This is a genomic window from Colwellia sp. MB3u-8 (genome assembly GCF_014076985.1).
In the GTDB taxonomy this organism is placed as follows: domain Bacteria; phylum Pseudomonadota; class Gammaproteobacteria; order Enterobacterales; family Alteromonadaceae; genus Cognaticolwellia.
The window spans coordinates 1-57,671 of record NZ_JACGVA010000073.1 but is presented as its reverse complement, the minus strand read 5'-3'; the positions used below and the strand labels follow the sequence as shown (position 1 = coordinate 57,671).

Below are 57,671 nucleotides of genomic sequence, written 5' to 3'. Positions count from 1 at the left end.
TTAGGTGAAAAACTAGCTTGGTGGGCAAACTGCATTGGTATTACGGGTTCAGCTTTTGATAGTTTTTTAGCTTTGCGTGGCTTAAAAACTTTGCCAATACGGATGAAGCAGCATCAAATTAATGCCAATGCCGTGGCAAAATTTTTGCAACAGCATTCGGCTATTCAACAGGTTTATTTTCCGGGTTTAGCCAGCCATCCGCAACATGAATTAGCTAAAAAACAGCAGTATGATTTTGGAGCTATGATGAGTTTTGAGCTTAAAGGTGGCGTTGAAGCGGTTAAAATACTGTTTGATAAACTTGAACTTTTCACCCTAGCGCAATCACTTGGAGGTGTTGAAAGTTTGATCTGTCATCCGTCAACCATGACCCATGCGGGGATGGAAATTGAAGCACAACTTACCGCCGGTATTACCCAGTCATTAGTGCGACTTTCTGTTGGTATTGAAGATATTGACGATATACTGGCCGACCTATCTCAGGCGCTCGATGCCAGCCAAGCTTAAAGCGGTTATCTATAGTCATTAAGCGTTATATATAAATAATTTAAAGGCGGTATGACAAGGTTGTCATACCTGTGGTAGTAAAATGATCGATTCAAATACAGCGGTAACGCTTAGCTCTCCAAAAAATCACTTGGCAAAAGTTGCCTGTAATGTCCATAAATTTGGTGGTAGTAGTTTAGCCACCAGTGCTTGCGTTGAACGTGTGGTGGATATTATTCGTCAGCATTGCCAACTCAATGACATTATTGTGGTATCTGCCAATGGCAATACCACGGATGCATTATTTAATCTTTATCAACTCGCAATAGAGCTTCAGGACATAACTTCGCTTAACACTGAGCAAGTGAGCACGAGTCATGAGGTAAACACCTTGCGTGAGAATTTGCTGGTAACTATTACTGCACTTAATGTGACGCAAGCTCAGTTAATTGATGAACTGTTAAATGCCAGTAGTGCCGCCAGACTCAAAAATTTACTGAAGCAGGATGTTGCACAAATAACAGAAAATTTACTGACTGATCCCCTTAGTGATCCATTGAGTTATCAAAATGACTTATTGGCCTTTGGTGAGGTTTGGTCCGCGCGCTTGTTATCTGCGGTATTGAGTGAAAGTGTGTGTCCAAGTTATATGTTGGATGCCAGAGACTTTCTTTTACTAAAAGATGAAAAAAATTGTGCCATTGATTATACCGTGAGCCAGGAAAACTTTTTACCGCTGCAAAAACAAGACCAACTGATGATCGTTACCGGTTATATTGCGCGCAATAAACAGCAACAAGCCTGCACGTTAGGGCGCAATGGTAGTGATTACTCAGCAACTATAATGGCGGCACTGTCAGGCGCGGGCAATGTAACGCTTTGGACTGACGTTGATGGTATTTATAGTGCTGACCCAAGGCTTGTACCCTTAGCGAGAAAATTACACCGTTTACCTAATGCGGTTGCCAATGAACTGGGCCGTTTGGGTAACCCAGTATTACATGCCAAAACCTTACAGCCATTAACCAACCATAATACCCATTTACATGTTGCCAGTAGTTTTGCACCTGAGGTTAGCGGCACTGAAATAGGCAAGTTTGGCCAAATAGCGAAACAAGAACTTTCAGTCACCAGTTTAAACGATTTAATATTAGCGAAATCAAGCAGCTTTTTAGCTAAATCGGGCGAATTAGCGGTCAGTGAATTTTCACCTATTTGTTACAATATTGACGAAGGTTACCTAGTCGTAACGCAGGCCCAACAAAAAGCGCTCAGCCAATGGTTAGCAAGTCATGACACTGAAGTGACCTTTAGGCCGGTAGCGATTATTGCCATTGTTGGCCATAGTGTGGCGAAACAAGGCGATATGCGGGCTAGATTTAAAAGAGCGCTTAAGCATCAACAAAGCTTACATTTTTTACATGCCTTTAATGAACACAGTTATATTGCGGTTTTACCTGAGCCATGCTCGAGTGAAATACTCAATAATGTTCATGCGGATATGACTAAAGACGCGAAAAATATTGCCCTTGTTGTCGCTGGATTAGGTAATATTGGCCAACGATTTTTAACCATGTTACCAAAGCAAATAGCGCGTGTTTCAGGTTTAGACAATGTGCATTTAGTTGCCTTAGTGGGGGCAAGTAAAGCCTTAATAAATACCGATGGCATAGATGTCGCTAATGCTTTGTTACATTATCAACAACAAGCGCAGCCTTACGACAGTGAGCAACTGTTAACTTGGCTGACTAATCACCCTTATGACGAGTTGATTGTTGTTGATATCACACCCAGCGAAGACTTTAGTCACTTGTATGAAGAATTTTTTGCCCGTGGCATTCATGTTATTGGCGCCAACAAGTGGGCGGCATCTTCAAGTACTGAAAATTATCAGCAATTGCTTAAAACAGCAGAAAAAAATAATAGCTTATGGTTGGGTAATACCACAGTTGGTGCTGGTTTGCCTATTAACTCAAGCATTAAAGAGTTGATGAATAGCGGTGATAAAATAACGGAAATTTCAGGTATATTCTCGGGCACTTTATCCTGGTTATTTCAATTTTACGATGGCACAACGCCATTTTCTGCGCTGTTGTCGAATGCCTTAACGCAAGGGTTGACTGAGCCGGATCCGCGAGAAGATTTATCAGGGCGAGACGTACAGCGTAAATTATTAATTTTAGCGCGTGCCGCAGGTTTTGAATTGTCGTTAGCTGATATTGACTGTCAGAATTTAGTGCCAGAGTTATTACGTGATATTAGCTTAGAGGATTTTCTTCAACGAACGTCTGAGCTTGATGAGTTGTTTTTATTGCGTTTACAGCAAGCACAAGCAAAAGCCTGTGGAATTCGTTATGTTGCTCGCTTTATCAGTGATCATGGTCAAGTGAGTGCGAAAGTTAGCTTGGAAGAATTAAGCCATAACGACGCGTTTGCACAATTAACCCCATGTGATAATGTTTTTCAAATTAAAAGCGAGTGGTATCAAGAAAATGCGCTGATTATTCGTGGCCCAGGTGCTGGACGTGATGTCACTGCCGGTGGTATTCATGCTGATTTAGTCACTATTTGCCAGCAGCTGAATCATCGTCAGCAGCAAGTTAAAATCAAAGGTTTAAATTAAATATTTTTGCTAGCAGGAAGTGATGCCAAGGAGGTATAAATAGCGTTAAGCAGCAAGGTTAAGTAAAGTTTTGGCACGATACTTTATGATCAAGGTATCGCACCAAATTCACCAGGAAATTAACTGACCTAGATTTTTATTAGCCATCAAAACAGTGTGTTCTTGTTTTTTTAGCGGGTTAATAAGCGATGTTTTAGAAAGATGTACCTAGGCTAAATACTAGGTTTTCGTCACTTTCAGTACCTGATAATTCTTTTGAATTAGCCACAAGCGCAATACCCAGGTCGAAACCTGAAACTTCTGTACTGTAACCCGCTTCTAGGTAATCGCCATCAAAATCGTTACCCCAAGTGCCGTAAGTGGCATAAAAACCTTTATGTTCAACCGTTGCAGATAAGAAATCATAGTCTTGGTTTGCAGCACCTTCAACTTCCCACTCACCGACATTATAAGAAAGTGAAAACATGCCGTAGCTTAAGCCTAAGTTTACTTCATTATAAGAAGTATCAAAATCACCCGTGTATTGGTAAGTCGTAAAGCCAAGGCTATAGCCTATACCACCGTCTAGTTCGCCGCCGTAACCGCCATAAACGTCTACTTCTAAACCCTCTTGTACGTCAGCTGCCCAAGTGCCAATATAAAAACCACTGTTTTCATAATCAACACCCGCACTAGCAGAAGCCGTGTCTGTTTGTACTACACCACGGAAGATATATTGTGATACCGCGCCAACATTGGCACTTAAGCCTTCTATGTCAGTCGCAGATGCTGACGTTGCTGTAAGTGCAGAAGTTGTTAATATCATCGAAATTGCTAGAGAGGTCATTGTTTTGTTCATGTTTTAGTCCACTAAGTTTTTATAATTACTAAGGACATTGCAAAGACAGTGCCTATTTAATTAAAATTTTATAAAGACTTTGTTTTCAATTGGTTAGTTATTTTATTGAGGTGTTTTTTGCTTTAGTCAATTGGCCACTTTGTACAGGCTTGGTGCAAAAAAAAGACGAATGTACAAAAAAGGTGCACAGCATAGATCACAATAACCAGCAATATTGCGTCATGGGCGTAACTTTTAACTTTAATCTAGCGGTTATTATTACTTTTAATATCGATTTTTGTGTGGGTTCTCAGTCGCAAAATTACGGGAATTGAGGTAAAGTAGCGAAAATTTTTTTAAGGTTATCATTATGTCTAATTTTTTAATTGCTCCCTCAGTTTTATCGGCAGACTTTGCTCGTTTGGGTGAAGATGTTGCTAATGTGCTCAGCGCTGGTGCTGATGTAATTCATTTTGATGTAATGGACAATCATTTTGTGCCCAACCTGACTTTTGGTCCAATGATCTGTAAGTCATTACGAGATTATGGTATTACCGCGCCGATTGATGTGCATTTAATGGTAAAGCCTGTTGATCGTCTTATTCCTGACTTTGCCAAAGCAGGCGCCGATATTATTACCTTTCATCCCGAAGCGAGCGATCATATTGATAGAACTTTGCAGTTGATTAAAGATCACGGCTGTAAAGCAGGTTTAGTGTTAAACCCAGCAACACCGCTGCATGTGTTAGATTTTGTCATGGATAAGCTCGACGTTATTTTATTAATGTCAGTGAATCCTGGTTTTGGTGGCCAATCTTTTATTCCTACCACCTTAGATAAGTTACGTTTAGTCCGTGAAAAAATTGCGGCCAGTGGTTACGACATCCGCTTGCAAGTTGACGGTGGTGTTAAAGCTGACAATATTGCTGAAATAGCCAAAGCCGGGGCTGACATGTTTGTTGCGGGCTCAGCTATTTTCTCCAAGCCAGATTACAAAGTCGCGATTGATGAAATGCGTGCAGAACTTGCAAAAGTAAAATAAAAAATATTGATTAAAACACGATTAAACCACATTACATTAAGAAAAATTGAAGGATAAAAAATGAGTAAACCTATTGTATTAAGCGGCTGTCAGCCATCTGGCGAGTTAACTATTGGTAATTACCTTGGCGCGTTAAAGCAATGGGTGGACATGCAAGATAGCCACGAATGTTATTACATGCTAGTTGATCAACATGCGATTACGGTGCGTCCTAAACCTGAAGATTTACGTAAAGCGACCTTAGATGGTTTAGCCTTGTATTTAGCTTGTGGCGTTGACCCAGAAAAAAGCACCATTTTTATTCAGTCGCATGTGCCAGAGCACGCGCAATTGAGTTGGGTATTAAATTGCTACACCCAAATGGGTGAGTTAAACCGCATGACGCAATACAAAGATAAGTCGGCAAAGTCTGAAGCTAATATGAACTCAGGTTTATTTACTTATCCGGTATTAATGGCGGCAGATATTTTATTGTACGGCGCGAACAAAGTGCCGGTTGGCGATGACCAAAAGCAACATTTAGAATTAGCCCGTGATATAGCGACTCGTTTTAATAATCTACACGGTGAAACCTTTAAAGTACCAGAACCTTATATTCCAGAATTTGGCGCCCGGGTGATGAGTTTATTAGAGCCCACTAAAAAAATGTCAAAGTCTGATACTAACCCGGGTAATTTTATTGGTTTATTAGAAGACACCAAGAAAATTACCAAGAAAATTAAACGTGCGGTAACTGACTCGGATGAGCAAGCGAATATCTATTTTGACATAGATGAAAAACCAGGTGTGTCAAACTTGTTATCACTTTTATCGTGCACAACCGGTAAATCAGTGGCTGAACTTGTCCCTGAATATGAAGATAAAATGTATGGTCATTTAAAAGGTGATGTAGCTGAAGCCGTGGTTGCTTTATTAGCGCCCATTCAAGCGCGTTATCATCAATTTCGTAATGACCAAGCTTATCTGGATGAAGTGATGCGCAAAGGTGCTGAAAAAGCCTCTGCGCGTGCGAGTAAATTACTTGCTGAGGTTTATCAGGCGGTTGGTTTTATTGCTAAGCCTTAATCTGTGCACTCCTCATGCTGACAAGTTAGTAAACTAGCGATTAAGTCAGTCATTAAGTCAGACATAAAAAAGCCGTCGTATTTACGACGGCTTTTTAGTTTTTATTTTCAATTCAGTCTTAAAGCTGAATGACCGTTATTCTTTATTATCCTCAGCGGCCTCTTTCGTTACTTTTTCAAATAACTTAGCACTGTCACTGACAAAGCTTTCAACATCACTGCTCGGTGTAAACAAAAAGGCTGGCGACATTATGGTGCTGTCAAACTGCGGCCGGGGATTAAAGTCGGGTTGTTTACTTAATTGGACGATAAAACTACCGCCAAATAACAACAATACCAAACATAAAGACACGAAACTTCTGCGTTTTAATGTCATATGAAAGCCGACGTAACAGTTGAGCCAAAACAAACAAAACGCTAGCAACAAAGGAATAATGGCCAGCAGCCATAACATTGAAGCGTTGCTTGAGGTATTAAAGTGCACAATGTTTTCAAAAATATCACTGAGCCACATTAAGTTGAAGAAGATATAGCTAATACCCATTTGGGTCCAAAAACGGCCATCGTGTTTGGTTAAATGCGACACTAAAGCAATACCTGCTGGCCATAAGGCAAAACCTAGCGTTAAGCCAATGGTGGGCACGAGTATTTGCGTTAAGCTAACTTCGTTAACATTGTTTAAATTAATGATCCAACCGCCAATAAAGGCAAATAAGGTCATGCTTAACGCCAGTACCATAGGGTGACGCGCTAAGTTAATTAAGCCTTCAAACGGGCTAATTGCTATGCTTTTTGAAACCGGATGGCTGGGGAAGACAAAACGAACTTGGCTTTTTCCAATGGTGATAATGTCGCCAGAGTGCACTTGGTGTTGAATAACGTTGTCTTTACTGTTTTCAAGATAACTGCCATTAATTGAACCTTGATCATTAACTAGCCAATGTTCACCATTAAAGTGTAGTTGCAGGTGATCAGCGCAAACGTGAGGGTCACTAATGATAATATCGTTATCGTAACCGCGGCCAATGCTAATGTTATTTGAGGCAAACTTGTGGCGGCTTAATAATTTATGGCCATGACTGATTTCTTCAATAATTATTTCCATGAAACCGACTCCATAAATTTAGCTAAAAAGGCTAATGAGGTTTCTTGAGCAACACCTGAAATCGTAAAATGGCTGAGCAATGCGTATTGTTCGTGATCTACCGAGATGGCAATGTAGAGCACATCGTAAAGTGCGGGGAAGTCTTTATAAGCGCGGGTACAAAATACCGCTTTATTCTTAATATTACTGCTGTTGGGCATAACAATGTCATGGTGGCATTGATATTCAGTGACATCATCTTTACCGGCTTTATTACCTGGCGCGGCCTGGTTTAACTGGCGTTCAAAAATATGGTAAAACTTAGTGCTACCAATTTTATCTGATTCCATATAGCGGTATTCCATTTCTAACGAACCGGTAAAAAAGTCAGAAGAAATGTAAGTGTTCTCATCTAGGTCACAATTAGCCACAGCTGCCATAATTTGTGCGTCGGTTTTATCTGAGTTGGATTCACCCCAACAACGTACAAAAGGTACGTCAATAGTTGGAATTAAGCCTCGTCCTAACGGTTTTAGTTGCCAATCACTGTTCAGTATTGTGGTGATTAACTTTTCTTGATTTTGCATAAGTTGTGCAGCCATTTGCTGCTCAATACTCTCTGGTGGGTTATTTTTATAGGCTAGATAAAGCTCAAGTAGTTTGTCGTGCGGCACTAAAAAGCCAATTTGATTACCCGATGTAGCGACATTAATACCAACAACTTCGGTATTTTTGTTAACCACTGGGCCGCCACTCATACCTGAGTTAACCGAGCCAGTAAAATGAATGCGGTCATTAAATGATTCATTTTTTAAACCATTATAAGTGCCAGGCACGACTATCATACCTAAATCATGCGGGTTGCCTAATGAATACAGTTCTTCACCTTTAGTCGGAGCTTGTTGGGCAAGCTGAAAAAAGGGCATTTCAGCCGTGACTTCACGTTGCACTATGGCTAGGTCATTAATGACATCAACACTTTTTAAGGTTAATGGGGCTTGGTTACCTTGGTTGTCTAAATATTCAATATTGTATTTATTGGGATGACGTGCAAAACCGGAAATAACATGATAATTAGTCGCAATAAGGCCACTGCTGCTAATTTGAAAACCCGAACCAATGGATGATTTTTCACCACTGGCTTTGTCAATTAAGCGAATTTGATAAAGTGATGGGGCCAGTTGTTTAAAAATTTCTTCGGCCTGCTCAGCTGCGAAACTTAATGTACTAAAGCACATAAGTAGCAGAGCAAAAATAGCTTTCATTGCATATCCTTTTGTATTATTACCTTGGGAACTGTTTGATATTTAGGCAAAGCAGAACTTGTCTGACTACCATTGTGCCAGTGTAATTAAATTTGTCATCTTTTATCCGACAATATGACTATTTTGCTTGCTGCAATGCACTAGTTTAACGGGATGAAAAAAAACATCATGCTTATTGTTCCAGATTAAGCACAAATACCGAAATATGTGTCGGTAAAATGTTCTCAATCACTATAGCAGGTTATTTTGATGGACAGCCAAATTGCCCTGGTGTGTTTTAACCAGCATAAGTGGCTAATAATTTAATGAAACGGGTATCAGATCAAGCTAACGTTAAAAGGTTTATTTAATATCTTGTTGTCAGCTACTAGTTTTAGTATGATTAAATGATAATTGTTATCATTTAGATGTAGGCTACTATGACCTTATACGAATTACCCCTTAATCAGCTAGCTCATATCAGTTATTTACCGGCAAACTTCGCGTTAAGTGCGCAGTTAATTGAACAGGGCTTCGCATTGAAAAGTGAAATATCATTAGCTCATAAAGCGCCTTTTAACGGTCCGCTTGCCTTTCATTTGCATGGCACAAAAATGTGTCTGCCAGCGACCATTGCCAAGCTAATTAACATTGAGTTATTAACTAAATGATCGAACAAAATATTGCACTGGTCGGTTTTGCTAATTCAGGCAAAAGCACACTTTTTAATGCGTTAGCGGAGGCAAAACAGAAAACAGGTAACTGGACAGGTGTCACGGTTGCCGCCAAACAGCAGCAATGTCAGCTAAATAAAAAACTGACATTACTGTCTGATTTACCTGGCATTAGCTCTTTAGCGCAGCGAAGTCAGCAAAGTAAAGATCTGTCGGTTACTCATGACTTTATTAAGCAAAACCCCATTGATTGTTTAATTAATGTGATTGACGCCACACAACTTAAGCGCCAGCTGTATTTAACTACACAGCTGCTTGAGCTTGGTTTACCTATGATAGTGGTGCTAAATAAATCAGATCGTAAAGAAGCCGCTAATATAGATTTGCAAAAACTGTCTGCTCAGTTAGGTTGCCCAGTAGTTACTGAAAATAGTGTTGGAAAACATGCGGGCAAAAAAATTACCGCCGCATTACAAAATATTCCTAGCCCGCGGGTCGCTGGGCATTTATTGACCCTACCCGAAGCATTAGCGGATTACTCAGGCATGCCACTTGAATTAGAACGCCAAGCTTGTGGCAAAACACCAGGCTGCCAATCAACCGATAAAAAGGCCATGGCGGTCATGCAAGCAAGGTATGACTTTATTTATCAACTGGTTGCTGACGTGGTTACGGCCCCAAGTAATAATGCTCAATTTAGTGACAAGTTAGACCGCTGGATGTTGCATCCGGTTTTAGGTGTACCGATTTTTTTAGTGATGATGTACTTGCTCTTCATGTTTGCGATTAATGTTGGCGGTGCTTTTATTGATTTTTTTGATATTTTAGCGGGTGCAATATTTGTTGATTATCCACAACACTTTTTAAGCGCTTTTAACTTACCCGCTTGGTTAAGCACTATTATAAGTGGTGTCGGTTTAGGTATTCAAACCGTAGCAACATTTATTCCTATTATAGCTAGTTTGTTTATTGGTTTGTCACTACTAGAAAGCAGTGGTTATTTAGCCCGAGCTGCATTTGTGGTTGATGCCGCGATGCAAAAAATTGGTTTACCGGGTAAAGCCTTTGTGCCATTAATTGTTGGTTTTGGTTGTACTGTGCCGGCGGTGATGGCAGCGCGTATTTTGGATAACGAAAGAGAAAGAATCACCACCATCATGATGTCGCCATTTATGTCTTGCGGTGCTAGATTACCGGTTTACGCCTTATTTGCCGCGGCTTTCTTTCCAGAATCAGGGCAAAACTTAGTATTCTTGTTGTACCTTATTGGCATTGCTGCCGCGGTATTGACTGGGCTGATGTTAAAGAAAACCATTTTAATGGGTAAAAACTCTATTAATATTATGGAATTACCTTTGTATGAATGGCCAAAATTGTCATATTTGCTTAAGCGGGTATGGCAACGTACACGCTCTTTTATTGTTGGCGCGGGTAAAACCATCATAGTGGTGGTCTGTGTTTTAAACTTCTTTAATTCTTTAGGCACAGACGGTGAATTTGGTCATCATGACACGCAAGACTCTTTGTTAAGCAAAAGTGCGCAGGTGCTGACACCCTTGCTTGCGCCCATGGGGGTTAAAGAAGATAACTGGCAAGCCAGTGTCGGTATTATAACTGGGCTATTTGCAAAAGAGGCGCTAGTGGCTACTTTTAATAGTTTATATTCACCGGTTTCACAAGCGCCAACAGCACCCGCTCCTATGCCGGTATTATGGCAGCAAGCGCTAGCGAGTATTAGCGATAATTTACAGGGCATAGCAGCAGATGATCCCTTAGGTACTGACATTGGTGATGTGTCTAGCGTAGCAGTTGCCGCACAAGCACAAGGCGTTGCACAAAGTACCATTACCATTATGCAAGCTGCTTTTGCGGGTAAAATTGGCGCATTTTGTTATTTGCTTTTTATTTTACTTTATACACCATGTGCGGCGGCAATGGGGGCAATTAAAAATGAAGTGGGTACACGTTGGGCAATGTTTGCTGCATTATGGAGTTTTACGTTAGCCTACTTATCGGCAGCAGGATGTTACCAACTTGCGGTGTTTTCATCACAACCTATTCACTCGTTCATCAGTATTATGGTGATCATGGCGGTATTTTTTAGCATATATTACGGTTTAAAACGCGCAGGTAAAAACATTCTGAGCATACCTACGTTGGTTTCTTATCGTTAACACTCAGGCCTTTAATTACCGTTAAGTCATCAATTTGACTGATATAGCAGCTGAAAATGCTATCTTTGAACCACACAGCGTTATTTATCTTGTCGAACATTACTAAACAGCTTAGGCTATATTGAATCTTAGTTGTAAAAAGCAGTATTGAAAATATGGATAACATACAAGCAAAGCGTTATTTACTGAATAAAACTGAAACTATTGAATATACTCCCTTTGGTCCTGATGTGAGTGTTTTTAAAGTAAAGCATAAAATGTTTGCGACATTATCGTTAGGCAAAGGTAATGAAAAAGGCACTAATGGTAAAATGGCAGGGTATTATTGCATTAACCTAAAATGTGACCCTGACGAAGCTATTATGTTACGTGATGTTTATGCTGCGGTTATACCAGGCTACCATATGAATAAAACGCAATGGAATACGGTCATTTTAGATGGCTCAATCCCACAAGGTGAAGTTGAACGCATGATTGATAATTCATATATGCTAGTCGTAAGTAAGATGACCAAGCAAGACCAGCAGTCGCTGCTAATGCCTTTATAAAATTAACATTAGCGCTAAAAAAGCATCAAACTGACGAATGGTGCTTGCTGACCTGAACTATTAAGCGGATTGGCTTAAATCTAGCTAAGACTAATACTATTAGTCTTGAATCTAAACCTAAACCTAAACCCAAACCTCAAACCTAAGCCCAAAATAGCAAACGCCATAGTATTGAACTTACAGACCTTGTCTGCAATAACTGATCCCTATTGAATTTTCAGACCATCTACTGAATCGTTAACCTTGGCACTAATATTATTTTTGTATTATTGAGTATCTCCACCGCAGGATTAATGTATATCACCTAAATGCTTTTATTTTAAACAAAGCTCAATACATATGTTGTATTTGTTGCTAAATTAAACTCAGGATACGATAAAATAACAGGCTGATAGTGTTGAATCTAAAATACCCCTGGGTATCTTCTATAACCGTACTCATTATTTTTGGGCTTGGGATATTGTCTTTTAATCTACAAAGTTTTTGGCATCAGGACAAATACTCGGTGCTTATTGCGGTTTCTAAAACACCCTTGTCTACGCCTTTTTATATTGCTAAAGCGATAAATGCTTTTGATGACACCTGCGTTAGGGTTAAATATGAGCAGGTAATAGGAGGTAAAGCCGCATTTGATCAGGTGATGAGTGGCACGGTTGATTTTGGCACAAGTTCTGATTCGGTGATTGCTTTTCAAAGTTTAACTACGCCATCATTTGTCACCCACGCCATGTTTGTCCAATCTGATAATGATGTGAAATTAATGACGCATTCTGCCGATAAAATTAAATCAGCCATAGATCTAAAAGGCAAAAAAGTGGCTGTTACCCAAGGTACTGCCAGTGAATATCTGTTAAGTACACTTTTAGCGATTGAAGGGTTAACAATGGCTGATGTGAAGTTATATTATTATAACCCAACACAATTGCTACAAGCTTTTAGTCGTAATGAGGTTGACGCCATTGTTTCCTGGGAGCCTTTCGTTTTTCAGTTGTCGCAAGCACTGGATAAAAAAATAAAAATTCATGATACCAAAAGTTTAAGTACATTGAGCTTTAACTTAATTTCTCAAACCGCAGACAGTCAAGGAGTAGAAAAAGCAAAATGTGTCATTCAAGGACTACAAACTGCTATCCATTACATTGCTTCGCATCCACAAGCCGCTAAAAAAATAGTGATAGATGAGTTAAATTTAGATCCCGCATTTATTGACTGGGTGTGGCCTGATTATATTTTTAAGCTCGGATTGAATCAATCATTGATATTAAATATTAGATCTCAAGCACTATGGGCAGTGGAAACACAAATGAGATTATCTAAGCGTGTACCTAACTCATTGCACTTTGTTGATAGTAGGGCTTTGCTACAGGTCGATCCTGGAGCCGTAGATATACCGCTGCAGATATTCCCCAGTAAATAAGGATTTTTATGAAGATAAGCTTACAGCAACATATTTACTTTTTTACCCTGAGTACAGGTTTATTGTTCACTGTACTTGTTGCGAGTGTTTTATGGTCAACTCAAGTAGTAGAAGTCGCTTTAGAACGTGAAAAGTATGCCAATAAAGTTGAAAGTCATACCAACATTCTTAAGCAATTCCTTATCAATGAAGATATTTATGCCAGCGATTACAACACCGATAATTGGCTAGTTTTAGACAGTAAATTTAATGACTTACTTAGACGTAGCCCTAGTTTGACCCCAGAGCAACAAACCGTTCAAAACAGTATTGAAAGCCAGAATAAGAATGTACAAAGGTTATTTAATACCATCAATAAAAATAAACTAAAAAATGCCGATGAGAGAATTAAAAAGCATTTAAAAACCAGGTTAATAACGCAATTAGAAGCTATTCGATCTGACACAATACAGCTGTCCAGCATAGTTCAAAAAGACATTGCAAACGTTATTAAGCAACAGGTCATATTTATCCTATCTATACTCGCTCTTAGCCTTTTCATTTTAGTTTATGGTGCTGTTAAGTTAGTTAAGATTTTTAGCACATCACTCAATGAAGTCAAAACAGCTTTTGAAAAAAATCGCAGTGGTAACTTTCAACAAATCCAACTTTCTAATCAATCAGAAGAGTTTAATGGCATCGCTAATGCCTTTAATCACATGAATAAAGAATTGAGTGAAACGACGGTTTCTTTAGAGTCAATGACAAAAATTGTTGCAGAAAGAACTCAAGTATTAGAGCAACTATCTAACACCGACCCTTTAACCAAAGTAGCCAATCGTCGGGCACTGTTTGAACGAGGAAATAATGAGTTTTCTCGTGTACAAAGAAGCAAAAATCCATTGGCTGTCATTTTGTTAGATTGTGATTTATTTAAAAATATAAACGATCAGTTTGGTCATTTATTCGGTGACGAAATTTTGAAAAACATTTGCAAAGTTTGCACTGAAGAGATACGCAGTATTGATTTTTTTGCTCGTTACGGTGGTGAAGAATTTATCATTATTTTACCCGATAGTGGTGTCAACGCGGCGGTAGAAACAGCTCGTCGTATTCAACACTCTTTAGCTAATCATGGCATAGCATATGAAGGTGAAGATATTTTTGTGACCGTCAGTATCGGTATTAGTACGGTTAATGAACAACATGTTGATTTCGAACAATTAATAAAAGATGCTGATTTAGCTATGTATCAAGCCAAGGAAAACGGCCGCAATAGAATTGAAGTGTTTGGCGATAATATCGTTTATTAATTGTCATATCAGTAATGGTCATTATTTCAATATTTTGGAGTAAGTGTGCGGAGTCAGTTAGGCTCATTCATTCTTTTAAACATAGCCCTCAAACCACAGTATTGAAGTTAGCCTTTGCGAAAGTGATAGAGCTTACTGTTCTACCATAACATTCTAAAAAAGCGTTCTAAAAATTATTGCAAAGTAATTGTTTGTTAGTTTTTATGAGTTAGGTGTATTGTATCTAGATAGTAAAGGGCTTTAATATCTATGCGATTATGTAATGCTTAACACTGGTCTCAACGCCTTGATAAAATTGTTATTAACTTATTTAAGTCCTTGCCTTTGTTCGTTATTTTCCATGCCATAAATAAGGCCTGAGGTGGACGTTCTTCAGCTAATTTGGTCACAATGAGAGCGCCTGACTTAATCTGATTTTGGATCAGGTTTTTGGGTAAATACCCAATGCCGATCCCTGCAATAATAGCGGTAGTTTTGATGGCTATAGAGCTGACAAAAAATGTTGGCTGCCTTAACCATATTAGTAACTATGTTAATGAGCTTTATCAAGTACCTGGTGTGAAAGAAACGGTTGATCTGGAATACACGAAAATCCATTACTACGCGAGTCATTTAACGATTAACCCTACTCGTATTATCCCTTTAGGTGCGAGTCAACACTTTGATGCGCCACACGATAGAGATCGTCAATATTAAGGGCTAAAAAGTGTTAATCGTTTAACGATCAAATACCGCTTTATAGCGCTAAAAATATATTACCAAAGCCATGAGTTATAAGGTTTCATTCAATGAGTGCGGAGGAAAGACCATGATCAAACATTATCCCTATAAAAGCTTAGGCAAAGCTAACTACGGCTGGCTGAAATCTAACCATCATTTTAGTTTTGCTCATTACTATAATCCAACACGTATGGGCTTTGGAAAACTACGCGTAGTCAATGACGACTGGGTAGAAGCCGGTATGGGCTTTCCTTCGCATCCACACCGTAATATGGAAATTATTAGTTTTATTCGCTCAGGTGCTATTACTCATCAAGACAGCACAGGTAATAAAAGCATCACTAAAGCCGGTGAAGTACAAGTGATGAGTGCAGGTACGGGTATAGTGCATTCAGAATATAACCGCACTAATAAACCATTAACTTTCTATCAAATTTGGCTTGAAAGCAATAAAGATAACGTAACACCGCGCTGGGAAAGCAAAAAATTTCCTAGCGAGTATGGCTCAGCACTGACGTTGTTAGTCTCAGGTTATCTAGCAGATAAAAGTAAGGCATTGTTTATTAACCAAGAAACGCGAATCTATGGTGGGAAACTAGCTAAAGGAAGCGTGATTGAACATAAAATCAGCCATCAAGCTTATATTTTAGCTTCTGATGGTATGTTTAAAGTAGAGGACAGCTTAAAAACGGTAACCATGAATAAGGGCGATGGGCTGGAAGTTACCCAATCCAATGCCATTTTACTCAGAGCTGCTACCGACTGTGAAGTGATTATTATCGATACTATCGCTTAGTTTTTACTGCATATAAAGTAGACCAGCTGATTAATGAAACGGCTATAAGCATTAAAAAACAAGGTGTTCACTAGAATGTAAGGCCTAACTATTGCCACAAATAATTCACATGTAAAGGTATTAATTGGACAATAGCCAGTGCTAACCGTAATAATTAAAGGAGATTTTTTAGGACAGCCAAGCGCTATCTGGCTTCCAACTGTCGAGCCATGTTAGCACTTCACTGGCGGGCATTGGCCTTGCAATACCGTAACCTTGTGCTAATTTACAACCCAGTTGTAATAATTCAGTGCCATGTTCAACCGTTTCTACCCCTTCTGCGATCACCTCAATTTGGAAGGCTTTCGCCAAACTAACAACGCCCATAACAATGGCTAAGTCATCCGGGTCAGTGAGCATGTCTCGTATAAAACTCTGGTCTATTTTGATCTGGCTAGCGGGTAGGCGCCTGAGATAAGTTAGCGAGGAATAGCCAGTACCAAAATCATCTAGGGCAAACTGCACACCTAGGCTAATACAAGATTCCATGGTTGCTATAATATAGTTGATGTCATTTATTGCGCTGGTTTCTAATACCTCTAGTTCCAATAAGTGTGCTGAGACATCAGGATGTGCAGCCAATAATGTCGCCAAGCGCTCAACAAAATCACTTTGTTGGAGCTGATAAGCACTGATGTTGACACTAATAGGGAATGTAACTCCGATACTTTGCCACTGGCTTATTTGGCTCAGCGCGGTATCGATAACCCATTCACCTATCTTAAGGCTAATAGCCTGGTTTTCTATCATAGGTAAAAAATCTAATGGTGGCACTAAACCGCGTACGGGATCTTGCCAGCGGATCAAGGCTTCTACACCCACGACTTCACCCGTAGACATATTCACTTTCGGTTGATAATACAAAACCAGCTCACCTTTATCGAGTGCTGCACTGATATTGTTAATGTTTTCCTGTTCAAGGTTAACGGCGTCATCGAGGGCGCTATCAAACAAGTGATAACAATTTTTACCCGCATTTTTCGCCATATACATGGCTTGGTCGGCATGGCGGATAAGTATTTCTGCATCGGCATCATCTTGAGGATAGAGAGTAACACCTATGCTAGCGGATACATTTAACACCAGATCATCAACTATTACTGGTGCTGAAACCACCAGCAGTAAACGCTCTAATACCTTGCTAAATTCTTCAGTTTTCGCTAAATCGGTTAGTACCAAGACAAACTCATCACCACCAATACGAGCAAGTGTATCGCCCTCACGTAATGCCTCTTTCATGCGGAGTGAGATAATAATCAATAGTTCATCACCGACATGATGGCCATGGGCATCATTAATCGTTTTAAAATCATCTAAATCTAGAAATGCTACAGCGAGGGAATTATGCTGGCGTTTGCTTTGTAATATAGCTTGGTTTAGGCGGTCAGCGAGTAATGTGCGATTGGGCAAGTCGGTTAAGTCGTCGTAATGAGCCATGCGCTGTAATTGACTTTGATGGGTTTTGTTTAGCTTGGTAATGTCAGAATAGAGTGCAACATAATGGCTGACTTCGCTAGCCGAATTTTTCACCGCACTTAGGGTCAGGTTTTCTGGGTATACTTCACCATTTTTACGACGATTCCAAATGGTACCAACCCAATAGCCTTTGCTGTTAACCGCTTGCCACATCAAAGCATAGAACTCAGCTGACTCACTGTCTGATTGGAAGAAGCGTAGATTTTTACCGACCGCTTCTTGACGTGAGTAACCGGTGACTTCAGTGAAGGTGTTGTTGACTTCGATTATGCTCGCGCTTGCATCAGTGATGATAATACCTTCACGGGTGTGAGAAAATACAATAGCGGCAAGGGCTAACTCAGCTGCGCGTTTATCTTTCTCTTCGTTGGCAAGTTTAAGCTTTTTCTCACTTTTTTTATGTTCAGTAATATCGGTACGAATTGAAGTATAACCACTAAGCTTTTCGTTGACATACAAGGGTATAATGGTGGTATTAACCCAATACTCTTGTCCATCTTTAGCAAGATTACAGATATCATCATTCCAGAAGCCGCCTTTAGATATAATTAAATACATCTCACGCCAATAGTCTTTCGGTTGCTGCTTAGAATTAAGCAGGCGATGATTGGCTCCAATGAGTTCCTCTTGACTATAACCACTGACCGTACAAAATTTGGTATTGGCATAGTTAATCGTGCCTTTAACATCAGTAATCGACACTAACGAATGCTCATCCATGGCTGCTTTTTGTGCTAAGAGTGCAGCCTGAGCAGCTTTGACAGCCTGAGTGTCTTGTTCTGTTTGTGCTTTAGAGCGGTGATCAAGTTCATGTAAAATTTCTGCTTTAACTAACACTTCGGCGTTTAAGCGGTTAACTAGTTGTTTGTACCTTAGTAAGTGCGGAATGAGCATAGTGAGCAGTAATAGCACTAAAATCACCACAGTGACAATTAAGGCTAATGTAGTTGGAGAGACCTCCTTGATAACTTGGTCTGTAGTTTGCGGAATAAAGTGCACGGCTGTCATCGCGCTATAGTGCATACTCGAAGATGCCAAGCCCATAACCACAGCACTCACTAGATGTTTTTTAGTTATAAATTGATATTGGTTTTGATTAATAGCGCCATACTGTATCTTTAGTGCCACCATAGCTAAGATCACCGCAATCAAGACAGACAAATAAACTAACGTCATATCATGAACCATTACGGCTTGTAATCTCATGGCGGCCATGCCTAAGTAATGCATAAGGCCAATACTTGGACCTAACAACAGCCCACCAATTAATAATCGATAATAGCTAAATGTTTTTAGTGTCATCAACCACAGGACAACACTAGAGGCAAAAATTACCGGTAGAATAGACACCATCATTGTGGCTACGTCATAGCTAACCGGTATTGGAAATGTTAACGATACCATGGCAATAAAATGCATGGCCCAAATACCGATACTCATCATTACAGCACCGAATAGATTCCATAATATTTTTTGACTTTGTTGGGAAGCGGACATACTTCGTTCAACTATACCAAAGGCACTAAATGAGGCTAATATGGCAATTACCATGGATAGAACGACTAATTTGAGATCATAAGTGGTCGTGAGCGCTGCAACGGTTATACCGTTATAGTCGTGATTCATTGATATTAAACCCCAAGCATAGTGTGAATGTTTAGCGAACTTTTTTCTGCAATATACACTGTCCACAAGGCATTTGATACAGCTGTGAATACTTTTGATTTGGTATATAAGTTAGCTAAAAGACAGTTAAACATTTGCTATTAAACTAACGTTTATTCATTTTATTGGCTGAGTTGCTGGCCTAAAGCAGGGACAGTTTGATCTTAATTTCATCTTGTTGCGTATTTAACTCTAGTTAAAGAGATACTCGTTAGCTTTAGTTAATTCACCGTTCTGATGAATGGAGCTATAAGAAAAACAGGAGTGATTAAACCTTGTTAGCAGAGAAATTGTTAGGCGTTATATTTGATTTAGATAATACTTTAGTTTCTTCATCTTTAAATTTTGAAGAAATAAGAGCGTCTTTAGGCTGCGAAAAAAATATCGACTTATTAGATTTTGTTGATGCTTTACCAATAGAGCAGCAGATTCATGCCAATAACTCCTTAGTTGAATTTGAAGTGAGTGACGCGCTTAATGCGAAAAAACTGCTCGGCACTGACCAACTTATAGCGCTATTGTCTGAATTGGATATACCTTGTGCCATTGTTACGCGAAACTGTCGTCAAGCGGCTTTGATAAAAATGCAAAATAATAATATTGCTATTACCCTGCTATTAACTAGGGCAGATCACAAGGCTAAACCTGCTCCCGATGCTTTATTGCATTTAGCACAATTATGGCAAGCACCTGCTGAAAATTTATTATATGTCGGTGACTATTTATACGATCTACAAGCCGCACAAAATGCTAATACTATGTCGTGTCTGGTGACGCATGGCGAAACGCCTGATTATGCCAACTTAGCGAATATTGTAGTGAACGAACTGACCGAGTTAAGTGAGGTTATTAGGCAAATTTTTACTCGTGAGGCTGCTGGTGTGTCTGGCTAAAGTTTATCATTCAACAGTCAATATTCACCGTCACCAGTCAACATTCACCTGTTGAAAATAGGAGCGAAAGCCTAATGCGAATTGCTGTTTACGCACTTTTATTATCTACTGTTCTTGCTGATTATAGCCTTGCTAGCACTGAGCTTAAAATACAAGCCAAGCAAAATAAACAGCTTGCTGCTATGCCTAAAAAAGAGTCTGCCCTTATGATTAATTTTACTGAGCAACAAAGCCTTGATCGTTGGCGTATTACTAATGACGGTGTCATGGGAGGTAAATCTCAAGGTCAGATTTCATTACAAGCAAACAAAGCGATATTTTCAGGTGATATATCACTAGAGAATAACGGGGGTTTCAGCTCAGTATTTCGCCCAATAGAGTCCTTAGCTAAAGCGCTTGAAACCGTAACAATAGATATTGAAGGTGATGGGCTGACTTATCAATTAAGAATGATGGTTAACCTTGACGGTTATCGTATGGCTTATAAACAGAGTTTTGATACGGTGGCAGGCCAACAAACACAACTAAGTTTTACACTGGCGCACTTTCAAGCATCATTTCGAGGCCGTGATATACCCAATGCGCCGGTACTAGAATCTGAAAATATTCGTCAAGTGGGTTTTTTAGTGACTAGAAAAGTTGCTGGCCCATTCTCTTTAGTTATTGCTAGTGTTTCTTTTAAATAAATAATTGCTTTCAACAACGGCTGATTAATTATTTATCAATGACTTAATGAAGGTTCCCTATTGATTTTTAACAAAGAAAGCTTGTTAGAAGCCTGATAGCAGCCGTGGCGAGTGTTCATCTCATTAAGCACAATGCCTACTGTAATACTATTGACTAGGCATTGTTCTAACCTTTATTCAAGACTACCAGTTAATAGATTCTCCCTGCCAATCAAGATAGCTTGCTGTTTGATCTAATGCAGTGTTCTCAACAATATCTAGCAGCTGTTTAGCGACAAACTCTGGGGTGAAAAGCTTATTAGCCGGAACATTTTTTTGAAACGGTTTTGATAATGGCGTATCAGTAGTGCCCGGATGAAAAGCGATTAGCTTGATGTTTTTCGCGCGACGGGCTAACTCTATTGATGCGGTTTTAACTATCATGTTTAATGCCGCCTTTGACGCTCGGTAACTATACCAACCCCCTAAACGATTCTCACTAATACTGCCTACTCGGGCACTAAATAGTACGAATTTGCAGGGTGACTTCCCGGTCAATAAAGGGGTTAATTTTTGTATCCACAACATTGGTGTGAGAGAATTTGCGGTCATAATTTCAATAAAGGCTTGTGCATCAATGTCTTCTAAACGTTTTTCTGGACGAATATGATCATTATGCAGTATGCCATTACAGACAAATACCCGCGTTATTGGCGCATGTTTATGCTGGGCTAATTCTGCGACCGCTTGGTCGATTGATTCTGCTTGATAGTCTTTAAGACTAATTTTTGTCACATTAGCGGCTATCAAGTCACTAGCAACAGGATTAGGCTGTGCTAAGTCTCGACTAATCAGTATTAAGCCAGTATTTTCTGAAGCTTGTATTTGCGCAGCAATGGCTTGGCCAATATCGCTATTTGCGCCGATGATCAGTGTTTGTTCGGTTATCATGACAAGTTCCTGCATTACAGTGAGTGGTTTTAATATTAAACAGTTTGGCGAGCAGTGCTGAAATTGGGTGACGATATCTAGCTAAGCCTAAATAGACCCAGTGACTGACAGTTTTAATGACCGGCCAATTAAGAGGTGCAACCCAAAAGCCTTTGCCAACTAAAGTCCATGCCCTGTGTGTAACGGCTAGCCCCAGTAATACTTGGCCGTTGTAATGGCCATGCAATATTTTCATTGCGCCATCAAAACTAACGCTAGGGTGGAGCGTAGCAAAATTGTCTTGGTGGATATCGACCAAAGTTATTAAATCGTTTTGATCATGTTTTTTTAGCTGTGCCATTTCTGTGGCACATAATGGGCAGTTACCATCATAAAATATTGTTAACATTAAATTAGCCCTAAAAGTACTATATATGGCAGTGAAGCCTTGGAAAAATATTAAAATATCAAACTGATATAGCGAGGTGATTTTTACTTTACCCTGATGCGCTTAACGTCAGATTAATGCTTAGCTCGATTAATTTTCTGCTTGGCCATCAACTGAAAGTTTTTGTTGTGATTCGTCTGGTTTTGCATAACTTACACGCGATAATCGTTTACTGGTGTGATAGCTGTCGAGCCCAGAAACCATGACGGTATTTAATGACTCAATATCAATGTAACCGTCACTTTTTATCGCGGCTTGTTCACAAAGAATATCAGTTATTTCGCCGATCACTAATACGGTATTATTAAGTTGTATCGGTACTATTTCTTTTAGCGTTAAAGCATATTTAAGTCGACTTTCTTGCACAAATGGCGCATTAACTGCGTCGATAAAATGTGGCGTTAATCCAGTTTGTTTAAATTCACACTCATCATTGCCGTAGCGAGCAGAGGTCTGATGAGCTGCTTGCCAAAAGCTTTCATTGACTTGGTTAATCGTAAATTGTTTAGTTTGCTGAATATTGCGTAACGTGTGTCGATCAACACTGTCGGGGCGTGAAATAAAACCCACTAAAGCCGGTGAAGCACCCAAGTGAAATACCGAGCTAAACATGGCCAAGTTATTGATATTTTTCTCGTCGCGAGTGCCAATAAGATTAGCACTTTTAAAGCCAGATAAGCTGTTAATAACCTGAGCTCTATAGCGAGGTTCCATATTAACCAGTTCGTCGTGATTGATAATATATTGCATTTAAGTGCTATCAAATAAGTTGCCTTGTGTACCTAGTATACGTAATTAGCTGGGTTTACGATCACTTAACGCACTTAAACTTATTAGGCTTGAACTTATCGACTTTTGTTGGTTAGACTTATCAAATTTTATTGGCTAATAGCTAGATTAATAACTAGGTTTCTCTGTGGTTATAAGCTTTATTTGCCTGTAAAAAAGCTATTAACAGTATAGCGCCATAGCACACCGCCACAGCACAGAGCCATACCTGCTGGCGCAAAATGGCGCATTATATATGCTCTGCTTTGTTAGCTATCCATACGGTTTGATAAGGAGATAATATTATTTCTTGGCTTAACTCGGTAATTTTTTCCCCCGTGATTAATTCTACCCAAGCTTGGGTAACGATCAAGTTAAGTTCGCTTAACGGCAAGGCAATAGCTTGGTCTGAGACGTTACTGACACAAAATATACTTTGTTTTCTGTTTTGGCTTTGTCGCCAAAAACCAAATAATTGTAAGCCTAAATGTAAAGTAAATTGGGTGGCGTTGGGATGAAATGCGGGTTGTTTAATACGAATATTTAACAATATTTTTAAGCTTGAAAGCACTTTTGCGTGATGCAAACTACTATCAGCCAATGCGGCCTCTAGTGCCTCTTCATGCCAACGATGGCGATTGATTGAGCGGTTATTATGCGTGTTGGCCAATTTTTTATAGTCGTTTTGTGTTCCTAGCATGCTGTGAATATAAATCCCGGGTATACCTTCAAGGGCAAACATGACGGCATGTGCACAAATAAAACGTTCAAAGTTCCATTGGTCTTTACCTGCAACCGTACCTTGTAGCGCATCATAAAGGGCAATATTCATTTCATAAGCTTTTTGCTCGCCAGTGTTTGAGGTTCGCCATGAAATTTTACCGCCAAAGCTCTCAATAGTATGAATTAAACTATCAAGCTCAGTGTCACTTAATAATCCTTCTGCTGGACGCAGACCAATGCCGTCATGTGAGGCAATAAAGTTGAAATACAGGGTGCCATCTTGTGAAGGTGGCATGCTCATTAGCCAGCGTTTTAAATATAAACAATTACCGGTCAGTAAAGTGTTTATGAGTAAGGGTGGCAATGAAAAGTTATAGATACCGTGTGCTTCATTAGCGTTACCAAAGTAGGTAAGGTTTTGGGTGTTAGGAATATTGGTTTCAGTAATGATAATTGCTTTTGGGTCTGCAGATTCAATTAAGGTGCGTAATAAGCGCACAATTTCATGAGTTTGAGGTAGGTTGATACTATCGCGGCCAACAATTTTCCATATAAAGGCAATGGCATCAAACCTAAATATTTTCACCCCGCTATCAAGATATTGTCGAATAATTGCAGCAAATGCTTTTAATACTTCGGGGTTACGAAAGTCAAAATCGACTTGGTCGTGACTAAAGGTACACCAGACAAATTTTTGCCCTTTGCCGGTGATCACTTCTTTTAGTAAGGGTGATGTCCGTGGTCGTACCACCGCAGACAAATTATCATCTAACTGCGCGGTAAAGAAAAAATCATGCCCGGTTCCTTCGCCTTTGATGAAATTATCAAACCAAGCACTGCGGCTTGAGCAATGATTAATCACCAGATCTGACATCAGTTGATAAGCTTTACTTATTTCAGTGATATCTTGCCATGATCCCAGTGATTCATTAACTGAGGAGTAGTCAATGACCGAAAAACCATCGTCAGAGCTATACGGAAAAAATGGCAATATATGTACACTGTTGATGGTGTTTTTTAGATGATTATCTAAAAATACTTTTAAAGTGTGTAACGGTAGCTGAGCTGTTTTTATGATGCTATCACCATAGGTAATTAGGACAATGTCTGCTTCTGACCAATGATTGCTAAAAGGTGTTGGCGCCAGTACTTCGCTTGGTAAGCGCATAATATCAATCAGCGCATCAGCAATATCATCCGTTGCTTGCTCAAGTACTACCTCGTGATAAATAGTTGAAAGCTGTTGAATTAACTTGTTTTTTAGCGGTTCAATTTGTGCTGGCATCGGCGACATCTTCCTTTATGTTTGATTAAATTCTGCGTTGTCTAACTCTACGGCGGTTTTTAATTGAGATAAAATATCGGGAATAGCACTCACCACACGGTTCCAAGAGGGAATAAAAGGCGTTTCCATTGGGTTTTCTAAGAAAGTGTTGCCTGCAGTTAAAATATTTTGCGCGAACATTTCTACTGCTTTTTCTTCATTATGAATATCAAGTTCCAGTCCATTCATCATCGCGTCATTGCGATAAGTTTCAACATAATCTAAAGCAATGCGATAGTAAGTTGCTTTTAAGGTTCTAAATTTTTCAGCGCTGAAGGTTTCACCTTGAGTGGCAAGTTTACGAATGAAAGCTTTGCTGATATCAATCGACATTTTTGATAGACCACCCCCGGTATTATCTAACGATAAGTCTTGATGCTTATGATCATAAGTGGCGGCAATATCCACTTGGCATAAGCGGTTTGGTGAATAGTTGCGATACATTTCAGATAATACGCCAATTTCTAACCCCCAATCACTTGGAATACGAATGTCATTTAATACATCGCGTCGAAAGGAAAATTCACCCGCTAAGGGATACAAAAAACTGTCCATATATTCGAGGTAGTCGCAATGGCCAACCGTTTTTTTCAGCGCTTTGATCAAGGGGGTGACCAACAAGCGAGAAACCCGGCCATTTATTTTTCCGTCAGCAACACGAGCATAAAACCCCTTGGCAAATTCATAGTTAAATAATGGGTTGGCCACGGGATACAGTAGTCGGTCGAGTAACTCTGTTTCATAAGTGAGAATGTCACAGTCATGTAGGGCGATGGACTCGGCTTTACCTGAGGATAAAATATAGCCCATGCAATACCAAACATTGCGGCCTTTGCCGAGCTCTTTTGGTGCTAAACCTAAGGCCTGTAATTTTGCATCTATTGCTTGTAGTCTGGGGCCATCATTCCATAACACCCTATGGTGTTGAGGTAGCTGAGAAAAAAATGACAACGCGTGTTGGTATTGCGCTAAATCTGCTCGGTCTAAGCCGATAACAATTTCAGATAGATACTTTACCTTTTTTATTTTATGAATAATATCGGGTAAAGCTTTACCCTCTAACTCGGAAAACAGCGAGGGTAAAATGAGCCCTAATGAACGTTTTTTTGAAAACGCTAGTAACTCAGCGGCCATATTTTCTGGTTTGCGCTGGGCCAAGTTATGCAATGTTGTCACCGTACCATTTTGATAGAAGTCAGCCATGATTTACCTCAGATTAAGTTGCTTGTGAACCTAGTTGTTTTGCTAAGAGTTGTTGAATTGCTTCGGCCCAGCCTTCGGGGCCATATAATTGGCTTTGACTGGTTTTGTATTGTCGATACAGTGGCGGAAAATCGTGCACCGGTGAGCGTATTTGCACAGCAATATCTGCGGCTTCTAACATGGGCGTGTCATTTTCACCATCGCCTAGGGCAATGGTGTAAACCGTGCGGCGGCTAAAATATTCGCGATATTGTTGGGTTAACCAAATAAGCGCTTGGCCTTTATCACAGTAACCACCAACATGAATAAAGCGTCCTCCTTGGACAACGCTGGCGCCTAATGCAACTAAATGTTCGATAAAGGCTTTTTTTGTGCTGTTATCACCTATCCATTGCACGGGTTCACTATAGTGTCGCTGTTTTGCCCGCTCAGCTTGCGCTAAATCTAAGCCCGTTATTTTGCACACGGCGGCGGCTGACAGGGTTGAAAAACCGTGGAAATATGGCTGAAATTTTTCACTGTGCTCGTTCAGTAACTTTAGCCAATATTGTCTTGGTAAACAGAATGATTTTACCCAATAGTTACCGATGAGTTCAGTCTCTGCCGGTTGGGTAATGAAGGTATTAATAGGGATGTAAACGGCAGCGCCATTTTCGATAATAAAGGGTGTATCAAGCTTGAGTTCAGCACGAATAATGTCTAATTCAGCCCGTGTTTTACTGCTATTTAAGATCACCGGAATCTTGGCTTTGCTTAACTGTTGCAATGTTTGACTTGCCGGCGTTGACTGATAGCTATAATGGTCAAGCAGCGTGCCGTCGAGGTCACTGAAAATAATGGTTTTTGTCGCACTCATAGATCTTCCATAAAGGGCGTTTTTGAAATGTTTCTCGCATAATCTAAGTAAAAAATAGCATCAGCAGACTGTGAAATGCTCAGGCATGCTTGCACACTCAATCGTTGAAAATATTGTGTGAAATTTAAGATACCAGCAGATTTCATTATTTTTGAATTCGGTAAACCCATATTCTTGTCTTGCAATTTTTGCTCTTGCTCTAAGCGCCATTGGTAAACACAGTCGAATGACGGTGCTTGCAGTGCTAGCCAGAAGTTCATTGTTTTATATAAAGGTTGATAGTTATTTTTAAGTTGTTGATTAACATAATGGCGCCATTCACCCTTGCTGTCATGCTTGAGCTCAAGTTCATTAACCGGGGCTTTTAATTGCTCGTCAGTTTGTGGCTTTACGCCCCAACACCAGCCTTCTAATAAAATAATGTCTGCTGGCTTGTTAACTATCGGCCACTGTGCTTCAGGATATGGTTCGTCAGTGGCTTTATTAAACCTTGGGATAGCAAAGCCTGTTTGCTGGGCTTTTAACTTTATTAAGGTACTTGCTAACATTGTCATGTCGTGCGTGCCAGGCACACCACGAGTTGCTAATAACGGGTGAATGTCATCAGCAAGCTGCTGGCGTTTTTTACCGGTGAAATAGAAGTCATCTAACGACATCACTACAATGGTTAATTGATAGGTGCTGGCTAAATATTCAGCCATAAAATCAGTCAGTGTTGACTTACCGCTACCTTGACAGCCATTAATACCGACAAAATAAGCGCCATTATTTTTTGTAAACTGACTGAATATTCGCTCGGCGAGCGGTTGGTAGTGCTCTTGTGCTGTTAGTTTAAAATTTTCTGGCAGTTTGTGCTGTTTAATGAAAGTTGAGAGCATAATTTTTACTTTAGTTAAATAGTAATATAATTATACCTTCAACTCTTATGCCATTATTTTAGTCACTAAATTTAGGCTGTAATCTATTGTAAAATAATGATTATTTTATTTTTTGTGATGAATGTTAAAAAGTGACAACGCGGCGTGAAGGGCAGTAAATGAACAATTTGCTTTATTTTGGTGCAATTAGCCACTATGCGTAACCATTGCTGCTAGCGAATACATTCGTTCAGCACAGCATTAAATATCATCCTGTTCACTGACCTCATTTTATCAGTTAGCATTGCATCACAGATAGTGGCTTTGTTTAAATAGCTAAGATAACTAAGATCATTAAGATAACTAAGCGATAAAGTCAATAATGGCGCTTTTGATATATTTGCTGCGGTTGTTTTCAAGTGAGTGTCGGTTCTGACATAAATACAGGGTTTCATTCACCGAATGTGCTAATAAATGCACCCTTATTTTTTCTGGTTTACTAAAGGCTTTTACAGCATATAAGGGTAAAACGGTAAAACCAAGTCCGCGGCTAACCGGTTCAAGAATTAAGCTAATTTGATTAGAAAACCCTTGGTGCTCAAATTGGCTAATGTGTTTAAATTGAGCATAGTTTTTACTGAGCAGCGCTTGTGCATGTTGCTCACCGTCAGGATGGTCGATAAAGCCTAGTGTGGTTAGTGTTTGCCAAGTGATGGTACTTACTGTATTTGCGGTGACTAGCACCAGTGGCTCAACCGCAACTTTTTGGCTGATAATAGTGGCCGCCTTACTCAGCTCAGTGAGCAAGCCAATATCGATTTTACGCTCAGTTAAGTCTTGCTCAATATTTTTATTCGGCGCAAATTTGTAGTCGATGGCTAATTGCCTGTGCTGTTGTTGAATATCGAGCATATAAGGATAGAGCTTTAAGCCAATACTGCCCGGCGAGGCAATTTTTACTGTACCTATGTAAGGATCATCTTGTTGGATTGATTTTTCTAACTCTGCTGAGCTTTGCAATAAGCTTTGTCCTTGTTGATGCAATTTTATGCCGGCGTCGGTAAGCGAAAAAGACTTGCCTTCGCGCATCAGTAACAAGGTGTTTAGCTGTTGTTCTAGCTTTTTTACTTGTTGACTAACCCCAGACTGCGTCATAAAAAGCTGGTCAGCCGTTCTAGTGAAGTGGCCAACATCAACCAGTGTGCAAAAAGTTTTTAACCAAACAAGATTAATCATAACAAAACGTACTTAACTTCATAACTAATGATAATTTTTTATAATTTATAACATTGTCTATACTTTGTCCATCACATTAAAAGAAGTTATTAAAAGAGGTTATTAACATGAGCAAAGCCTATCCAAGAACATTTTCACATATTGGTATTTCAGTACCAAGCGTAGAAAAAGCCGTTAAGTTTTATACTGAGGTTTTAGGTTGGTATTTAATTATGGCGCCGACAGAGGTTATTGAAGACGACAGCGCCATTGGCGTAATGTGTACTGATGTTTTTGGTGCTAATTGGGATAAATTCAAAATTGCCCATATGTCGACTGGCGATCGTATTGGCGTGGAGTTATTTGAATTTAAAAATCAGCAAAATCCAGAAAATAACTTTGAATATTGGAAAACGGGTATCTTTCACTTTTGCGTGCAAGATCCAAATCTTGAAGAGTTAGTTGAGAAAATAGTCGCTGCCGGTGGTAAAAAACGTATGGCAGAGCCACGTTACTATTACCCAGGTGAAAAACCTTACCGTATGATTTATATGGAAGACCCTTTTGGTAATATCCTTGAAATTTATAGCCATAGTTATGAATTAACCTATGCTCAAGGCGCTTATCAATAATCAGTGTTTCTAGTGTATAGCCTTTCACTTTTAGCTTAGCTCCCTGTCGGTAAGCCGAGAAAGGGGCATTTTGAAGTGGAACGGTTATATAAGGTCAATCATATTGAACTTTATGTCTATTTAACTCGTATATGTTGTTAATAAAGGTATACGATTAATACGAGAAATAGACTAATGGAGGTTTATGATACAATCAAGTTCAATACCTTCTTCAGAGCCCATTATTATCGCTGTTGCAGGTGCTACCCATTATTTAGTAGGGGTTATCGACTCAAGTGATAACTTTGTTGGATTAGGAGAAGACTCGGTAGAAGTTGTTAATTCTATCGTCGAAGCAAAAGCGTATTTAAGAGGCAACAATATATTTTCTGCACTGCTTGAGATAGACAGTGCTTTTGATGAAATGTGTGGCCAATCAAAGAAAAGCCGTTACCGTCAGAGGATCTTGTGCTAATGATGAAAAATAATACTGTCGCCTTAAGTGATTTATTACAGGTGTTTAATTTAGTCACCACCCAAGGTAGCAAAACTGAGGGTAATTATGAGTATCAAGGTATAACCGCTTGGCATGACTTCGATGGTTATACCTGTTTTTTAGGCTATAAAGACTTAACCTTAACCTTGTTGTTTCATGGTCGTTATACTTTTGATTTCGAGCAGCAAGAAACTTTAGATGTGTTCTTATCTAAGGTAAATAAATTATTGCTTGCAAAAGCATGAACAGAGTAAATCCAAAAGTATTGCTGCATAGTAAGTGGACCAAGGTGAGTGTTGAAAACCGAGAAAAGCACTTTGTTATCACTGAGGTGGAATTTGATGAGCAGAAAAATGTTATTGAGTGTCTTATCACAGCTGTTATTAATCATAATGAATACTCAATAAACTGGCGAGATTTAAAACAGCCTACGCTCTGGCGCTTTGGCTGGCAGTAAGTCTTGGCAGACAGATGAGTTGAAGCTTTATTTTTTCATTTTTACTTATATTAATTAAAATCTTAAAACCAAAAAAATATTAAATCAACCATATGAGTCACTCATCTGATTAAGCGAGTGATCACAATACCAATATCTGCTGATCAACTTCAGTACCGTCGCCTTGACCATTTTAACTCAAGTCTATTGCTAGCTTTAGTATTTTATAGTGGCGTTAAGTTTTCTGTTCATTTCTGATCCTATACATCTGTGCCTATATAACTGAATTTATACATTTGACTCGGCTAAGTACACCACAAGAGAACCGCAATGATATGCATTATGACCACTAGCGTAGTCAGGTACAGCCGCATGCATAAATAAGACTTGTGTTCAGTTTTAGCGGCATCAAAGTAGTATTCACAGCATAAAATCGCTGGGTAAATCACCGCCAATATCACCAGTGCTAGATAGTTAGGTAATAACAGGGAAAAAAAAGCAAGTAAACTGAATATGTTACTGCAGAGCTGTAATTTAATACTTAATTTATCATTGTGCTTGCGCCACAGTGTGCCAGCAATAAAGCTTAAGATGATGGCGCTGTAAAATATAAATACCTGCTCGGCGGCGATATTAAATAATGCAGGACTGAACTTTTCAAATACCAGTGCTAGTACGAAGGGAGCTAATCCTAAATAACCTAAGATTTGTTGCATTTGCATAGTAAGCTCTTTTCAATATTTATTGCTCAGCATACGAAATTTTTTAGCATATAGATCATAAAAAACCTGAGTAGACTAATCCTGTTTACAGTTTATTACGTATGATTGACTGAGTTTGCATAAAGGCAACGTTATGAGAATAAAGTTATGGAGAATAAAGTGATGAAAATTAAATCTCCACTTTGGAATTTAGTCGCTTTCAATCTTGCTTGGTTTGGTTTGGTTTTTATTGGCGATTTATTTATTCCGATTGCAGCCACTTTGTTTGGCGCACAGCTTTGGTATTTTAAGAGCACTACAAACGAAATATTATTAATCTGCTTAGTGGCAACACTTGGTATTTGCTTAGACCTTGCTTTAGTTTATTCAGGTATTTTTATTTTTCCAAGTACCGGCGGTATTCCTTTTTGGCTTATTACCTTGTGGATTATTTTCGCTAGTACCATACGCCATAGTTTAGCTTTTCTAGCCCATTCTAAGTTACTACAGTTTGTTGTTGGCGCCATATCAGCACCACTAAGTTATCTGGCCGGGGCAAAATTAGCCGTGGTTGATTTAGGGCTATCAGTAGGGTCTAGTTATTTATTACTGGCCTGTTTGTGGGGTCCGTTCATGGTATTTATGTTTGCGCTAAGTGGTTGGTTACTGGTAAAGGAAAAAAGTTATGTTGGTTAATGTCAATCTTATGTCTACGCTTACCCTATTCGTCTGCCTATTTTCTTTAAATGCGCTAGCGAATAACCCGATTAAAGGTGTTACCCCTAGTGAAGTGGCAACCGTCAGTGATGAAGGTTTGATGAAGTGTCAAGTTTCTGAACAAGCTAGTATTATCGCTAACGACTTAACAAAGCTGACTACCGAGCAGCACTTTACTTTATTGGGTAAAGCCAAGTTTTCGGTGTTGTTTTGGGATATTTATGAAAGCTCGTTATTCACCACCGACGGCCAACGACCCTTTAGTAATCTATGTCAGCATGCCTTATTTGAAATACATTACTTACGCGACATCAGTAAAAAAGAATTAATAGATAACACAATATCGCAATGGCAACACTTATCGCTTAATGAAAATGAATATCTAGCTTTTCTGCCTTTACTAGAAAAAATATGGCTAGATATTAATGCTGGAGATCGCTTGTCGATGTTAAGCCAAAAAGGGACAAGCGCATTCTATTTGAATAGGCAAAAAATAGGTGAAATTGAAAGTTTAACTTTTGCCAAAACATTTCTTAGTATTTGGTTAGATGAAAACACCAGCGAACCTAAACTACGACAACAGCTATTGGGGAATAATATATGAATAAACAGGCTAAATTGGCGGCACTTTTTTGCTTGGTTTTTGTACTTTCAAGCTGTACAACAAAATTAGAAGATTACCAGGCTACTGCTCCTCAACTCGATATACAGCAATATTTTTCTGGCAAGTCGATAGCTTGGGGCATGGTACAAGATTACAGCAGTAAAGTGACTCGGCGTTTTTGTGTTGAGCTTGATGGCCAATGGCAAGGTGACGAAGGTGTGTTAAAAGAAGTATTTTACTTTGCTGATGGTGAAGTCACTTTTCGTAACTGGCAGCTAACAAAGTTAAAGGAAGGTAAATACTTGGGTAGTGCTGGAGATGTTGTTGGTAAAGCTGTCGGTCAACAAATGGGTTTTGCCTTTCAATGGCAATATGACTTACTAGTACCCATAGACGGTGAAGAAATCCAATTGTCACTTGACGATTGGATGTATCGAATTGATGAGTACCGAGTATTTAACCGAACAAAAATGAAGAAATTTGGTGTTACTGTGGCTGAAATCACTTTATTTTTTGATAAAGAATTACCGGTAAAAAGCTGTCAATAAAGCCTTGAATGCATCCTTGTAGCTGGCGTTGACTATCTGGAAAAATTACTGTGTGACCCTTTGCCCCTTGATGGGGCTTTTTTTTTGCTCATTGCTTTGATCGTTTTTTGCTTTTACAACGTACAACTCTGCAATATTGATAAAGATTATTGCTCGTTGTATTGCCTGTTTGACTCTTTGCCCCTCTGACTCTTGATGGGGCTTTTTTTTTGCTCATTGCTTTGATCGTCTTTTGCTTTTATAACGTATAACTAGCATCAATCCATTAAAATTAGTTACCCTAAACCTATGCCAACTATTAATTTGCCTATTTTCCCATTGCCAATATTTTTGTTACCTCGAGGGGTAACCCGATTGCGTATTTTTGAAGTACGTTATTTAAAAATGGTCTCTCTAGCAATGAAAAACCAAGGCTTTGTTATTTTTTCGCATGACAGGGATGAAAAAGCTGAACCTATGTCAGTCGGCAGCTGGGTCGAAATTATTAACTTTGACCAAGGTGAAGACGGGGTATTACTGATTGACGTACGCTGTAAGTGCTTAGTCAATATCAAGGCGATTACCCAAGACACAGATAAACTGCATTACGGCGATGTCACCGCTAAAATCCATTGGCCTGATATCAGTCTAGATAAAACCACCGACAAACTGGCTAAGTCATTAAGTAAAGTGTTTATCGACAATGCTGAGTTAAATGCCTTATATCCAAAGCAACATTTTGATCAAGGTGATTGGGTGGTAGCGCGCTGGTTAGAATTGATACCGGTTAAACTTGCTGAAAAAAGTTTGTTCGTCGACAAAGATTCGTATAGCCAAGCGAAAGAACTGTTACAGCGTATTATTTTATCTGAGTAGAAAAGATAAAAATAATGTGATCTAGACCTATTTCTGTTGCGTATAAAGATTATATGTTAAAAAATAGGTAAGAATTATGCTGTCAGTGCATTCAGTGTTGCCAAGTCTTAAGGCAAATGCTACATCTAATAACATGACTAATAAAATCAATCATCCAGAACTTTGTCAATGGCTAAAATCAATCGCCATTGATAGAGACAAACAAGCATTTACTCAAGTGTTTAAATTTTTTGCACCCAAAATACAGCGTATTGCGCAAAGTAAAATCAATAGTGAAGCACTTGCTGCAGAAGTGGTTCAAGACACTATGAGTAATGTCTGGCGTAAGGCGCATTTATTTGATGATAGTAAAGGGGCTGCTACTACTTGGGTTTATACCATCATGCGTAATGTTACCTTTGATCTATTACGTAAAATGAAAGCCAATAAAGAAGACAATCTCAGTGACGATATATGGCCGCTTGCTGAATTGGCAAACACTGAAGAAGAAGTGTTTACTGACCATATTCAAAGTCGAAATTTACAAGGCATAATTGCCACGCTGCCAGAAAACCAACAACAGGTAGTGAAAGGTTTCTATTTTATGGAAATGTCACAAGAGCAGCTTGCTGTTCATCTTAATTTACCACTGGGCACAATAAAATCACGACTTAGGCTTGCACTTGGCAAGCTTAAGTTGAAAATAGGAGACCACCATGATTAAACACCACCCTAAATTTGAGTTGTTACAAGGTTTTGTGGATGGTGACTTACCCGCTTCACTTGCTGCCGGTATAGCGATACATACTGACATGTGTGCCTTTTGCCAACAGCAAGTAGGCCAACTAACAGAACAAGTTGCAGAGGCCAGTTTTGAGCAGAGTTTTCATCATAAAATTACGCTTAATGATGAGGATAAGTTAACGGAAATCGCCGAAATGGACTTTGATGATATTATTAACCAGATTACCGCCTCTGATGACGTTGAACCCACAAAAGCCTTTTATGATGAACGTTCAATTGACTTTAAAGGTACGCAGTACATTTTACCCAGTGCCCTGCGCAATATTGAGTTAGGTAAAACTGCACAAATAGGTAAATTATCACGCGCACGGTTAAATTTAGGCGAAGGTGAAATTCATACTAATTTATTGCATATAGGGCCTGGTGGTTCGATACCTGAACACACCCATAAAGGTTTTGAGCTCACACTATTACTAGCCGGTACCTTTGCTGATGCACAAGGTCAATACGTGGCAGGTGATTTTATTATGCTTGATAAACGCGATCAGCATCAGCCAGCTACTGAGCATGGTTGCCTTTGTTATACCGTTGCTAATGACGCACTACACTTTACCCAAGGTATAAATAAGTTACTGAACCCTATTGGTGCTTTCATTTACTAATTGAGCTGGCTATGTATAAAGAATTCGAAAAAGCAGATGTTATTATTGGCATTAGTGCATGCTTAATAGGTGAAAAAGTGAGGTTTGATGCCAGTAACAAACCGTCAAATTTTTGCATAAAAGAACTTGGTCAGCATGTTACTTTTAAAGCCTACTGCCCTGAAGTGGCGGTTGGCCTACCCGTACCTAGGCCCACTATACGTTTGATTAAAGATGATCAAATGATAAAAGTGTCGCGTCCAGATGGCTCGGGTGATGTAACGAGCGCAATAAAAGCTTATGGTAAAAAAATAGCAGCCATGTCTAAAAACCTCAGTGGTTATGTGTTTTGTGCTAAAAGTCCAACTTGCGGCATGGAACGCGTTAAAGTGTATTCACCTACCGGCAATCAGCTACAAGTCCAAGGGGTCGGGGTTTTTTCACGAGAGATCATGAAAGCCAATCCGCTGTTACCCTGTGAAGAAAATGGCCGTTTGAATGACCCCATTATCCGAGAAAACTTTGTGGCCCGCGTATTCGCTTATCGCCATTGGTTAGCATTGGTTGAATCGGGCATCACTAAGCATAAATTGACCAGTTTTCATGCCCAATATAAGTATACCTTAATGAGTCATGACTTTGTTGCGAGCAAGCAATTAGGGCGTTTGTTAGCCAGTGCTGATATTGCGCTTGAGCAAATGGCTGAGCAATATATCTCTGGTTTAATGGCCGCATTAACGCTTAAAGCAACACGTAAAAACCATGCTAATACGCTATCGCACATTCAAGGCTATTTTTCTAAACACTTAGATCAAATGCAGCGTAAAGAGTTATCTGCACAAATTGATGCTTACCGTTCAGGCTTAATGCCATTAGTGGTGCCATTGACCTTGATTAAGCATTATTTATTAGCGCACCCTAAGCCTTATCTAGCTCAACAGTCTTACTTGAATCCCTATCCTGAGTCGTTAAAACTCAGATACGGTTATTAATACCCATTTCATTAATTAGGTGGTCTACTTTATAGGCAGGAAAAATGGCCAAATATAAGGCATTTATTTAATAACTAGTTATTCTAATTATTAAATAAATAACGCAGTAGTGGGTTATTTTAACCAGTAAAAATGATCAGATAATGAGTGAGATTGGTATAACATAGTTAATTATTAAGGAACGTCCTTGTTACTTTGGTTTCGCAACGATATAAGAATTCACGATAATCCCGCCTTAGATTATTTCCTTGAACAAAATAAGGGTGCTGAAACAGCTCAGGCGATCTTTTTTGTCAGTGAAAAACAGTGGTCAGCTCATGATTGGTCAACAATAAAAATTGATTTTATAAAACGTCATGTCAATGCACTCGCCGAGCAGCTATTACCTTTAAATGTTAGTTTGCAGGTTGTTCATTGTGATGATTTTTCTGAGCAAATTTCATTTTTAAAAAATTATTGCCAGCAACATAATGTTAGTGAAGTGGTGGCTAATAAAGAGTTAGAAGTTAATGAAAACCAACGCGATAAGTCTTGTCTTGAGCAAGGTATTCCACTACGCATGTTTGAAAGTGATGTTATCGTTGAAAAAGGTAAAGTGCTAAATAAAAGTGGTGAAATGTATAAGGTGTTTACCCCTTTTAAACGCGCTTGGTTAACTTATGTAAAACAGCATAGTTTTCCTTACCTTGGTAAGCCTAGCCCTAAAGATTCAACCACGTCAAGCAGCCAAGTACCGCTGACATTAAACACGCCTTTACACTGTTCTAATGAATCGGCGGCATGGCCTTTGGCTGAACAAGTTGAACAACAAGTTATTCCTGACTTTTACCGATATAAAGTGGCGGGTTACGGACAAAAACGTGATTTTCCCGCCATTAAAGCAACCTCGGGCTTATCACCTTATCTAGCGATAGGTGCTATCAGTCCACGCTATTTACTGCTGTTATTTATCCAACGTTTTCCTGATATTTTAGTCGCGTCAGACAGTGAGGAATTTACCTGGCTAAATGAGCTAATATGGCGAGAGTTTTATCGAAATTTAGTTTTTCATCAACAGAGTTTATCTAAACATCAATGCTTTAATCCTAAATATCGCACTATGATTTGGCCTAATGACCCCGAGCTATTCGAGAAATGGTGTCAAGGCAAAACTGGCTATCCTTTGGTTGATGCCGCCATGAGGCAACTTAATCAAACAGGCTGGATGCATAATCGACTGCGAATGGTGGTAGCGAGTTTTTTGACTAAGCATTTACTCATTGATTGGCGCTGGGGAGAAAAATACTTTATGCAGCAACTTATTGATGGTGATCTTGCGGCTAATAACGGTGGTTGGCAATGGGCGGCAAGTACCGGTTGTGATGCACAGCCTTATTTTCGTGTATTTAACCCGATTAGACAAAGCGAAAGGTTTGATCCAAAAGGCACCTTTATTCGTAAATATATACCAGAGCTGGCGAAATTACCTGATAAAGAGATCCATTTTCCACACCAATATATGACTAAAGAAAAGTTATCATCCTATTGGCCAGCCATAGTAGATCACAAGCAAGCTAGGTTAGCTGCTCTTGAATTTTATAGGGTGTGATCGTTATTAGGTTATCTAAGTGAGTTATTTTAAGGGCTTAACTATCGAATAACATGGCTAAGTTAAGCGACTTACTTACACAGATGTAGGTATTAATCTTTAGTCTTGAGCAATACCAATGCGTTCTCGAAAGTTTAGCCTTATTATTTATGCTGAAATAAAGCTGAGGCATTAATTTAGCCTAAGTAATGCAATGGCTGTGATTTTTCGCATAAGAGATTAATGTGACGATAAAATAAAGAGTATTTATGTCAAATAAAAATGTTACCCAAACGGCAAAATTTAGTGCTCAACCCCAAGATGCAGTGTGGTTAGCTAAGTTTATTGATACCTATCAAAAGCTCTCAACTGATAATTTGCAGTTGCTAGCTGACGTTTACCACCAAGACATTGTATTTATTGACCCGATGCACCAACTAACTGGCTTTAAGCCGTTAGAAAAATACTTTAAACAACTTTATCAAAAGCTTAGTTATTGTGATTTTACAATCGAACACGTTATAGCGCATGACTCAGAGGCGGCTATTTACTGGCAAATGAGTTACCAACACCCACGCTTAAATTCAGGTGAAATTGTCACCGTGCAAGGCAGTTCACATCTTAAAGGCATTGGCGATAAGGTTGTTTATCATCGGGATTACCTAGATTTAGGTGCCATGCTTTACGAGCAATTACCTTTGTTGGGTCGGGTTATTCGCTCGCTTAAAAATAGGGCTGCAAACGCATGAATATAAAACCTACCATTCTCATCACAGGCGCTACTTCTGGCATAGGCGAGTCATTGTTACAGCACTATTTAGCCTATGACTATCAAGTTATTGCTTGTGGCCGTAATCAAGAAAAGCTTAAACAATTAGCCACTGATAATGCCAATGTTATTCCTATTGCTTTTGATATCACGGATAAAGAGCAGATCCGTGCCGCAGCAAATAAAATTAGCGCTATAGAGCGCATTGATATTTTAATGCTTAATGCGGGTGATTGTCGCTATATTGATAATGCTAAAGCCTTTGATGGTGAATTGTTTGCTAGCGTTATAGCGACAAATTTACAATCTCTGGGCTATTTACTCGAGTACTTTTTGCCAAAAGTTAACGCGGGTGGGCAAGTTGTATTTGTCAGTTCTAGTGCAACTTTATTACCTTTTCCACGGGCAGAGGCTTATGGCGCTTCTAAAGCTGGAATTGATTATTTAGCCAAAAGTTTGCGGCTGGATTTAAAAGCAGAAAATATAGCGGTAACCTTAGTTCATCCTGGATTTATTAAAACGCCATTAACCGATAAAAATGACTTTGCTATGCCATTTCTATTGACCAGTGAGCAAGCGGCCAATCGTATTTACCAAGGTGTGAGTGCTCGAAAAAGCTACTTGCATTTCCCTAAAAGGTTAACCCTGATCATGAAATTATTTGCACTGCTGCCAGACTTTATTTGGCAAAGTATTGCTTTAAAAAATGAAAAATCTTTAAGTAATGAAAAAGCCTTAAAGAAGAAAAAAGAGTTAAGGAATAACAAAAAATGAAACGTATCGCCATTATAGGTGCCGGTGTCTCGGGTTTAACCACAGCTTATTTATTATCGAAAAAGCATCAAGTCAGTGTTTTTGAAAAGTCTGCCCATATTGGCGGACATACCGCGACCGTGGATGTTGAGTTGGAAGGTCAGTCTTATGCCATTGATACTGGGTTTATTGTCTTTAATAATAAAACCTATCCAAATTATTTAGCGTTATTGGACGAAATAGGGGTTGGCAAGCAAGAAACAGAAATGAGTTTCTCAGTGCATAACTCAGCTACAGGCATGGAATACAACGGCCATAATCTCGATACCTTATTTGCTCAACGCCGTAATATCTTCAACCCTAAGTTTTGGTGGTTAGTAAAAGAAATCCTCCGATTTAACAAGCTTTGTAAGCAAAGTTATCAGGCGAAAAACTATCAGGACAGCCTAACCTTAGGTGAGTTTTTACAAGCAAATAAATTCAGTGACTATTTTGCTGAGCATTATGTATTACCTATGGGAGCGGCTATTTGGTCCAGCTCGTTGGCGCAGATGCAAGTTTTGCAATTTCATTTTTTTGTTAAGTTTTTTCATAATCATGGTTTATTGAATATCGCTGATCGTCCACAGTGGTATGTAGTGCCCAAAGGTTCAAGAAGTTACTTAGCTCCGCTATGTAAGCCCTTTGCAGGTAATATTCACCTTAATGCGGATATTACCGCGGTGACTAGAGAAAACAATGAAGTGCAGTTACATTTTGCCCATGGTGAAATACAAACCTTCGATGAAGTGGTTTTAGCCTGTCATTCAGATCAAGCTTTAGCGTTACTGGCTGATGCTAGTGAGCAAGAGCAAAAAATACTAGCTGCTATACCTTATAGCGCAAACTCAGTGGTGTTACATACCGATATTAATTTATTACCAAAAAGAAAAAAAGCTTGGGCGAGTTGGAACTATCAATTGAGTGCTAACAGAACTAAACCCGCTAGTGTTACCTACAATATGAATATTTTGCAGGGCTTGAACGCCAAGCACACGTTTTGCGTCACCTTAAATCAGCGTGAAGATATTGACCCAAGTAAAATTTTACGCGAATTTACTTATCATCATCCGGTGTTCTCAACTAGCTCTATTAACGCTCAGCGCCAACGCTCAGCTATATGTGGTAAGCAAAACACCCATTTTGTCGGTGCCTATTGGTACAGCGGCTTTCATGAAGACGGTGTTAGAAGTGCGGTAGATGTTGGGCAGCGATTTGATTGTTATTTACAAAAGAATCAACGGGAACATCACTATGGTTGAGCCTTCAAGACATAATCACATTTATAGTGGTCAGATAACTCATCGACGATTTACACCAAAGTCGCATAGCTTTAGTTACCAACTATATATGCTGGCACTAGACGTTGATGAGATGCAAGCGAAGCAAAGTCCAAAAGGTATTTTTGGATTTTCTTGGTTTAATCTCTTGAGGTTTAAAGAAAATGATTACCTTAGAGATGAACCAGAATGCCTTAAGCAACGTATAGTGAATAAAGTACATGCGTTATCTTGTGGAGAAGAATCTTATGTTGGAGCATCTTGTGCTGAAGAATCGGGTGGTGCAGATATAAGTCGCATCACTATGTTAGTTCAGGTTAGGTGTTTAGGGCTATATTTTAGTCCAGCAAATTTTTATTTTTGTTATAACGCTAATGAAGTTTGTACGCAAGTCTTGGTCGAAGTCAGTAATACACCATGGAATGAACGGCATTATTATTTAGTGCCGTTGGCAAGGGGTGATATTAACGACCCAGATTTAACGCCACATGTTACTGATAAAAATTTTCAAGTATCGCCTTTTATGGATTTAAGTATGAGCTATAAATGGCTGATTAAGCCTCCAATGGTCGATAGTTCAGCATTATTAGTGCATATAGAAAATCACCGTACTACTGTTAATGATAATGGCAGTGAGGTAAGCATGGGCGAAAAAATTTTTGATGTAACCATGAAATTAACCAAAGCGCCTTTTTCGAAGGCGTCGTTGTGGCAACTCTGGTTTAATATGCCCGTGATGACCTTAAAAATAGTGTTGGGCATATATTGGCAAGCCATGAAGCTCTTCTGGAAACGTATACCCTTTATTGGCTACCAAAAAAGTAAGCCTAATAAATAAGTCAAAAAGTTAAGCCAAAAAACTTAAATTAGGAGTCTAGCAGTGGAACAAGTGTCAGGATTTAAAATTAAAAAGCAAGCAAGCTGGTTAGACAAGCGTTGTCGTAGTTTAGTGCACTCGGTTTTTGCAAAACTGAAATTTGACCAAATTGAGTTAGTCGACAATGGTGAGCATTTTCTTTTTCCAGAGGTTGTTCCAAGCAACGCCTTAATCGGCCGAATGAATATACATGACCCTAGTGCATACCGTGATTTTGTTAAAGGCGGCTCTATTGGCGTAGCAGAAGCTTATATTGCCGGTAAATGGAGCAGTCCAGATTTAACCGCTATTGTGCGTATATTTGCTCGTGCCCAGCAAGAAACCGATGCACTTGAAAAGCAAAGACCTTGGCTAACAAAGCTTAAAGACGCTTTGCTACATCGAAGTAATGGTAATAGCCAAGCAGGTTCAAAAAAGAATATTTTGGCTCATTATGATTTAGGTAACGAACTTTATTCACGCTTCCTCGATCCTGAAATGATGTACTCATCAGCGATTTACCCCAATGAGGAAGCAAGCTTAGCGCAGGCACAACTGCATAAAATGTCGACTATTTGCCAACGCTTAGAGCTAACAGCTGATGATCATTTACTAGAAATAGGGACAGGTTGGGGCGGTTTAGCTATTTATGCTGCGCAGCAATACGGTTGTAAGGTTACCACGACAACAATTTCTGATGCCCAGCATGCATATGCTAAAGAGCGCATTGAGCAGTTAGGGCTAGCAGACAAAATAACCTTGTTAAAAGAAGATTATCGCGACTTAACCGGTGAATACGATAAACTGGTTTCAATCGAAATGATAGAAGCCGTTGGTTTTGAATATTTACCCAGCTTTTTTAAGCAATGTAATGCCAGATTAAAACCGGGTGGTAAATTGTTGATACAGTCTATTACCATTGCCGATCAGCGTTTCGACCATTACAAACAAAATGTTGACTTTATTCAGCGCTATATTTTCCCTGGTGGGTTTTTACCCTCTATTACTGTGCTTACCGGTCACCTGACCGAATATACGGGTTTAGTGACTGAGTCGATTAACGACATAGGTTTAGATTATGCCAAAACTTTAGCACATTGGCGTGAAGCCTTTTTAAACTCTTGGCCTGAGCTCAAACCTTTTGGCTATGATGAAGAATTTAAACGCCTTTGGCTTTATTACTTCGCTTACTGTGAAGGCGCTTTTCTTGAGCGTGCCACCAGTACAGTACATTTAGTCGCGAGAAAGTAACGGCTATTGCTTCATTGCTCAAAACAACAACAATAACTATTCAAGTTATTGTTGTTGTTTTTTTATTCATCACACATGCACTTAGTGTTAGCCCCGACAACTTAAATTACCGCCAATAAATCACAGAAAATTTATATCGCTATTTTACCTTTAAGCGCATTGTTATTGTGTTGTGTAGGCTAAGTTATGCTGTATTTTCTGCTGCTTATCTCATCGGCTGTCATTTTTACGTTATAAAACCTTCATCGTTCGGTCATTTTTCTTTTACCTTACTGTCATTTTTACTGCTTAGCATGCTAGTGGTGTTAATGCATCGGCATTAGCAAACTCACTTTAACTAAAAATAACATCAAGGGAAGCATTATGAACTCGACATGGGTTTCACTTTCAGCTTTGTCATCTTTTTTACTCTCTAGCGTCACTGTTGCTGGGGTTTTACCAAACGTACAAAAAGACAGTCAGTGGTTTGTTGATGGTCAGCAATCAGTGATGGCTAAAACCAAACTAATAACACGTAATAAAGCCAAAAATGTCATTCTATTTGTCGGTGACGGTATGGGCTTGTCAACCTTAACCGCTGCCCGAATTTTAGCCGGGCAAAACGAAGGAAAACCGGGCGAAGAAGGCTACTTAAGTTTTGAAAAATTTCCTTATTCTGCGCAAGTTAAAACCTATAATGTTGACGCACAAACGCCAGATTCTGCCGGCACCATGACCGCGATGATGTCAGGTGTAAAAACAGATGTTGGTGTGATTGGTGTTGATGAAGATATTGAACGTGGTGATTGTGCAACGATGAAGGGCAATGAATTAGTCACGTCATTAGAAGCGGCTGAAATTAAAGGCTTGTCAACAGGCATTATTTCAACGGCACGTATTACCCATGCAACACCCGCGGCAACCTTTGCAAAATCAGCGGATCGAAATTGGGAAGATATTTCTGATATGCCAGCAGCAGCGGTAGTGGCTGGTTGTGTCGATATTGCAAGCCAACTTATTGATTTTGAAAAAAACCTAGAGCAACGTTTCCCCGGCGTCGACGTTGATGGTATTGAAGTGGCATTTGGTGGCGGTCGTCGACACTTTCTACCGAAAGATGCCAGTTTTAACAGTGCAGATGCAAGTAGTGCCGTTGAAGGCGATCGCACCGATGGTGTTGATTTAACCGCTAAATGGCAAGCACAATATCAAAACGGTCAGTATATTATCGATCAAGCAGGCTTTGATGCCATTGACGCGAGTAGCACTGAGCGGGTGTTGGGACTATTTAATGAGTCGCATATGCAATACGAAGGCGATCGCAGTAATGATATTGCGGGTGAACCTTCGTTAACTGAACTCACCAGTAAAGCCATTGATATTCTTGATAATAATGACAAAGGCTTCTTTCTTGTTGTTGAGTCAGGGCGAATTGATCATGGTCACCATGCGGGCTCTGCTTATAATGCCTTAACCGATACCATTGAGTTCTCTAACGCAGTACAAGCCGCTATCAATAATACCAATCCTGAAGAAACATTAATCTTAGTGACGGCGGATCATAGCCATGTATTTACCATTGCCGGTTACCCAAAACGTGGTAATCCAATATTAGGTAAGGTGGTCAATGTTGGCGCAACTGAACCTGCTCTAGCAAGTGACGGCCTGCCGTATACCACAGTAGGTTATACCAATGGCAAAGGCTTTAGAAACTTGGTCAATGAAACCAATGCAGACCTTAGCTATAACGACGATGCACTTGCCGGTCGTCAAGATCTAACCACAGTGGACACCACCACAACAGGATTTCATCAAGAGGCTACCGTGCCACTCAGTTCAGAAACCCATGCAGGTGAAGATATTAGTTTACACGCATCAGGACCTGGAGCGCATTTGGCACAAGGCGTTATCGAACAAAGTGTTGTGTTTCATATCATCAATCAATCGCTTGGCTTAATTGCTAACTAACTGGCCAATCGAAAGGAATTAATCATGAAAACAGTAAAAACTTTATCATTAGCCGTGTTGGCTGCATTAGCAGGTTGTGGCGGAAATGACGGTTCAAATGGTAGCAATGGTATTGACGGCGAAAGTGCTTTCAATAGTCTGGTTAGTCAAACCTTATTAAAGGTTGGCCATGCACAATGCCTTAATGGGGGGGTAAAAATTGATTCAGGTGTTGATTATGATAGCTCTGGCGTATTGGATACTAATGAAGTCGATGCAACAGAATTTGTTTGTTCACCCACACTGACGCAAACACAAGGTTCGTCATTGACCGCCACCACTCATAATTTATGGTATGAGCAAGGCCAAAGTGTTTTAGCCCAAGCCGCACTCAATACTCAGTCATTGGTTAATACTAAAGGCAAAGCGAAAAATATTATTTTATTTGTTGGTGATGGTATGGGTATTTCTACTGTAACGGCAACACGCATTTTAGCAGGTCAACAGTTAGGTAAATTGGGTGAAGAACATCAATTAAGTTTTGATAAGTTCCCTTTTTCTGGTTTTGCTAAAACCTATAATGTTGATGCACAAACACCAGATTCTGCCGGCACCATGACCGCGATGATGTCAGGGGTTAAAACTGATGCAGGCGTTATTGGTGTAAACGAAGCCATTAGTCGCGGCGATTGTGCTTCAGTATCCGGTAATGAGCTAGTAACCGCATTAGAATTAGCAGAAATTGCCGGCAAATCAACAGGTATTATTTCTACTGCGCGAATTACACATGCTACGCCAGCGGCAACTTATGCTAAATCGGCAGAGAGAAACTGGGAAGATAATTCTGATATGCCAGCTGCTGCTGTGGCCGCGGGCTGTGTTGATATTGCCTCACAATTGATTAGTTTTGAGCATGATATGCAAAGCCGATTTTCTGGCGCAAAAGTTAACGGCATAGAAGTGGTACTAGGCGGCGGCAGACGACACTTTTTACCAAAAGATGCTGACTTTAATAGTACCGATGCGGTAAGCGCTGTAGAGGGTGATAGAACCGATGGCCGAGATTTAACCGCAGAATGGCAAGCACAATATCCAGCGGGCAGTTTCGTTACCGACCAAGCGGGCTTTGATGCGGTTGATGCTAATACTACGTCGCGGCTGTTTGGTTTATTTAATGAATCGCACATGCAGTATGAAGCCGATCGCGGTAATGACATTGCCGGTGAGCCGTCTTTACGCGATATGACCAATAAAGCGATTGATATACTTGATAATAACGAGCAAGGGTTTTTCTTAATGGTGGAAGCTGGCAGGATTGATCATGGTCATCATGCGGGTAGTGCACATGGCGCTTTAACAGATGCGATTGCTTTTGCTGATGCAGTGCAGGCTGCGGTTGATGCGACCGATCCAGAAGAAACCTTAATTATTGTTACCGCGGATCATAGTCATGTCTTTACGATGGCAGGCTATCCCAAACGCGGTAACCCTATTTTAGGTAAAGTGGTGAGTGTGGGTAGCACAAAGCCAAGCCTAGCAAGTGACGGCATGCCATACACAACATTAGGTTATACCAATGGCAAAGGCTTTAGAGATTTAGGTACAGAAACTAATGCCGATGCGAGTTATAACGCTGACGCCGTCACTGGTCGTCAAGATCTTAGTATGGTGGATACCCAGTCTACGGGTTTTCATCAAGAAGCCTTAGTGCCCACAAGTTCGGAAACCCATGCGGGTGAAGATGTGGGTATTTACGCCCAGGGTCCTGGTGCGCATTTAATTACCGGTACCAATGAGCAAAGTGTCATTTTCCACGTGATGGATTATGCCGCAGATCTGGTTGCAAAAGCTGAGCAAGCGCTAAATTAACTCGTGCTTTAGCAAATGCTGTAGCAGGGAAGTTGTCAGAGTAAAAATGGCAACTTCCTTTTATTTATTGATCTATTTACCCTGAGTTGGTTTTATTATGAAAATTATTTCAGCATTATTATGCCTTTTGTCTTTGAGCAGTAGCGCCAGTGAGTGCAATATTTCGCCTAATGTGATCAGTGCTTATTATCAACTAACTACTCAAGTGGCTAATAGCGAGCCGATGACAAAGCCAGTTCAGCAATTGTTTGAACTACACCGCAATAATAATACCGTGCTGCAACGAAATGTCAGCGCAGGTATTAACGATATTTGGTTGTTGAACGGTAATCGGTTATCGCTAAACCGAGCATTTGAAAAGTATCAACACACCATTGAATATCAACCTAATGAATTGAGACATCAACCGCAGTGGCAAGATGCTTTTCAGTTGGTTATGACCCCCGAACTGAATCAGATGCAGCTGATAGAGCAGAAAAAATCCGGTTGTTTACTTGAGCAACACTTTGTATTGAAAGATAAACACAGAGAGTATCAGTTAACTTGGTTACCAAAATTACAGTTAGTAAAATTCTTTCAAGTAAAAGATACCGAGTTAACGCGACAATGGCAGTTGACAAATTTTCAACCTAATGCGGAAAAAACAGTATCACTACTTAAGCAATACAGGAATTATCAGAGCACAGATTATGCTGATATCGGAGATAATGAAGGTATACCGTTTTTGGCCACTATGATTAACCAAGGTTTTTCAATGCCGGTGCATCATCGCCCAGCTTTGGCCGACAAGGCGCATCAAGATTAAGCTACCTGATTTGCGGAACAGGAAGATTTTTGTGTTAGCGGCAAGGGTGTTGGTTTTTTTATTAGCCACTTAAAACCGTGAGCTCTGTGTTAGAGCCCATGGCTAGTGGTACTACTTTATTTTGGTGTTATGTCGTTGTACGAGTAACTTCACTTCAGTATTCGAATATTCATTACCTTAGGCGCTAGTCAAATAAACTCAACTCAACGCATTAGTGGCCACTATAAATATGCTTGGTGATAATAGCGCTTTCTGCCAAGGTTTTATTCTCAGGTAGGTCGACAGCGCCACTGAGTAAGTAAATCACTTTTTCACCTTGGTCGGCTAAATCTAATGCGTGTTGAACATTAATCAAAATGCTTGAGGCGATTGCTTGAGGAAACTTGCTGGCGTCACGTCGAATATATTCTATCAGGTCGATATTAACCGCTTGGTCGTAAAAAACCGCATCGGCAAATTGCATTTCTCGATGGGCATTAAGGGTTAAATGGTCGGGATTACCGTCACGGGTATGGATAAAAACGATTTCACCACTGGGTGGCGGCGCTTGTGTTTGTAAGCTGGCAATTAACTGTTGCTCAGCTGAAGTGGTTTTACCATCTAAAATGGCTTGTCCGATACTGCCGCGTAAAGTGCGCTCCCAAAAAGTGCGACGCTCGCGTAAGCTTTTCACACGCGCTTTTACATGGTCTCTAAATTTGAAAGAAAAGTCAGCTAATCTTCCATAGCCATTAGGTAATGTCTTTTCAATTTGCTCGCGTAACATCCGCAGTAAAATAGGTGCGCTTCCAGAACTCGACATGGAAATTATGATGGGACTTCGGTCAATAATAGCCGGGGTTATATAGGTGCACAGTTCAGGTTGGTCAACGACATTGGTCAGTAGTTTTAACTGAGTGCTTTCTGTTGCCACCGCGCTATTAACTTCAACACTGTCGGTGGCAGCAATGACAATATTACTCTTGCTCAGGTGGCCGGGTTGATAATTATGCTTGAGCCAATTTAATTGGTGCAAATTCACCAAACGCTCAACACTGCTATTTAGTGTTTCAGACATAATAGAAATGTTAGTTGTCGATTTTAATAACAGCTCTATTTTACGTGCTGCTACCTCGCCGCCACCTATAATCATAGCGTTAATATGTTTGGCATCTAGATATATAGGAAAGTACTTCATTATTTCACTCTATTTTTTGGCTTTATTTAGCAGCTTAGCGACACTGTGCTGACTAAGCGGGTAATGATTAAAAGGGGATTAATACTTTGCTAATAGCTAAGCCATTAGCGTCACCATAAATATATTGACCAGGATTAAAGCTTAAGTCGGCAAAGTGAATAACCTGGTTAATTTCACCTTTACCCAGTTTCTCGGTTTTTATTGGGCAGCAGCCAAGGGCTTTTACTGCTATGGGTAAAGTGGCAATAGTACCCGCGTCACGAATACAGCCATTAATAACAATGGCTTGCCAGCCATTTTTTACGGCTAGCTCAGCTAGCATGTCACCGAGTAAGGCGTTCGTCATACTCGCTTTGCCATCAACCACCATCACTTTGTTGGTACCGTCGGTGGCCACTAGCTCTTTGACTTTGGAATTGTCATTATGACAGCTGACAGTCACAATTTCGCCAGAGAAGATAGTGTGACCACCATAGTCATTAAAAATCGGCTGAGCTAAAGAAAGCTGTTCGCTATGATCATCAAATAAGTCGGGTAGTAGATCTAACATTTTTATCCCTAAGGTATGCACTCTAGTATAGTGAGTATAAATGAAGTTTTACTTTATCAGAACAGGCAGTTTATATCTGCGCGGCGTAAGTAATATCGAGTATAAAGCTAAGTTATTTTCCTTAATGGTAAAGCTCTATTCATTTTTTTCACTGGATTAAAGTCATTTGGTAACCTGTATCAGCCTTGATATTAGTTAAAGTCTTTATTCATACGTACATAATAGCTTTTTAGATTTTTTAATCTTACGGCACTATATAAGTTAGTGTCATAAGTCAGTGGCAAAGTTAAACACTTAAAAGTTGCGTTCCACTGAGTTGGGAATCAGGTCAAGGAGAGAATTTTATCTTGGCAATTGGGTGCGCGGCTATTCGTGTTACTTAAATTATGTCGAGCATTATGTCGCTAGCCTGACTTTTTCTATCAAGCATTTGTTACACACTAGCCTCTTTAGTGACAATGTTGAGTGGTAAATAGCAAGCTAATACAACTGTAAACCTCAAGAGTAATGATATTATTTTTAGTGTTTTTATAGCGTTTATTTTACTACTACTCTAGCAATGACAAAAGGCTATCAATAGCCAGATTATCTGTAGTTATTGCTTGAGTATATGGCTAAAGTAGCTATTTTGTCGCGGTAGAGGGTGATAAACTAGCAAAAATTTTTAATGAGAAAAAACATGCCTTGGATCCAGCTTAGATTAAGTGCCAATGAAGAGACAGCTGAAAAATATAGCGATTGGTTGAGTGCTTGTGGCGCACAAGCGGTGACCTTTATTGACGCTAAAGATACACCTATATATGAGCCGCTACCTGGTGATGAAGTTATTTACTGGAATAATACTGTGGTAATGGGCTTATATGATGCCAGTCATGATATGGACAAGGTGTTGAATTATTTAAAAGGTATTCATCCAGACAAAGCTAAAATGGTCTATAAGCTTGAACAGCTGGAAGACAAAGATTGGGAGCGTGAATGGATGGACAATTTCCATCCGATGAAATTTGGCCAACGTTTATGGATTTGTCCAAGCTGGCGTGATGTTCCTGACCCTAGTGCGGTGAACGTTATGCTTGACCCCGGCCTAGCATTTGGTACAGGCACCCACCCAACAACCGCTTTATGTTTAACTTGGCTAGACGGTTTAGACTTAGTCGGAAAAACCGTGGTTGATTTTGGTTGTGGCTCAGGTATTTTGTCATTAGCCGCGCTTAAATTAGGCGCAAAAAAAGTGATTGGTATTGATATTGATCCACAGGCGTTACAAGCGAGTTTAGAAAACGCTAAACGCAATCAATGTGAAGACCGTTTGGCATTATTTTTACCGAAAGACCAACCTGAGTTTAAAGCCGATGTGGTGGTGGCAAATATCTTAGCCGGACCATTACGTGAACTTGCTCCGGTTATTATTAACTATCTAGCGAGCAATGGTGTGCTTGCTTTGTCTGGTGTTTTAGAAGAGCAAGCCGAACAATTACAAACTCAGTATGCTGAATTTTGTCAGATGGACGCTATTGCTGTTCAAGACGAATGGGTGCGTTTATCTGGTGTTCGTTATTAGTTTGTTATGAGTTGGCGATTAATGGCCTAAAAACGAGCAGCTTTTGTTATCAAATTGTACAGAAACTGCTCGCATCAACACTTTAGAAAATGTCAACACGAAAAACGTGAAAAAAAACGCGTTTTGTTCAATTTATATCCTTTTCAATCCCAAAAAAAACACGTAAACTTAGCGCCCTTTTGACTAGTAGCTCAAAAAAACAGCAGCGTGAAGATAGGTCCATACACTTTAGCAAGCAATACTATGCTTGCGCCCATGGCGGGTATTACCGATCAGCCATTTAGACAACTATGTTGTCAGATGGGGGCAGGCTTAGCTGTATCTGAAATGATGTCATCTAATCCAAAAGTGTGGAATACCGGTAAATCTCAGCGTCGAATGTTGCATAGCGAAGAAGCAGGTATTCGTTCCGTACAAATCGCGGGCTCGGATCCTGAAGAATTAGCTTTTGCGGCTAAGCATAATGCTGATAATGGCGCGCAAATTATTGATATCAATATGGGCTGCCCAGCAAAAAAGGTAAATAAAAAATTAGCAGGTTCAGCGTTACTGAAAGAGCCCGCATTAGTCGAGCAAATTATTAAAGCTGTGGTTAATGCGGTGGATATTCCAGTCACGTTAAAAATTCGAACCGGCTGGTGTGAAAGCACTCGCAATGGTATTGAAATAGCCAATATTGCTGAGCATAACGGCATACAATCACTTGCTGTGCATGGCCGTACTCGTAATGACTTTTATAAAGGCAATGCAGAGTACGACACCATTAAAGCAATCAAGCAAGCGGTGAGTATTCCAGTTGTTGCTAATGGCGATATTACTTGTGCCGAAAAAGCGGAGCAAGTGCTTAATTACACTGGGGCTGATGCCATTATGGTTGGTCGTGGTGCCCAAGGGAGACCTTGGGTTTTTCGAGAAATTAATTATTTCTTGAAAACGGGTAGGCATTTGCCTGCTCCTTCAACGGACGAAGTACGCACAATTTTGATTGGGCATGTAATGGAATTACACAAATTTTACGGTGAATTTATGGGTTTACGTTTTGCCCGTAAACATGTTTCTTGGTACATGCAAACGCATGAACAAGGAAAATCGTTTCGTTCTATTTTTAATGCACTTGAGTCAGTTACTGAACAACTTGACGCATTAACTATGTATTTTGATAATTTAACTTTAGAAAGAGTCTGAACTTTATGTTTGAACAAAATATTTCCTCTCCATTTATTACCGGTGACCTACAAACTCAGACAAAGGCATCGCCTTTACGCACACAAGCGAAAGTAGCTATTAAAAACTACTTGTCTCAGTTAAACGGTAATGACGTTGATGATATGTACGACCTTGTACTTTCAGAAATTGAAGCGCCAATGCTTGAAGAAGTCATGCAATATACGCGCGGTAACCAAACCCGCGCCGCTAACTTATTAGGCATCAACCGCGGTACTTTACGTAAAAAGTTAAAAAAATACGGCATGAACTAAGAAGTAAGACAGGCTAGCCTGTCAATTAAAAGCACCCTCGGGTGCTTTTTTGTTTTTAGAGAGATAAAAGTTATCCAAGTAGTCAACTTTTATGCCATTTAAGAACTACCGCATATCAATAATGTAAAACAGATATGTGTCATAGGCTAGACAATCATTTTAATTTATAGGTAATTAGAAAACCATGGATACACCACGCCCAATCAAACGTGCACTATTAAGTGTTTCAGATAAAACCGGTATTGTTGAATTTGCTCGCTCGTTATCACAAAAAGGTGTCGACCTTTTATCAACAGGCGGTACCGCTAAATTATTGGCCGAAAATGGCATTAAAGTCACTGAAGTATCTGATTACACAGGGCATCCAGAAATTATGGATGGTCGAGTTAAAACCTTACACCCAAAAGTTCATGGCGGTATTTTAGCGCGTCGTGGTATCGACGAAACTGTTATGGTTGAAAACGATATCAGTGCGATAGATTTGGTGGTGGTCAATCTTTACCCATTTGCCAATGCCGTTGCTGATGAAAATTGTTCATTAGAAAATGCCATAGAAAACATCGATATTGGTGGTCCAACTATGGTGCGCGCAGCCGCTAAAAATCATAAAGACGTCACCATAGTGGTCAATGCCCATGATTACGACCGTGTTTTAGCAGAAATGGCGACAAACAATAATTCTTTGGTTTATCAAACACGTTTTGATTTGGCTATTGCTGCCTATGAGCACACGGCAGCTTACGACGGTATGATTGCTAACTATTTTGGTAAAATGTTACCCGCGTATGGCGCAACTGAATCTGCAGCTTCTGTTGACTCATCAGTAGGTGAAAAAGTTAAATTTCCACGTACTTTTAACAGCCAGTTTATTAAAACTCAAGATTTACGTTATGGTGAAAACTCGCATCAAGAAGCGGCTTTTTACAAAGAAGCGAATCCTGAAGCCGCGTCAGTTTCTACGGCAACTCAATTGCAAGGCAAAGCCTTATCTTATAACAACATTGCTGATACGGATGCGGCATTAGAGTGTGTTAAAGAATTTGACGAACCCGCTTGCGTTATTGTTAAGCATGCAAACCCGTGTGGTGTTGCTATTGGTGATGATATTTTAGCGGCTTATGAAGGCGCTTATAAGACAGATCCAACGTCTGCTTTTGGTGGCATCATAGCGTTTAACCGTGAGCTAGATGCCGATACGGCGCAAGCAATCGTTTCTCGTCAATTTGTTGAAGTTATTATCGCACCTAGCGTGTCAGATGCAGCTGCAAAGGTTGTTGCCACTAAAGCTAACCTGCGTTTATTAGTCTGTGGTCAATGGACAAGCAAAACTACCGGTTTTGATTTTAAACGTGTTAACGGGGGCTTATTAGTCCAAGATACGGATCAAGGTAGCGTAACAAGTGACGACTTAACGGTAGTGACTAAACGCCAACCCACGGACGAAGAAATGCGTGATTTACAATTTTGTTGGAAAGTAGCAAAATTTGTTAAATCAAACGCGATTGTTTACGTTAAAAATAGTGCAACTATCGGGGTGGGTGCTGGCCAAATGAGCCGAGTATACTCAGCAAAAGTAGCGGGTATTAAAGCGGCAGATGAAAACCTTGAAGTTAAAGGCTCTGTTATGGCATCAGATGCATTCTTCCCATTTCGTGATGGTTTGGACGCCGCTGCTGAAGCAGGCATTACTGCAGTAATTCAGCCGGGTGGCTCTATGCGTGATAATGAAGTTATTGCTGCAGCAGATGAGCATAATATCGCCATGGTATTCACTGGCATGCGTCACTTTCGTCATTAAGTCAAAATGGTAAAATAAAAATGCTCAGATAGAATTAATTATTCTGAGCATTTTTATTGCAGAAATTATGCTGAGTAGTGTCTGGGTGATAAAATTAATCATTAGACACTCTCAATTAAGTTCAAATGCTGTTTTTTGTCGATAAGATAAGAGTAACGGCACTGATCATCTGAAAGAAATCTGCTATAACTAGCCTGTATAAAAATTCACTAGTTAATGGAAGATAACAATGCATACAACAACTCAAACTCTCAAAAAAGTTTTTACCGCGTCAATCGTGTCTGCAACTTTATTATGTTCTGGTTTTGTTAACGCTCATCAGCAAAGTCAGCTTGAACAAGCTATCGCTGGAGAACATCGCTCAGCAAAAAATAAAGCGCGTGATGAATATCGTCATCCGTTACAAACTTTAGCATTTTTTGGTTTTGATCCGTCAATGACCGTGGTTGAAATTACGCCCGGCGGTGGTTGGTATACTGAAATTTTAGCCCCAGCAGTAAAAGGTAAAGGTAAACTTTACGGTGCTCATTATCCCGATACTGGCGAAGATAACTATTATAGTAATTCACGTAAAAAGCTAGTTGAAAAATTAGCCAGTGACGACGTATTTAGCGAAGTAGAATTGACTAACTTTATTCCGCGTCAAGCAAGTGAACTTGCACCGGCAGGTACAGCCGATTTGGTACTGACTTTTCGTAATTTACATAACTGGCGCGATGAAGGTGTAGAGCAAGCTTTTAAAGACGCTTACAAAGCATTGAAAAAAGGTGGCGTGTTAGGTGTGGTAGAGCATCGTCTACCTGAAGGCGTTGACGCTGAAAAAGCTATGGGTTATGTATCGCAAAGCAAAACTATTGCACAAGCCAAAGCGGCAGGGTTTACTTTAGCAGCAAGCAGTGAAATCAACGCTAATGCTAAAGATATGGCCATCTATCCAAAAGGTGTATGGACCTTACCGCCAGTATTACGTTTAGGCGAACAAGATAAAGCAAAATATATAGCGATTGGCGAAAGCGATCGTATGACATTAAAATTTGTAAAATAACATAATTGAACTGCTATAACCTGACCTCTGCAGGTTATAGCGATTTTAAAATATTAGGAATGTAAGTAAATGAATGTTTTGGTCATTGGTAATGGCGGTCGTGAGCACGCATTAGCGTGGAAAGCTGCACAATCATCTTCAGTAACAAAAGTATTTGTTGCACCAGGTAATGCAGGAACGGCTACAGAAGCCAAGTTGGAAAATATTGCAATATCAGCTGGCGACATTCCAGCCTTAGTCGACTTTGCCAAGAGTAACCAGGTTGTGTTAACTATCGTTGGGCCTGAACAGCCTTTGGTAGATGGCATTGTTGATGCCTTTCAAGTAGAAGGTTTAATGATTTTCGGACCCAGTGCAAAAGCGGCACAACTTGAAGGTTCAAAATCATTTACTAAAGACTTTTTAGCAAGAAATAATATTCCAACCGGTAGTTATCAAACCTTCACTGAAATCGACCCCGCACTTGCGTACGTTCGTGCACAAGGTGCGCCAATCGTTGTTAAAGCTGATGGCCTTGCCGCTGGTAAAGGCGTTATTGTTGCGATGACGTTAAAAGAAGCTGAAGACGGTATTAAAGATATGCTTGCCGGCAATGCTTTTGGTGATGCAGGTCATCGTGTGGTGATTGAAGAATTCTTAGCAGGTGAAGAAGCTAGCTTTATTGTTATGGTTGACGGCAAAAATGTTTTAGCCTTTGCTACGAGTCAAGATCATAAGCGTGCCTATAATGGTGATAAAGGGCCAAACACTGGTGGTATGGGCGCTTATTCTCCAGCACCTGTTGTGACACCAGAGATCCATCAACGCGCTATGAATGAAGTTATCATGCCAACCGTTGAGGGCATGGCGAGAGAAGGAGCACCTTATACTGGATTTTTATATGCGGGCTTGATGATTGACACTGATGGTACCCCAAAAGTTATTGAATACAATTGTCGTTTTGGTGACCCTGAAACTCAGCCAATCATGATGCGATTGAAGTCTGATCTGGTTGAGTTGTGTATAATGGCTTGTCGCGGTGAGTTAGACCAAGCAACAATTGATTTTGATCCACGCCCTGCAGTAGGCGTGGTAATGGCGGCAGCTAATTATCCTGCTAGCTATCCCAAAGGCGATGTTATTTCTGGTCTAGAGACAAATACTGCCACTGATCGAAAAATATTCCATGCAGGTACAGCTGAAAAAGATGGTGCAATAGTTACCTCAGGCGGTCGTGTCTTGTGTGCAACAGCATTAGGTAATAATGTCACTCAAGCGCAGCAATCAGCCTATGAATTATTAAAACAAATTTCATGGCAAGGTGTTGAGTATCGTACTGATATCGCTTATCGAGCGATCGAGCGTGAACAAAGTTAATTTAGCGCAATAGCAATTGTATAATATAATCGTATAAAAAAGCCCAGTAATTACTGGGCTTTTTTATATAACAATTAAGGGCTTAGTTATTAAGTTTTGCTAAGGTTTCTTTTTTTGCACCACCGGCTATTGCAGCAGCAATTGCTGAATCTCTATCAAATCCTAAATCAATAGCGGCTTTAACAATAGCATTACTATGATTATCAGTGCTCTGATTAACCGCAGTTGTAATTACTCGGTCGGCTTCTCCAGGAAATAAAGCTAATACATCTTTAACTATGTTACTTGCCTGTTCCGGTATGGCTTTAATAGCGGCTGTTAAAATATTCAATATCTGACTAGGGTAATTTGATGCGGTGTTGTTAACGATATTACTAGCGTCGTAAGGTTCAGTCCTGATGGCAACTCGGACAATATTTTCTATTTCACTTGGATTAAATTTAACTGCGGTATTAACTATTTCTTGAGCATAAGCGGGTTCTGCGGTAATCGCTATTTCAACCAGTTCACTGCTCGGAGCAACTTTAGCTTTAATCGAATTTTGTATAACATCGCAGGCTAAAACAGGCTGCGCAGATAAAGCACCCAACATGATTTCACGATATTTTTCTGGGTATCGAGCAAAAGCCACCGCCATAACAACATCTACTTTCTCTGGATAGCGTGAAAGTATGGCATGGACACTACTTTGAATTGTTCTTTGTTTCTTTACTTGTTGGTTTAATATCTTAGCAATCAAACGTTCATGTTTATATTCGGCAACATCCTTCGCCACAACTGTACTACTAATGCCAGCAAGCATTAACAAGATGATAAGTTTTTTCATTTGTTATGCTCTCTGTACAAACACCGTGGTAAAACCCACTTTATCTGTAGTTTGTTATTATTATTATGCGCAAATACAATATAGAGCATAAAATACATTATATCTCCTGTTTATTTGTACATAAAAATAGGATTTTTGGAAAAATGGCTAGCCAAATATTACTAACACCGTAGTAATTAGTCCGTAAAGTAGTCGAATAGTTCAATTAAAAAGCAAACAAACATTTAATCGTAATTTAATGCTAATTAGGTGTTGACGTGAAGTCAGAAATCGCTAGAATGCGCTCCAGTTCCAAGGGGTAACCCCAAAGAGCTGTTTTAATAGGTTATCTTATGCAGTTAGAGCTGATTTGATTAACTTAACGTAATAAAACGAGTTGTTTGAAAGTTAAAAAAACT

General features: G+C 39.7%; 55 protein-coding genes and 1 pseudogene (1 of these 56 running past the window's edge). 39 read left to right on the top strand and 17 right to left on the bottom strand.

The window, feature by feature from the left end:
* Together metB and metL are read left to right on the top strand one after the other, a co-directional pair.
* Positions 1–507, top strand: the final stretch of a protein-coding gene (gene metB / locus H4J54_RS17150) for a cystathionine gamma-synthase (RefSeq protein ID WP_182186196.1). The gene continues 651 nt to the left of window position 1, outside the view; only the last 507 of its 1,158 coding nucleotides appear in the window; the start codon falls outside the window, past its left edge; the stop codon is at positions 505–507.
* Positions 508–589: 82 nt separating this feature from the next.
* On the top strand, positions 590–3,109 hold the full coding sequence (metL, locus tag H4J54_RS17145) for a bifunctional aspartate kinase/homoserine dehydrogenase II (RefSeq protein WP_182192210.1): 2,520 nt from the start codon (positions 590–592) through the stop codon (positions 3,107–3,109).
* 193 nt (positions 3,110–3,302) lie between these two features.
* On the opposite strand, the gene H4J54_RS17140 is transcribed toward metL, so the two are convergent.
* Positions 3,303–3,947 (bottom strand): TorF family putative porin, encoded by a 645-nt coding sequence (locus H4J54_RS17140; protein ID WP_259367052.1) that lies wholly within the window; start codon positions 3,945–3,947, stop codon positions 3,303–3,305.
* Positions 3,948–4,296: 349 nt separating this feature from the next.
* Between H4J54_RS17140 and rpe the strand changes: the two genes are divergently transcribed.
* Entirely contained in the window at positions 4,297–4,968 is a 672-nt protein-coding gene (gene rpe, locus H4J54_RS17135; RefSeq protein ID WP_182192209.1) for a ribulose-phosphate 3-epimerase, read from the top strand.
* Positions 4,969–5,028: 60 nt separating this feature from the next.
* Positions 5,029–6,033 (top strand): tryptophan--tRNA ligase, encoded by a 1,005-nt coding sequence (gene trpS, locus H4J54_RS17130; protein WP_182192208.1) that lies wholly within the window; start codon positions 5,029–5,031, stop codon positions 6,031–6,033.
* Between the two features lie 135 nt (positions 6,034–6,168).
* On the opposite strand, the gene H4J54_RS17125 is transcribed toward trpS, so the two are convergent.
* Complete coding sequence (locus tag H4J54_RS17125; RefSeq protein ID WP_182192207.1) at positions 6,169–7,137, bottom strand: FHA domain-containing protein; 969 nt, start codon at positions 7,135–7,137, stop codon at positions 6,169–6,171.
* Positions 7,128–8,381 carry a serine protease gene (locus H4J54_RS17120; RefSeq protein WP_182192206.1) on the bottom strand — a complete coding sequence of 418 codons (1,254 nt, stop codon included), beginning with the start codon at positions 8,379–8,381 and terminating at the stop codon, positions 7,128–7,130. The genes H4J54_RS17125 and H4J54_RS17120 overlap by 10 nt, the downstream gene beginning before the upstream one ends.
* A 419-nt stretch (positions 8,382–8,800) precedes the next feature.
* Here H4J54_RS17120 and H4J54_RS17115 point away from each other — a divergent pair, with 419 nt between their 5' ends.
* The 5 genes from H4J54_RS17115 (at position 8,801) to H4J54_RS17095 (ending at position 14,465) form a co-directional block, all read left to right on the top strand.
* Positions 8,801–9,031: a FeoA family protein gene (locus tag H4J54_RS17115; protein ID WP_182192205.1), complete on the top strand. Its 231-nt coding sequence runs from the start codon at positions 8,801–8,803 to the stop codon at positions 9,029–9,031.
* A complete protein-coding gene (gene feoB, locus H4J54_RS17110) occupies positions 9,028–11,208 on the top strand; it encodes a ferrous iron transport protein B (protein WP_182192204.1) in 2,181 nt (726 codons plus the stop codon). The genes H4J54_RS17115 and feoB overlap by 4 nt, the downstream gene beginning before the upstream one ends.
* Positions 11,209–11,363: 155 nt before the next feature.
* The gene (locus tag H4J54_RS17105; protein WP_182192203.1) at positions 11,364–11,756 is read left to right on the top strand and encodes an MmcQ/YjbR family DNA-binding protein; all 393 of its coding nucleotides are present in this window, start codon (positions 11,364–11,366) and stop codon (positions 11,754–11,756) included.
* A 394-nt stretch (positions 11,757–12,150) separates the two neighbouring features.
* Positions 12,151–13,173: an NrtA/SsuA/CpmA family ABC transporter substrate-binding protein gene (locus H4J54_RS17100; RefSeq protein WP_310650120.1), complete on the top strand. Its 1,023-nt coding sequence runs from the start codon at positions 12,151–12,153 to the stop codon at positions 13,171–13,173.
* Positions 13,174–13,181: 8 nt separating this feature from the next.
* Entirely contained in the window at positions 13,182–14,465 is a 1,284-nt protein-coding gene (locus H4J54_RS17095) for a GGDEF domain-containing protein (protein ID WP_182192202.1), read from the top strand.
* A 278-nt stretch (positions 14,466–14,743) separates the two neighbouring features.
* Here the strand turns inward: H4J54_RS17095 and H4J54_RS17090 are convergent, their stop codons facing one another.
* Positions 14,744–14,917 (bottom strand): hypothetical protein, encoded by a 174-nt coding sequence (locus tag H4J54_RS17090; RefSeq protein WP_310650137.1) that lies wholly within the window; start codon positions 14,915–14,917, stop codon positions 14,744–14,746.
* A 61-nt stretch (positions 14,918–14,978) separates the two neighbouring features.
* Between H4J54_RS17090 and H4J54_RS17085 the strand changes: the two are divergent.
* Both H4J54_RS17085 and H4J54_RS17080 read left to right on the top strand, forming a co-directional pair.
* Positions 14,979–15,161, top strand: a pseudogene (locus tag H4J54_RS17085) (glutathione S-transferase family protein); the annotation flags it as partial.
* Positions 15,162–15,273: 112 nt separating this feature from the next.
* Complete coding sequence (locus tag H4J54_RS17080) at positions 15,274–15,981, top strand: pirin-like bicupin family protein (RefSeq protein WP_182192201.1); 708 nt, start codon at positions 15,274–15,276, stop codon at positions 15,979–15,981.
* A gap of 168 nt (positions 15,982–16,149) precedes the next feature.
* On the opposite strand, the gene H4J54_RS17075 is transcribed toward H4J54_RS17080, so the two are convergent.
* Positions 16,150–19,122: an EAL domain-containing protein gene (locus tag H4J54_RS17075; protein WP_182192200.1), complete on the bottom strand. Its 2,973-nt coding sequence runs from the start codon at positions 19,120–19,122 to the stop codon at positions 16,150–16,152.
* Between the two features lie 314 nt (positions 19,123–19,436).
* On the opposite strand from H4J54_RS17075, the gene H4J54_RS17070 reads away from it, so the two are divergent.
* Both H4J54_RS17070 and H4J54_RS17065 read left to right on the top strand, forming a co-directional pair.
* Positions 19,437–20,054 carry an HAD family hydrolase gene (locus tag H4J54_RS17070; RefSeq protein WP_182192199.1) on the top strand — a complete coding sequence of 206 codons (618 nt, stop codon included), beginning with the start codon at positions 19,437–19,439 and terminating at the stop codon, positions 20,052–20,054.
* Positions 20,055–20,128: 74 nt separating this feature from the next.
* On the top strand, positions 20,129–20,740 hold the full coding sequence (locus H4J54_RS17065; RefSeq protein WP_259367051.1) for a CIA30 family protein: 612 nt from the start codon (positions 20,129–20,131) through the stop codon (positions 20,738–20,740).
* A 183-nt stretch (positions 20,741–20,923) separates the two neighbouring features.
* On the opposite strand, the gene H4J54_RS17060 is transcribed toward H4J54_RS17065, so the two are convergent.
* The 8 genes from H4J54_RS17060 to H4J54_RS17025 form a co-directional block, all read right to left on the bottom strand.
* Positions 20,924–21,670: an SDR family NAD(P)-dependent oxidoreductase gene (locus H4J54_RS17060; protein WP_182192198.1), complete on the bottom strand. Its 747-nt coding sequence runs from the start codon at positions 21,668–21,670 to the stop codon at positions 20,924–20,926.
* The gene (locus H4J54_RS17055; protein WP_182192197.1) at positions 21,633–22,058 is read right to left on the bottom strand and encodes a thiol-disulfide oxidoreductase DCC family protein; all 426 of its coding nucleotides are present in this window, start codon (positions 22,056–22,058) and stop codon (positions 21,633–21,635) included. Before H4J54_RS17055 ends, H4J54_RS17060 begins: the two co-directional genes overlap by 38 nt.
* Positions 22,059–22,187: 129 nt before the next feature.
* The gene (locus H4J54_RS17050) at positions 22,188–22,847 is read right to left on the bottom strand and encodes a flavin reductase family protein (protein WP_182192196.1); all 660 of its coding nucleotides are present in this window, start codon (positions 22,845–22,847) and stop codon (positions 22,188–22,190) included.
* 268 nt (positions 22,848–23,115) lie between these two features.
* Positions 23,116–24,873, bottom strand: coding sequence for an alpha-amylase family glycosyl hydrolase (locus H4J54_RS17045; RefSeq protein WP_259367050.1), 1,758 nt, complete (start codon positions 24,871–24,873; stop codon positions 23,116–23,118).
* A 15-nt stretch (positions 24,874–24,888) separates the two neighbouring features.
* Positions 24,889–26,115 carry a glycosyl transferase gene (locus H4J54_RS17040; RefSeq protein ID WP_182192194.1) on the bottom strand — a complete coding sequence of 409 codons (1,227 nt, stop codon included), beginning with the start codon at positions 26,113–26,115 and terminating at the stop codon, positions 24,889–24,891.
* Between the two features lie 13 nt (positions 26,116–26,128).
* On the bottom strand, positions 26,129–26,971 hold the full coding sequence (locus H4J54_RS17035) for an HAD-IIB family hydrolase (RefSeq protein WP_182192193.1): 843 nt from the start codon (positions 26,969–26,971) through the stop codon (positions 26,129–26,131).
* Positions 26,968–27,849 carry a kinase gene (locus H4J54_RS17030; protein ID WP_182192192.1) on the bottom strand — a complete coding sequence of 294 codons (882 nt, stop codon included), beginning with the start codon at positions 27,847–27,849 and terminating at the stop codon, positions 26,968–26,970. The genes H4J54_RS17035 and H4J54_RS17030 overlap by 4 nt, the downstream gene beginning before the upstream one ends.
* 342 nt (positions 27,850–28,191) lie before the next feature.
* On the bottom strand, positions 28,192–29,064 hold the full coding sequence (locus H4J54_RS17025) for a LysR family transcriptional regulator (RefSeq protein ID WP_182192191.1): 873 nt from the start codon (positions 29,062–29,064) through the stop codon (positions 28,192–28,194).
* 107 nt (positions 29,065–29,171) lie between these two features.
* Between H4J54_RS17025 and H4J54_RS17020 the strand changes: the two genes are divergently transcribed.
* From H4J54_RS17020 to H4J54_RS17005, 4 genes are all read left to right on the top strand, one after another.
* A complete protein-coding gene (locus tag H4J54_RS17020) occupies positions 29,172–29,675 on the top strand; it encodes a lactoylglutathione lyase family protein (RefSeq protein WP_182137349.1) in 504 nt (167 codons plus the stop codon).
* A 184-nt stretch (positions 29,676–29,859) separates the two neighbouring features.
* Positions 29,860–30,129: a DUF6482 family protein gene (locus H4J54_RS17015; RefSeq protein WP_182137350.1), complete on the top strand. Its 270-nt coding sequence runs from the start codon at positions 29,860–29,862 to the stop codon at positions 30,127–30,129.
* A complete protein-coding gene (locus H4J54_RS17010) occupies positions 30,129–30,395 on the top strand; it encodes a DUF3081 domain-containing protein (RefSeq protein ID WP_259363392.1) in 267 nt (88 codons plus the stop codon). The genes H4J54_RS17015 and H4J54_RS17010 overlap by 1 nt, the downstream gene beginning before the upstream one ends.
* Positions 30,392–30,607 (top strand): TIGR02450 family Trp-rich protein, encoded by a 216-nt coding sequence (locus H4J54_RS17005; RefSeq protein ID WP_182137351.1) that lies wholly within the window; start codon positions 30,392–30,394, stop codon positions 30,605–30,607. Before H4J54_RS17010 ends, H4J54_RS17005 begins: the two co-directional genes overlap by 4 nt.
* 284 nt (positions 30,608–30,891) lie before the next feature.
* Here H4J54_RS17005 and H4J54_RS17000 read toward each other — a convergent pair whose 3' ends face one another.
* Entirely contained in the window at positions 30,892–31,308 is a 417-nt protein-coding gene (locus H4J54_RS17000) for a DUF3429 domain-containing protein (RefSeq protein ID WP_182192190.1), read from the bottom strand.
* 162 nt (positions 31,309–31,470) lie between these two features.
* Between H4J54_RS17000 and H4J54_RS16995 the strand changes: the two genes are divergently transcribed.
* The 16 genes from H4J54_RS16995 to H4J54_RS16920 all read left to right on the top strand — a co-directional run bounded on the left by H4J54_RS16995 (position 31,471) and on the right by H4J54_RS16920 (position 47,482).
* Positions 31,471–31,983: a DUF2878 domain-containing protein gene (locus tag H4J54_RS16995; protein WP_182192189.1), complete on the top strand. Its 513-nt coding sequence runs from the start codon at positions 31,471–31,473 to the stop codon at positions 31,981–31,983.
* A complete protein-coding gene (locus H4J54_RS16990; protein WP_182192188.1) occupies positions 31,973–32,608 on the top strand; it encodes a chalcone isomerase family protein in 636 nt (211 codons plus the stop codon). Before H4J54_RS16995 ends, H4J54_RS16990 begins: the two co-directional genes overlap by 11 nt.
* On the top strand, positions 32,605–33,156 hold the full coding sequence (locus H4J54_RS16985) for a DUF3833 domain-containing protein (protein ID WP_182192187.1): 552 nt from the start codon (positions 32,605–32,607) through the stop codon (positions 33,154–33,156). Before H4J54_RS16990 ends, H4J54_RS16985 begins: the two co-directional genes overlap by 4 nt.
* Positions 33,157–33,444: 288 nt before the next feature.
* A complete protein-coding gene (locus tag H4J54_RS16980) occupies positions 33,445–34,011 on the top strand; it encodes an LON peptidase substrate-binding domain-containing protein (protein WP_182192186.1) in 567 nt (188 codons plus the stop codon).
* An 85-nt stretch (positions 34,012–34,096) separates the two neighbouring features.
* The gene (locus H4J54_RS16975; RefSeq protein WP_404851923.1) at positions 34,097–34,714 is read left to right on the top strand and encodes a sigma-70 family RNA polymerase sigma factor; all 618 of its coding nucleotides are present in this window, start codon (positions 34,097–34,099) and stop codon (positions 34,712–34,714) included.
* Positions 34,707–35,396 (top strand): ChrR family anti-sigma-E factor, encoded by a 690-nt coding sequence (locus tag H4J54_RS16970; protein ID WP_182192184.1) that lies wholly within the window; start codon positions 34,707–34,709, stop codon positions 35,394–35,396. Before H4J54_RS16975 ends, H4J54_RS16970 begins: the two co-directional genes overlap by 8 nt.
* 11 nt (positions 35,397–35,407) lie before the next feature.
* A complete protein-coding gene (locus H4J54_RS16965; RefSeq protein ID WP_182192183.1) occupies positions 35,408–36,367 on the top strand; it encodes a DUF523 and DUF1722 domain-containing protein in 960 nt (319 codons plus the stop codon).
* Positions 36,368–36,554: 187 nt separating this feature from the next.
* Positions 36,555–37,955 carry a deoxyribodipyrimidine photo-lyase gene (phrB, locus tag H4J54_RS16960; RefSeq protein ID WP_182192182.1) on the top strand — a complete coding sequence of 467 codons (1,401 nt, stop codon included), beginning with the start codon at positions 36,555–36,557 and terminating at the stop codon, positions 37,953–37,955.
* Positions 37,956–38,203: 248 nt separating this feature from the next.
* Positions 38,204–38,683, top strand: a complete 480-nt coding sequence (locus H4J54_RS16955; RefSeq protein WP_182192181.1) for a nuclear transport factor 2 family protein — start codon at positions 38,204–38,206, stop codon at positions 38,681–38,683.
* Positions 38,680–39,477 (top strand): SDR family NAD(P)-dependent oxidoreductase, encoded by a 798-nt coding sequence (locus H4J54_RS16950; protein ID WP_182192180.1) that lies wholly within the window; start codon positions 38,680–38,682, stop codon positions 39,475–39,477. The genes H4J54_RS16955 and H4J54_RS16950 overlap by 4 nt, the downstream gene beginning before the upstream one ends.
* On the top strand, positions 39,474–40,757 hold the full coding sequence (locus tag H4J54_RS16945) for an NAD(P)/FAD-dependent oxidoreductase (RefSeq protein WP_182192179.1): 1,284 nt from the start codon (positions 39,474–39,476) through the stop codon (positions 40,755–40,757). The genes H4J54_RS16950 and H4J54_RS16945 overlap by 4 nt, the downstream gene beginning before the upstream one ends.
* The gene (locus H4J54_RS16940; protein ID WP_182192178.1) at positions 40,750–41,613 is read left to right on the top strand and encodes a DUF1365 domain-containing protein; all 864 of its coding nucleotides are present in this window, start codon (positions 40,750–40,752) and stop codon (positions 41,611–41,613) included. The genes H4J54_RS16945 and H4J54_RS16940 overlap by 8 nt, the downstream gene beginning before the upstream one ends.
* A 42-nt stretch (positions 41,614–41,655) precedes the next feature.
* Positions 41,656–42,882 carry a cyclopropane-fatty-acyl-phospholipid synthase family protein gene (locus H4J54_RS16935; RefSeq protein ID WP_182192177.1) on the top strand — a complete coding sequence of 409 codons (1,227 nt, stop codon included), beginning with the start codon at positions 41,656–41,658 and terminating at the stop codon, positions 42,880–42,882.
* 363 nt (positions 42,883–43,245) lie between these two features.
* Entirely contained in the window at positions 43,246–44,829 is a 1,584-nt protein-coding gene (locus H4J54_RS16930; RefSeq protein ID WP_182192176.1) for an alkaline phosphatase, read from the top strand.
* Between the two features lie 24 nt (positions 44,830–44,853).
* Positions 44,854–46,677 (top strand): alkaline phosphatase, encoded by a 1,824-nt coding sequence (locus H4J54_RS16925; protein WP_182192175.1) that lies wholly within the window; start codon positions 44,854–44,856, stop codon positions 46,675–46,677.
* A gap of 97 nt (positions 46,678–46,774) precedes the next feature.
* Positions 46,775–47,482, top strand: coding sequence for a hypothetical protein (locus H4J54_RS16920; protein WP_182192174.1), 708 nt, complete (start codon positions 46,775–46,777; stop codon positions 47,480–47,482).
* 211 nt (positions 47,483–47,693) lie between these two features.
* On the opposite strand, the gene H4J54_RS16915 is transcribed toward H4J54_RS16920, so the two are convergent.
* Complete coding sequence (locus H4J54_RS16915; protein ID WP_182192173.1) at positions 47,694–48,659, bottom strand: NAD(P)-dependent oxidoreductase; 966 nt, start codon at positions 48,657–48,659, stop codon at positions 47,694–47,696.
* Positions 48,660–48,726: 67 nt separating this feature from the next.
* A complete protein-coding gene (locus tag H4J54_RS16910) occupies positions 48,727–49,209 on the bottom strand; it encodes a putative 4-hydroxy-4-methyl-2-oxoglutarate aldolase (RefSeq protein WP_182192172.1) in 483 nt (160 codons plus the stop codon).
* A 679-nt stretch (positions 49,210–49,888) separates the two neighbouring features.
* On the opposite strand from H4J54_RS16910, the gene prmA reads away from it, so the two are divergent.
* The 6 genes from prmA (at position 49,889) to purD (ending at position 56,447) form a co-directional block, all read left to right on the top strand.
* On the top strand, positions 49,889–50,770 hold the full coding sequence (gene prmA, locus H4J54_RS16905) for a 50S ribosomal protein L11 methyltransferase (protein ID WP_182192496.1): 882 nt from the start codon (positions 49,889–49,891) through the stop codon (positions 50,768–50,770).
* Between the two features lie 207 nt (positions 50,771–50,977).
* Complete coding sequence (gene dusB, locus H4J54_RS16900; RefSeq protein WP_182192171.1) at positions 50,978–51,955, top strand: tRNA dihydrouridine synthase DusB; 978 nt, start codon at positions 50,978–50,980, stop codon at positions 51,953–51,955.
* 5 nt (positions 51,956–51,960) lie between these two features.
* The gene (fis, locus tag H4J54_RS16895; protein WP_044832893.1) at positions 51,961–52,248 is read left to right on the top strand and encodes a DNA-binding transcriptional regulator Fis; all 288 of its coding nucleotides are present in this window, start codon (positions 51,961–51,963) and stop codon (positions 52,246–52,248) included.
* Positions 52,249–52,432: 184 nt separating this feature from the next.
* A complete protein-coding gene (gene purH, locus H4J54_RS16890) occupies positions 52,433–54,046 on the top strand; it encodes a bifunctional phosphoribosylaminoimidazolecarboxamide formyltransferase/IMP cyclohydrolase (RefSeq protein WP_182192170.1) in 1,614 nt (537 codons plus the stop codon).
* A 229-nt stretch (positions 54,047–54,275) separates the two neighbouring features.
* On the top strand, positions 54,276–55,091 hold the full coding sequence (locus H4J54_RS16885) for a class I SAM-dependent methyltransferase (protein WP_182192169.1): 816 nt from the start codon (positions 54,276–54,278) through the stop codon (positions 55,089–55,091).
* A gap of 69 nt (positions 55,092–55,160) precedes the next feature.
* Complete coding sequence (gene purD / locus H4J54_RS16880) at positions 55,161–56,447, top strand: phosphoribosylamine--glycine ligase (RefSeq protein WP_182192168.1); 1,287 nt, start codon at positions 55,161–55,163, stop codon at positions 56,445–56,447.
* Positions 56,448–56,529: 82 nt separating this feature from the next.
* Here purD and H4J54_RS16875 read toward each other — a convergent pair whose 3' ends face one another.
* Positions 56,530–57,273: a hypothetical protein gene (locus tag H4J54_RS16875; RefSeq protein WP_182192167.1), complete on the bottom strand. Its 744-nt coding sequence runs from the start codon at positions 57,271–57,273 to the stop codon at positions 56,530–56,532.
* Between the last annotated feature and the right edge of the window lie 398 nt (positions 57,274–57,671).

Coding starts and splice junctions, on each gene's coding strand:
- H4J54_RS17115 (WP_182192205.1), top strand. CDS start 8,801: ATGACCTTATACGAATTACCCCTTAATCAGCTAGCTCATATCAGTTAT.
- H4J54_RS16965 (WP_182192183.1), top strand. CDS start 35,408: ATGTATAAAGAATTCGAAAAAGCAGATGTTATTATTGGCATTAGTGCA.
- H4J54_RS16985 (WP_182192187.1), top strand. CDS start 32,605: ATGAATAAACAGGCTAAATTGGCGGCACTTTTTTGCTTGGTTTTTGTA.
- H4J54_RS17075 (WP_182192200.1), bottom strand. CDS start 19,122: ATGAATCACGACTATAACGGTATAACCGTTGCAGCGCTCACGACCACT.
- rpe (WP_182192209.1), top strand. CDS start 4,297: ATGTCTAATTTTTTAATTGCTCCCTCAGTTTTATCGGCAGACTTTGCT.
- H4J54_RS17050 (WP_182192196.1), bottom strand. CDS start 22,847: ATGCAATATATTATCAATCACGACGAACTGGTTAATATGGAACCTCGC.
- H4J54_RS16950 (WP_182192180.1), top strand. CDS start 38,680: ATGAATATAAAACCTACCATTCTCATCACAGGCGCTACTTCTGGCATA.
- prmA (WP_182192496.1), top strand. CDS start 49,889: ATGCCTTGGATCCAGCTTAGATTAAGTGCCAATGAAGAGACAGCTGAA.
- H4J54_RS16920 (WP_182192174.1), top strand. CDS start 46,775: ATGAAAATTATTTCAGCATTATTATGCCTTTTGTCTTTGAGCAGTAGC.
- H4J54_RS17030 (WP_182192192.1), bottom strand. CDS start 27,849: ATGCTCTCAACTTTCATTAAACAGCACAAACTGCCAGAAAATTTTAAA.
- H4J54_RS17140 (WP_259367052.1), bottom strand. CDS start 3,947: ATGAACAAAACAATGACCTCTCTAGCAATTTCGATGATATTAACAACT.
- H4J54_RS17105 (WP_182192203.1), top strand. CDS start 11,364: ATGGATAACATACAAGCAAAGCGTTATTTACTGAATAAAACTGAAACT.
- H4J54_RS17005 (WP_182137351.1), top strand. CDS start 30,392: ATGAACAGAGTAAATCCAAAAGTATTGCTGCATAGTAAGTGGACCAAG.
- H4J54_RS16955 (WP_182192181.1), top strand. CDS start 38,204: ATGTCAAATAAAAATGTTACCCAAACGGCAAAATTTAGTGCTCAACCC.
- purH (WP_182192170.1), top strand. CDS start 52,433: ATGGATACACCACGCCCAATCAAACGTGCACTATTAAGTGTTTCAGAT.
- H4J54_RS17045 (WP_259367050.1), bottom strand. CDS start 24,873: ATGCCAGCACAAATTGAACCGCTAAAAAACAAGTTAATTCAACAGCTT.
- fis (WP_044832893.1), top strand. CDS start 51,961: ATGTTTGAACAAAATATTTCCTCTCCATTTATTACCGGTGACCTACAA.
- H4J54_RS17125 (WP_182192207.1), bottom strand. CDS start 7,137: ATGGAAATAATTATTGAAGAAATCAGTCATGGCCATAAATTATTAAGC.
- H4J54_RS17065 (WP_259367051.1), top strand. CDS start 20,129: ATGCGAATTGCTGTTTACGCACTTTTATTATCTACTGTTCTTGCTGAT.
- H4J54_RS17020 (WP_182137349.1), top strand. CDS start 29,172: ATGAGCAAAGCCTATCCAAGAACATTTTCACATATTGGTATTTCAGTA.
- H4J54_RS16940 (WP_182192178.1), top strand. CDS start 40,750: ATGGTTGAGCCTTCAAGACATAATCACATTTATAGTGGTCAGATAACT.
- H4J54_RS17000 (WP_182192190.1), bottom strand. CDS start 31,308: ATGCAAATGCAACAAATCTTAGGTTATTTAGGATTAGCTCCCTTCGTA.
- H4J54_RS16910 (WP_182192172.1), bottom strand. CDS start 49,209: ATGTTAGATCTACTACCCGACTTATTTGATGATCATAGCGAACAGCTT.
- H4J54_RS16915 (WP_182192173.1), bottom strand. CDS start 48,659: ATGAAGTACTTTCCTATATATCTAGATGCCAAACATATTAACGCTATG.
- H4J54_RS17010 (WP_259363392.1), top strand. CDS start 30,129: ATGATGAAAAATAATACTGTCGCCTTAAGTGATTTATTACAGGTGTTT.
- metL (WP_182192210.1), top strand. CDS start 590: ATGATCGATTCAAATACAGCGGTAACGCTTAGCTCTCCAAAAAATCAC.
- H4J54_RS16990 (WP_182192188.1), top strand. CDS start 31,973: ATGTTGGTTAATGTCAATCTTATGTCTACGCTTACCCTATTCGTCTGC.
- H4J54_RS16875 (WP_182192167.1), bottom strand. CDS start 57,273: ATGAAAAAACTTATCATCTTGTTAATGCTTGCTGGCATTAGTAGTACA.
- H4J54_RS17040 (WP_182192194.1), bottom strand. CDS start 26,115: ATGGCTGACTTCTATCAAAATGGTACGGTGACAACATTGCATAACTTG.
- trpS (WP_182192208.1), top strand. CDS start 5,029: ATGAGTAAACCTATTGTATTAAGCGGCTGTCAGCCATCTGGCGAGTTA.
- H4J54_RS16995 (WP_182192189.1), top strand. CDS start 31,471: ATGAAAATTAAATCTCCACTTTGGAATTTAGTCGCTTTCAATCTTGCT.
- H4J54_RS16925 (WP_182192175.1), top strand. CDS start 44,854: ATGAAAACAGTAAAAACTTTATCATTAGCCGTGTTGGCTGCATTAGCA.
- H4J54_RS17095 (WP_182192202.1), top strand. CDS start 13,182: ATGAAGATAAGCTTACAGCAACATATTTACTTTTTTACCCTGAGTACA.
- H4J54_RS16980 (WP_182192186.1), top strand. CDS start 33,445: ATGCCAACTATTAATTTGCCTATTTTCCCATTGCCAATATTTTTGTTA.
- H4J54_RS16930 (WP_182192176.1), top strand. CDS start 43,246: ATGAACTCGACATGGGTTTCACTTTCAGCTTTGTCATCTTTTTTACTC.
- H4J54_RS17120 (WP_182192206.1), bottom strand. CDS start 8,381: ATGAAAGCTATTTTTGCTCTGCTACTTATGTGCTTTAGTACATTAAGT.
- H4J54_RS16945 (WP_182192179.1), top strand. CDS start 39,474: ATGAAACGTATCGCCATTATAGGTGCCGGTGTCTCGGGTTTAACCACA.
- feoB (WP_182192204.1), top strand. CDS start 9,028: ATGATCGAACAAAATATTGCACTGGTCGGTTTTGCTAATTCAGGCAAA.
- H4J54_RS17060 (WP_182192198.1), bottom strand. CDS start 21,670: ATGATAACCGAACAAACACTGATCATCGGCGCAAATAGCGATATTGGC.
- H4J54_RS17055 (WP_182192197.1), bottom strand. CDS start 22,058: ATGTTAACAATATTTTATGATGGTAACTGCCCATTATGTGCCACAGAA.
- H4J54_RS17080 (WP_182192201.1), top strand. CDS start 15,274: ATGATCAAACATTATCCCTATAAAAGCTTAGGCAAAGCTAACTACGGC.
- purD (WP_182192168.1), top strand. CDS start 55,161: ATGAATGTTTTGGTCATTGGTAATGGCGGTCGTGAGCACGCATTAGCG.
- H4J54_RS16970 (WP_182192184.1), top strand. CDS start 34,707: ATGATTAAACACCACCCTAAATTTGAGTTGTTACAAGGTTTTGTGGAT.
- H4J54_RS16885 (WP_182192169.1), top strand. CDS start 54,276: ATGCATACAACAACTCAAACTCTCAAAAAAGTTTTTACCGCGTCAATC.
- H4J54_RS17025 (WP_182192191.1), bottom strand. CDS start 29,064: ATGATTAATCTTGTTTGGTTAAAAACTTTTTGCACACTGGTTGATGTT.
- H4J54_RS17035 (WP_182192193.1), bottom strand. CDS start 26,971: ATGAGTGCGACAAAAACCATTATTTTCAGTGACCTCGACGGCACGCTG.
- H4J54_RS17015 (WP_182137350.1), top strand. CDS start 29,860: ATGATACAATCAAGTTCAATACCTTCTTCAGAGCCCATTATTATCGCT.